Here is a 56,745-nt window from a genome sequence, read left to right as displayed (position 1 = left end):
CAAGGTTCGGGTCGGGATGGTGGCCACCGAAATCGGGCAGGGGCGTGGCGTTGCGAACCGAGCCCTTTGGCGCGCCGAGACGCTTTTCGATGATTTCCACGGCATAGGGGCCGGTGACGGCACTCATGGAATCGATCACGACCTTGAAGCCACCGGCGATCAGGGCGCGAATGGCGGCAAAATCGAACAGTTCTTCCATCAAGGCGGCGTAGTCGGCGACCGGGTCGATCACATCGACCGTCAGCTCGTCGACCTTGAAGCTACCCACCTTGTCGAGATCGATATCGGCGGCATCCGAGATCTTGTAGCTGTCGATGACCTTCGAGCGGGCATAGATCGCATCGGTGATCTTTTCCGGTGCCGGACCGCCATTGCCGATATTGTATTTGATGCCGAAATCTTCGTTCGGGCCGCCGGGATTGTGGCTTGCGGAAAGCACGATGCCGCCGAAAGCCTTGTATTTGCGGATGATGTTGGAGGCGGCAGGCGTGGAGAGAATGCCGCCCTGACCGACCAGCACCTTGCCGAAACCGGCAGCGGCGGCCATCTTGATCGCCTTCTGGATCACTTCGCGGTTGTAATAACGGCCGTCGCCGCCGATCACCAGCGTCTGACCCTGAAAACCCTCAAGCGCGTCGAAGATCGACTGGATGAAGTTCTCGGCGTAATTTTCCTGGGCGAAGACTGGCACCTTCTTGCGCAGGCCGGATGTACCCGGCTTCTGGTCCTGATAGGGCTTCGTCTGAACAGTCTTGATCATTGTTTCAATGGCCTTTCGAAATAAGCTGGCTGTAAAGCGCGGCGTAGAGACCGGCGCTTTTTTCCCAGGAAACATCGGATTTCATTCCGAGTTTCTGCATTTGTGTCCATAGTTTCGGGTCGTGGTAATAACGCACGGTCCGGCGGATCGCCTGTTTCAGACCGTCGAGCGTAACGGGGGAAAATTGCACGCCCGTCGCCGCCTTGCTGGCGACGGCGGCATGGTTGGCATCGATCACCGTATCGTTGAGGCCGCCCGTGCGGGCCACCACGGGAATGCAGCCGTAACGCAGCGCATAAAGCTGGGTCAGGCCGCATGGCTCGAAGCGCGAGGGAATGATGATCGCATCGCAGCCCGCCTGCATGAGATGCGACAGGGGTTCGTTATAACCCACAGCCACGCCGACGCGGCCATGGTGGCGGGATGCCGCCGCCAGAAGCGCACCCTCCAGCGCCACATCGCCAGCCCCCAGAACCACGAGACGCCCGCCCAGGGAAACGATCTCGTCCACGGCTTCCGCCATGAGGTCGATGCCCTTTTGCCAGGTCAGGCGGGAAATGACGCAGAAAAGCGGGCTGTCGTCATCATCGATGCGGAAATGTTCGGCGACGGCCTTCTTGTTCAGCGCGCGGTTCTTGAGATTGGCGGCGGAATAATTGTCGTGGATCAGATGGTCAGTGGCCGGGTTCCAGACATCGGCGTCGATGCCGTTGACGATGCCGTGCAACACATGCGCGCGGCTGCCGATCACCCCTTCCAGCCCCATGCCGAATTCCGGGGTCAGTATTTCCTCCGCATAGGAGGGGCTGACGGTGCTGAGCGCGGTTGCGGTCTGCAGGCCGCCCTTGAGGAAGCTCACATCATTATAATATTCGATGCCCTCCATGCCGAAAGCGTGGGCGGGCAGTTCAAGCTTGCTGAAGATGTTGGCGCCGAACTGGCCCTGAAAGGCAATATTGTGGATGGTAAGCAGGCTCGGAATCTCGGGCGTTTCGGCATAGCGCATATAGACGGGTGTCATGGCGGCCTGCCAGTCATGGGCATGCACCATATCCGGCCGCCAGCCCGGGAGAATACCGGCGCCGATGCGCGCTGCCGCGAGCGAGAGTGCGGCAAAACGCTTCCAGTTATCAGGATAATCCTTGCCCGTCTGGCCAAGATAGGGGCCGCCGGACCGCTCGTAATAGGCAGGCGCGTCGAGAATGAGGAGGTCGAGCCCCTCGTGCCGGACTTCGAGCAGCTCGGCTTTTTCGCCGAGCAGATCGGAAAATTCGAAACATTTGACGGGGTCCGTCACGGCGGCTTTCACCGCCGGATAGCCGGGTATCAAGGTCCGCGTTTTGACGCCATAGGCTTCGAGCGCGATGGGGAGCGCGCCGGCAACGTCGGCGAGCCCTCCGGTCTTGATCAGGGGATAGATTTCGGATGAAACCGAAAGGACATTCATGGGCTCTACAGGTCCAGCTTGTCGATCATCGATTGGGTGATAAGGCAAATGCCGTTTTCAGTGCGGCGGAAACGTTTGGCATCCAGTTCTGGGTCTTCTCCTACAATCAGTCCTTCCGGAATGACCACGCCATGATCAATGACGACGTTGCTCAGCTGTGCATGACGTCCGATCTTCACACTCGGCAGTACTACGGCATTCTCAAGGCGGGAGTATGAATTGGCGCGCACGCCCGTGAACAGAAGGCTGCGGTTGAGAGCGGCACCGGAAATGATGCAGTCGCCGGAGACGACAGAAGACACGGCCGAACCGCGTCGGTTCTCATCGTCATGCACGAATTTCGCCGGCGGGGTGATTTCCGCATAGGTCCAGATCGGCCAGGATTTGTCGTAGATATCGAGGTCAGGCACCACATCCGTGAGGTCGATATTGGCCTGCCAATAGGCATCGATGGTGCCGACATCTCGCCAGTAGGGTCCATGCTCGAAGTCTGAGCGCACGCAGGAATCCGCGAAGCGGTGGGCGACGGCTTTGCCGTGCTTGACGATATAGGGAATGATGTCCTTGCCGAAATCGCGGCTGGAGGTCGGATCGGCGGCATCGCGGCGCAGCGCTTCCATCAGGAATTTCGTGTGGAAGACATAAATGCCCATCGAGGCGAGCGCGAAGCCCTCATTGCCGGGAATGCCCGGCGGATCGGCCGGCTTCTCGATGAAATCGATGATCTCGTCTTTTTCGTTCACATGCATCACGCCGAAGCCCGTCGCTTCCATGCGCGGCACTTCGAGGCAGCCGATCGTCACGTCAGCGCCGGAATCCACATGCTGCTGCAGCATGTATTCGTAGTCCATCTTGTAAATATGGTCCCCGGCCAGGATGACCATATATTCCGGGGCATAGGGCTCGATGATGTCGATGTTCTGGTAGACAGCGTCGGCCGTGCCTTCATACCATTGCGTTTCTGAGACGCGCTGGGAGGCCGGCAGAATATCGAAGCTTTCGTTACGTTCGGGACGGAAGAAGTCCCAACCGCGCTGCAAGTGTCGGATAAGCGAGTGCGCCTTGTATTGGGTCGCGACGCCGATGCGCCGAATGCCGGAATTGAGCGCGTTGGAGAGCGCAAAATCGATGATGCGCGCCTTGCCGCCGAAATAGACGGCGGGCTTTGCCCGGCGGTCCGTCAGCTCCTTCAGACGACTTCCTCTGCCGCCCGCGAGGACATAGGCCATTGCATCACGCGCCAAAGGCTGAACTCTTTTTTCCGACATGGTGTCCTCCCTCTCTGTCTGTCAGTTTTCCGGCTCGAGCATGATCGTCGCCAAAGGCGGCAGGACGAGCATCGCCCCGATATCCCCGCCGGCATCGACCGCCTGAACGCGTCCGCCATTTCCCTTGCCGCTGCCGCCATAGATCTCGGCGTCAGTGTTGAGAATCTCCCGCCACCGCCCCGCAAGAGGAAGCGGCACATAATAGTTTTCCCGATAGACCGGGGTCAGATTGCAGATGACCGCCACCGGTTTCTCGCCGGGCGCCGTGCGCAGCCAGGCAAAGACCGAATTCTCGTGATCATCGACCACCAGCCAGCGGAAGCCGTCGGGTTCGCAGTCGCGGGCGTGCAGGGCCGCTTTCGAACGGTAGGTGAGGTTGAGATCGCGCACGAGGCGGCGCATGCCTTCATGCATCGGATATTGGCGCAGGTTCCAGTCGAGCGATCCCTTTTCGCTCCATTCGCTCCACTGGGCGAATTCCTGTCCCATGAACAGCAGCTTCTTGCCGGGATAACCCCACATGAAACCATAATAGGACCGCAGATTGGCGAATTTCTGCCAGTCGTCGCCGGACATCTTGGCGATCAGCGATCCCTTGCCGTGCACCACCTCGTCATGGGAAAGTGGCAGCACGAAATTTTCGGTGAAGGCGTAAAGAAGCCCGAAGGTCAGTTCCTGATGGTGGAACTTGCGATGCACCGGCTCGCGCGAGAAATAACTCAGCGTGTCGTGCATGAAGCCCATGTTCCACTTGAAGCCGAAACCGAGGCCGCCCTCATGGACCGGCTGGGACACTTTCGGCCAGGAGGTGGATTCCTCGGCGATCGTCATGACGCCCGGATGGGTGCCGTAGACGAGCGAGTTCATCTTCTGCAGGAAGCGGACGGATTCGAGGTTCTCGCGCCCGCCATATTCGTTGGGAATCCACTCGCCTTCCTTGCGGGAATAATCGAGATAGAGCATCGAGGCGACCGCATCGACACGCAGGCCGTCGAGGTGGAATTTTTCGGCCCAGTAAAGCGCATTGTTGATGAGGTAGGACATCACCTCGATGCGGCCGAAATTGTAGATCGCCGTGTTCCAGTCCGGATGAAAACCCTGACGCGGATCGGCATGTTCGTAAAGCGCCGTCCCGTCAAACCAGCGCAGGCCATGCTCGTCTGTCGGAAAATGCGCCGGAACCCAGTCGAGAAGAACGCCGATGCCGACCTTGTGAGCGCCGTTGACGAACCGCGCAAAGCCTTCCGGATCGCCGAAACGGGCGGTCGGGGCGTAAAGGCCGGTCGTCTGGTAACCCCAGGAGGGATCATAGGGATGTTCGGTGATCGGCAGGAACTCGATATGGGTGAAGCCCATATCCGTGCAATAGGGGATGAGTTGCGCGGCCAGTTCGTCCCAGCTGAGGAAGGTGCCGTCCTCGCGGCGCTGCCAGGAGCCGGCATGAACCTCGTAAATGCTGATCGGTTGGCGGCGCTGGTCCACCTGGGCCCAATGTTCCCGGTGAGCCTGGTCTTCCCATTTTTGCGTCAGTTCCGGCGCGGTGACGGAGGCGGTTTTCGGCCGCAATTCGCCGCGCCGCGCATACGGATCGGCCTTCAGCGGCAGAAGCTCGCCATTCGCGCCGAGGATTTCAAACTTGTAGGCGCAGCCGGCGTAGACGTCAGGTGCGAAAATTTCCCAGATGCCGGTATCCTTGCGGAAACGCATCACATGCCGACGGCCGTCCCAATTGTTGAAATCGCCAACGACGGAAACGCGCTTGGCATTGGGAGCCCAGACCGCGAAATGGAAACCTTCCACGCCCTCGAGCTTGAGCGGATGAGCACCCATCTTGTCGAAGAGCCGCAGATGCGACCCCTCGCGAACGAAATAATCGTCCATCGGCCCGAGAACCGGGCCGAAGCTATAGGGATCCGTCACCGCCCATTCGGCATCGTCGCGGCCAGCCCGGTAGCGCACCGGCTGGCGTGACGTGAGCTCGATAGGGCCTTCGAAAAAGCCTTCCGGATCGAGCTGTTTCAGCTCGCCGATGAAATTGCCGTCAAGCGTGAGGACGGACACTTCTTCGGCGCCGGGGATGAAACAGCGCGCGGAAAACCCTTCCGGCGTTTCGTGAACGCCGAGAAGGGCAAAGGGGTTGGAATGCAAACCGCTCTTGATCGCCTCGATTTCAGCCTTCGTGACAGCGCCAGTCTTTTTCTCTTCGGCCGAATTGAGCGGTTTTTTCATCAGGCTCTCCAGATGTCGGCGGCATATTGCCGGATCGTCCTGTCGGACGAGAACCAGCCCATGCGCGCCGTGTTGCGGACTGTTTTCGCATACCAGCTATCCGGATCGCTCCAGATCGCGTCCACCTCGCGCTGCGCATTGGCGTAGGCGTCGAAGTCTGCGGCGACCATGAACCAGTCGCTATTGTAAATACCGTCGATCAGGGCGGAAAAGCGCGAGCGGTCGTCGGGCGAGAACACGCCGGAAGCAATGGACGACAGCGCCTGCGACAATTCCGCGGACTGTTCGATGATCGCACGCGGATTGTGACCCTCGGCGCGTGCCTTGGCCACTTCATCCGCCGTCATGCCGAAGATGACGATATTCTCGTCACCCACATGTTCGAGCATTTCAACATTCGCACCGTCGAGCGTGCCGATGGTGAGAGCGCCATTCAGCGCAAACTTCATGTTGCCGGTGCCCGAGGCTTCCATGCCCGCCGTCGAGATCTGTTCGGAAAGATCGGCGGCCGGAACCATGATTTCCGCAAGCGAGACGTTATAGTTTGGAATAAATACCACTTTCAGGAGCCCGCGCACGGCCGGATCGTTGTTGATGACCCGGGCAATATCGTTGGCAAGCTTTATGATCAGCTTCGCGTTGTGATAACTCGGCGCCGCCTTGCCTGCGAAGAACTTAACGCGCGGCACCCAATCCAGTTCCGGGTGGGAACGGATCTGGTCGTAAAGGGCCACCGTTTCCACGAGGTTCAGGAGCTGGCGTTTATATTCGTGAATACGCTTGATCTGGATGTCGAACATGGCCGAAGGATCGACACGGATGCCCATGCGCTGCGCCACCGTATTGGCAAGCCGCACCTTGTTCAGGCGCTTCACTTCGGCGAATTTTGCACGGAAACCGGCGTCGTCGGCGAAGCGGTCGAGTGCCGTCAGCTTTTCCGCATCGTCGAGGAAATCGTCGCCGATTGCTTCCCTGATCAGCCCCGTCAGGCCGGGGTTGCACTGCATCAGCCAGCGGCGGGGCGTGATGCCGTTGGTCTTGTTGTTGATCCGGTCGGGATAGAGGCTGTGCAGGTCGGCGAAGACCGTTTCCTTCATCAGCTCGGTATGAAGTGCCGAGACACCATTGATCGAATGCGAGCCGATGAAGGCGAGGTTACCCATGCGCACGCGGCGTTCGCCATTTTCATCGATCAGCGAGATGGAGCGGATCTGCTGATCCGGCATCTTCTTTTCCTTGCGGGCGTAAACCAGCGTATTGGCGTTGATCGCGTAGACGATCTGCATGTGCCGCGGCAAAAGACGCTCGAGCAAAGGCACCGGCCAGCTTTCCAGCGCTTCCGGCAGAAGCGTGTGGTTGGTGTAGGAGAAGGTGCCGCGCGTAATCGTCCAGGCTTCGTCGAATTCAAGCCCATGGACATCGCAGAGCAGGCGCATCATTTCGCAGATGGAAATGGCCGGATGTGTGTCGTTGAGCTGGATCGAAACCTTGTCGGGCAGCGAGGTGAAATCCGGATATTGCTGCAGGTGACGGCGCAGAATGTCCTGCAGGGAGGCGGAGGAGAAGAAGAATTCCTGCCTCAGGCGCAGTTCCTGGCCGGCCGGCGTCGCATCGGCCGGGTAGAGAACGCGCGTCAAGCTTTCCGCCTTGTTGCTTTCTTTCAGTGCACCGATGTGGTCGCCGGCGTTGAAGGCGGCGAGCAGAATGGGGTCGATAGGCTGTGCGGACCACAGACGAAGCGTGTTGACGCGGGTGCCGCGCCAGCCGACGACCGGTGTGTCATATGCCATGGCGATGACGCGTTCAGCCGGTTTCCAGACGAAACGCTGCGGCTCTTCATATCCGCCAATGGTTTCAACCGATCCGCCGAAGCCGACTTCATAGGAGCTTTCACGGCGCTCGAATTCCCACGGGTTGCCATGCGCCAGCCAGGTCTCCGGCAGCTCCACCTGCCATCCGTCCGCCATCTGCTGGCGGAAAAGGCCGTGTACATAACGGATGCCGTAGCCATAGGCGGGAATGTCGACCGTTGCCATGGATTCCATGAAACAGGCTGCGAGACGGCCAAGGCCGCCATTGCCGAGTGCCGCATCCGGCTCCAGCCCGGCGATGACATCCAGATCAACGCCGAGTGAGGAAAGGGCGTCCCTGATCTCTTGCATCAACCCGATATTGGAGATGGCATCGCGCATCAGGCGGCCGATCAGGAATTCCAGCGACAGGTAATAAACGCGCTTGGAATTGTCGGCATAGGCCTTGCGGGTGGAGGCCATCCACTTGTCGATGATGCGGTCGCGGACAACCAGAATGGTTGCGGTCAGCCAGTCATGCGGCTTGGCAACCTTGACGTCCTTGCCGATGCGGTAAGTGAGGCGCTCGATGATTTCGGCCGCCATGATTTCCGGGTTGGAACTGCGCGGGGCGGGGCGGGGGAGATCGGCGGCGTTAAGATTATTGATCATTGGTCGGTCAGCACCTTGGTGGGAGGAGAGGGTCTGATGAGGTCGATCCGGTTTGCCTTTGCTGGTGCCAGTTTATGCATCGATATGGAGGCGTGGCAACAGCAATTTTTCCGGAAAGTTGAACAGCTTAATATAATGAAAAATAAGACTTTTCTATCAGCGTTCCGGGGATCGCCGAAGGCATTGCGCGCTCTTTGTGCGCCGTTCTTGAACGGGTTTGCGTGGTGATTGCGATGCCGGGCATCGTTCAAAAAAGGGAGAGAGGCTGCAATACTTCTGAAATGGTTCACCGGTCCTGAAATCTGTTTCGGTCTATCGGATCACACACTAGCCTTCGCGGCTGAGAAAATTCAATGAAAATAAACGTGGTGGCGCCACCGCGGCGCCAGCCAAGGGTGGTTGCGGTATAAAAACCGGCCTTCATCGCCGTGAAATGCGATTTTTACGCCGGAAAAAATGGTTCCGTCGTCATCTCGCTTGCGCGGATCGTCACCCTGGTATTTGGCGGAACGGCGCACCAGGGGGTGCAATCGAAGGAAAAGGGCTCCGAACTCAGCGCAATGCCTTCATCTAGCCCGCGCCAGTAAAGCGTCGGCGGCTTGTCATCGCTTGACCAGCGGAAGGCGTGCAGGCAATCGCCATCCATCAGCACGGCGCTGAATCTCAGTGCCGAGGAAACGCCCGCCATTATCATCTTTTCATGGCAGAGGCGCAGGGCGGTGGAAATGGCGCGGACCGGGTCCACATCGAGGCCGTGGCCGGCGGCGATGAGGAAGATGGCTTCGCTGTCACCGGTGCCGCGCCGGGATGCATAGATATCATCGGGAATGAGGGAATCGACGTCCCGCCTTATCTGCTCATAACCGCCGATCTGGCCGTTGTGCATGAACAGATACCGCCCATGTGAGAAGGGGTGGCAATTGGCGCGGGATACTTCGCCTGAGGTGGCGGAGCGAACATGGGCCATGAACATGCCCGAGCGAAGCTGGTGGCAGAGCGCGGCCAGATTGGCGTCGGACCAGGCGGGTCTGGTGTCGCGAAAAACACCAGGGATTCCGCGCTCGCCATACCATCCAAGGCCGCAACCATCGCCATTGACGACGGTTTTCGCTTCCCTTGCGGCCATGGACTGGCTGACCAGTGATGCTTCCGGTTCGATCAGAAGACTGTCGAGCCAGACCGGTTTACCGGAATAGGCAAAGAGGCGGCACATTCATGCGGCCCTGTTCAGGGCCTTGTTTCCAAGCGCGAAGCCGACAGCGGCCTTCGCGTGAATGGCGGTCGAATCGTAACCCGGCAAAGGCAGCGCGTCCGGATCGATCAGCAGGGAAATTTCGGTGCAGCCGAGAATGACGGAATCGACGCCGAGCGCACGGGCTTTCTCGATGACCGACAGATAGCGCTCGCGCGAGCAGGACTTGATCTCGCCCTGGCACAGTTCGCCGAAAATGATGTCGTGGATGGCGGCTCTGTCTTCCACGTCGGGCACGACCACGTCGACGCCATGGCGGCGCATGCGGTCGGTGTAGAAGCCGTGTTCCATGGTGTAGCGGGTGGCGAGCAGAAGCGGTTTGCGGCGCCCATCGGCCTTCAATGCGGCTGCGGTTTCGTCGATGATGTCGATCAGCGCGACGCCCGACATCTTCGCGACGGTTTCTGCAACAAGATGCATGGTGTTGGTGCAGATCAGAACACAATCAGCGCCGGCATTGGCAAGGCGCGCGCCGGCGGCACCCAGAAGCGCACCGGCTTCATCCCAGCGATCAGCTTTTTGAAGGGCGACAACCTCGGAGAAATCGAGCGAATGCATGACGATATCGGCCGAAACCAGTCCACCGCGGCTGTCGCGCACGGCTTCGTTGATCATGCGGTAATAGGTTGCGGTGGATTCCCAGCTCATGCCGCCGATCAGGCCGATCCGTTTCATCAGAGTTCCCTTATCAAGTTGATTGGAAACAACAATGCCACCTCTGTCGCGAAAATGGCATGCGTTTTTGCACGGAATTCGAGATGAAAACGCAAATAAAGAGCGCCATACTCCAATTAATCGCAAAAAACTTGCGCCATGTTGGAAATATGTGCATCCTGGGCGGATGATTGATGATCGTGACCGCCGAATCCTTGCGATTCTTCAGGAAAATGCAGAAACACCGCTCGCCGATATAGCCGACGAGGTGTCGCTGTCGCTTTCCGCCTGCTCGCGCCGCATCACGCGGCTACGTGCGGAAGGATATGTGACGGGCACGATGGCATTGCTCGACAGGCGGAAAATCAATCTGCCGACGACGGTTTTCCTGCTCGTGAGAACCGGGCTGCATGCGGAGGATTGGCTGGACCGGTTCCATGCCGCCGTCAGCACCATACCGGAGATCGTCGAAGTTCACCGGTTGACCGGGAATTTCGATTATATTCTGAAGCTCGTGCTGCCGAATGTCGAATATTACGACACGATCTACAAACAGATCCTGCGCCGCGTCGAGCTTTACGACATGTCCGCCTATATCTCCATGGAAACGGTGAAGCTGTCGTCTTCCCTGCCGACGACACATATCTGACGGGGCGTTAGCGTTTCAGCGCGCCGCCTCGAAGCGGAAGCCGAAGCGGAAATTCCGCGTCTCACCCGGCTGAAGGGTGAGCGCAGCGGCAAGTCCGGGCTGGTTGAAGGCGTTGGTCGGCGTTTCAACGGGTTCCAGGGCGATCGATCTTCGTCTGTCGCGGGCAAGCGTATCGCCGGTGAAGACATGCATGTTGCCACGCTCCTGCCAGATTGTCAGGCTCGATCCGTCCTGCCGATTCCCCAGCCGCGTTTCATACAGCCCGTTTTCGGATGCGATGAGATCGGTAAAGCAGGCATCGAGCACGTGGCCCGCAAGCGGTGCGGCGGAAAGAAACGTCGCATCGTCGCGCTTGAGAAGCCCGCTTTGCTGGTCCAGCAGGGGTATCAAATGTTCGTCGGTTTCGATTGCGGTCTGCGAGGGGAGTGTCAGTTCGAGATCGTCGATGGACGCTGTACCGGGCAGACGGAAATAAGGGTGCCAGCCGGCGGCGAAGGGCAGCGGCCGGTCGTCGCCATTGATGCCGCGTATGTCGATGGTGACGTCATGGCCGGCAAACCGGTATTCCACCTCAAGGGCGAGATGATAGGGATAACCCTTGAAATCGCCGGGTGATATTTCCGCGCGGAACACCAGTACATGCGTGCCGTTTTCCTCGAAAGAACGGTTGAGAAGAAAGGGCAGGGCTCTGGCGAAACCGTGGAAAACAAGGTTTTCGTGGGCAAGCACCGGTTCTATACGGTGCATCTCCCCACCGAAACTGAACTTGCCGTCCGGAATACGATTGGTGAAGGGGGCGAGAATGCCGTTTCTCACGCCACTTTGCGATTGCAACTCCGCAGGTGTCAAATAGCCGTCGACAAGGTTTTCAGATTCGCTGCCATCGGCAAGCCGCGGCTGCCAGCTCAGAAGAGTTGCACCCTCGTAAGCGATCTTGGCGGTGAAGCCATTTCCGGAAATGGTAACACCGGCAATCCCCGTGCCTGTCTCGGAGGTGGTCATCGGGAAATTGTCCTTTGCATGCATGCTTTCTGCGGTCACCGGGGCTGTTGCCCCGCCGATTCGCCCGATCATCTTCGCTGCGGAGACATTTCGCAATGGCCGGATCGCGCAGATACATGCCTCCGCACGCCTGACAGGCACTGTGGCGGAAGTCAGTCCGCGAAGGTCAGCTTCGCGCCGCTGAAAAATTCCATCAGCGCGGCCTGGTCCTCACCGCCCAGTCCCGCCGCCGTGAGCATGCGGTGCACCTCGGCGCAAACCGCCGTCAGGGGCATGGCCGTGTTGGTGCGCCTGGCGAGATCCTGCGCACCGTTCAAATCCTTGACCATGTTGTCGATGCGGCCGGTGCGGCGGTAATCCTTCGCGACGTAACGCGGCATGTATTCCTGCAGGATGGCGCTGTCGGCGCGGCCGCCCTTCAGCGCCTGGGGAATTTTGGCGGCATCGACGCCCGCATCCAGCGCAAGCTGGGTTGCTTCCGCGACGGCGAGGAAATTCAGGCCGCAAAGAACCTGATTGATGAGTTTCGTCGTCTGGCCGGCGCCGCTTGGCCCCATATGGGTATAGTTGCTGGCGACATGCTGCAGCACGCGGTGGGCGTCGGCTACGTCCTTTTCGGTGCCGCCGGCCATCAGCGTCAATTGCCCGACAAGCGCCTTGGGCGCACCGCCCGAAAGGGGGCTGTCCACCCAGCGCAGGCCCTTTTCGGCAGCATTGGCCGCCAGTTCCTTGGTGGCTTCCGGGTCGATGGAGGACATGTCGATGATCAGTGTGCCGGGCCTTGCTCCGGCCGCCACGCCATCCTTGCCGAACACGGCGGCGCGGACGATTTTCGGCGAGTTGAGGCTGAGGATCACGACATCGGAAACCGAAGCCGCCTGCGCCGCCGTTCCGGCGCTGTGTGCGCCGAGGCTGGTCAGCGCCGCCACCTTCTCCGCATCCAGATCGAAAACCGTCAGGTGATGGCCGGTCTCGATCAACCGCGTGCCGATCGCCCCGCCCATGGCACCGGCGCCGATGAGGGCGACTTTGTTCTTGTCGGTCATGGTGCTCACGGTCTCCTCCCAAAGCGTCGTGGTATTGTCGGCCCGATCCGGCTGGCGGTTTCAGTGCGCCAGCCGGAGAGGAGGTTTTAAAGCGAGGCGGTGATGCCGCCATCGACGTAGAGAATATGTCCGTTCACGAAGGACGAGGCATCGGACGACAGGAAAATGCAGGCGCCGACAAGCTCTTCGACCTTGCCCCAGCGGCCGGCCGGCGTGCGCTTCTCAAGCCATGCCGAAAAGGTTTCGTCGGCGACGAGGGCGGCGTTGAGCGGCGTGTCGAAGTAACCCGGCGCAATGGCGTTGCATTGCAGGCCGTATTTGGCCCAGTCGGTCGCCATGCCCTTCGTCAGATTGCCGACAGCGCCCTTGGTGGCGGTGTAGGGCGCGATGCCGGGGCGGGCAAGAGCGGTCTGGACGCTGGCGATGTTGATGATCTTGCCGCGGCCGCGGCTGATCATATGACGTGCGGCAGCCTGGCCGGCATGGAATACCGAGGCGATGTTGGTCTGCAACAGGCGCTCGAAGGCATCCGCCGGAAAATCCTCAAGCGGTGTGCGGTGTTGCATGCCGGCATTGTTGACGAGAATATCGATGGGGCCGACATCCGCCTCGAAACCGTCGATGGCCTTGCGCACCGCTTCATGATCGGTGGCGTCGAAGGCGAGCGTCTTGGCGCCCTTGATGCCTGCGGCAGCCGCTTTCAGCTTCGCCTCGTCGCGGCCGTTCAGAACCACTTCAGCCCCTGCTTCCGCCAGCCCTTGCGCCAGCGCGAAGCCGATGCCCTGGGACGAACCCGTGATCAGGGCGCGGCGGCCGGAAAGATCGAACAAATTAAGGCCCACTGTTTCCTCCAGTCTCTCGACATTGCATTCATGCAGGTTTATGTTATCGATAACATTCATCCCTTTAAGACGTGGATGTCAAGGCTTAAACGCCCGGTTTCGGTACGGATCGGGCGGGCGGAGAGGTCGCGCGGCGCATAAAACTGCGGCTGGCGGCAGGATCGGGATGCGGATTATTTTGTCACGCCGCTCAAGGCGCGATGTCGAAAGGGAGATATTTATGAGAGCGATCGTCGCCCATGGGGCAAAGGATGTGCGCATCGAGCAGCGGCCGGAGGAAGCGCCGGAAGCGGGAGAAGTGCGGCTTCGTCTGGTCAGGGGCGGAATTTGCGGCAGCGATCTTCACTACTACAATCATGGCGGTTTCGGTGCGGTGCGGCTTCGCGAGCCCATGGTGCTGGGGCACGAGGTCTCCGCCATCGTCGAGGAGTTGGGTGAAGGTGTCGAAGGCCTGAAGGTCGGCGGTCTGGTCGCGGTTTCGCCATCACGCCCGTGCAGGACCTGCCGTTTTTGCCAGGAAGGCCTGCACAACCAGTGCCTCAACATGCGTTTTTATGGCAGCGCCATGCCGTTTCCGCATATTCAGGGCGCTTTTCGGGAGGTTCTCGTCGCGGATGCCCTGCAATGCGTTCCGGCCGGCGGGCTGAGCGCGGGTGAGGCGGCCATGGCCGAACCGCTGGCGGTAACGCTGCACGCCACGCGCCGCGCCGGGGATCTGCTTGGGAAACGTGTGCTGGTCACCGGCTGCGGTCCCATCGGCATTCTGTCGATTCTGGCCGCGCGCCGCGCGGGTGCGGCTGAAATCGTCGCGACCGATCTTTCGGATTTCACACTCGCCAAGGCGCGGGAAGCGGGCGCCGACCGCGTCATCAACAGCAAGGATGAGCCGGATGCGCTCTCCGCTTATGGCGCGAACAAGGGCACCTTCGACGTTCTTTATGAATGCTCGGGTGCCGCTGTTGCGCTTGCGGGCGGCATTGCGGCGCTCCGGCCGCGCGGCATCATCGTCCAGCTGGGTCTTGGTGGCGATATGAACCTGCCGATGATGGCGATTACTGCCAAGGAACTCGATCTGCGCGGTTCCTTCCGTTTCCATGAGGAATTCGCGACCGGCGTGGAACTGATGCGCAAGGGCCTGATCGACGTCAAGCCGTTCATCACCCAGACGGTGGATCTCGATGACGCCATCTCGGCCTTTGAATTTGCCTCCGACCGCAGCCGTGCCATGAAGGTCCAGATCGCCTTTTCATAAGCGCTGTCTCGCACGCAAGCGTTCCGACGTTCTGATCGGTGGCGGATTATTCCGCCGCCGATTTTTTATGCGGGCTTCTTGACCACAACAACCTGTCGGCGATGTTATCGGTATCATCGCCCAGTTCAAGGACCAGGCCGGTCGCTCGATCTTCCTTCGCTCACGCCATCTCCGCCGGTTTGCACATTTTGACGCAGGTCAAAAAGGTGATTTGCCGTCCGGTATTTTTTGCGTTATCGAAATTTCAGAAATTACTGAAAATACAGGAAGTGAAGAAATGCCGGCTAGTCTTTCCCCGCTTGTTCAGTCCTTCGTGCTGCATTTCGGCGAGATGGGCAGCCGCTGGGGCATCAACCGCACGGTCGGGCAAGTCTATGCTTTGCTTTACATTTCGCCGCAGCCGCTCTGCGCGGACGACATTGTCGAGGCGCTCGGCATTTCCCGCTCCAATGTGTCGATGAGCCTGAAGGAGCTTCAGGCGTGGAACCTTGCAATTCTCAAGCATTTCCCCGGCGACCGGCGCGATTTCTTCACGACACCGGAGGATGTCTGGCAAATTCTGCGCACCCTCGCCGAGGAGCGCAAGAAACGTGAGATCGATCCGACGCTCAGCATGCTCCGTGAAATTCTGATGGAGACGCCCGAGAACGAAGACGAGCGGCACGCGCAAAAGCGCATCGATGAGATGAAAACGCTGATCGAGCAGCTCACCGGCTGGTATGACGATGTGAAGCGGCTGGAAACGGAGCGACTGGCTTCGTTATTGGCGCTCGGCTCGAAAGTCACGAAACTGTTGGAGGCCAAAGACAAGATCGTCTCTCTTGCAAGACCCCGTGGCACAAAGGGCAAGTGAGGAGATCGGCTTTGGAGATGTCCGTACAAACGCGACAATCGGCAAGTGGTGACGGCGTTGACTGTCCTGCGCCTGAAACCGTTTCGCCCGATGTGGTGCGCCGGCGCTTCTTCGGTGCTGCCGCCGGGAAATCCTCTGACGACGGAGCGGTGAAAAACGCAAAAGCGCCGGCGGTGGGAAGATCCATCGCCCTGCTGCATGTGGTGCCGGCCCTGCTCTGGTTGCCGCAGGCGGGTTTGCTTGCCTTTTCGGTCGGAAAAATCGCTGGAGGCGCACCGATGACGGCGATCCTGCCGGCGGCTGTCGCTGTTCTCATTCTCGGTCTGATCAAGGCATTTCTGGAAAGACTTGCGGCGAGACTTTCGTTTCGCGCCGCGCGTGCCGCCCTTTCTCGGCGGCGGCTGGAAGCACTTCATGCCGTAGCGCAGGTGTCGCCACTCGATCTGTCGCGGACGGCATCCGGGGAGGCGGCAGGTGTTGTCGCCGAGACGGCAGAAGCGCTGGTGCCTTATCTTTCCCGTTTCCAGCCGGCGCGGATGAAAGCCACCATCGTTCCCCTGGTTTTCGTGCTGGCAATCCTGCCATTCACCTGGATTGCGGCGCTGGTGCTGCTGCTCTACATGCCGACCATCCCGCTTTTCATGGCGCTGATCGGCTGGCAGGCGAAGGCTGCCAGTGAAAAGCAGCTGGCCGAGACGGGCAACATGAATGCTTTCCTGCTCGATCGCCTGCGCGGCCTCGAAACGATCCGCGCACTGGAAGCCGTCGATCTGACCGCTGGACGCCTGCGCACAGATGCGGAAAACCTCAAGAAGCGGACGATGGCGGTGCTGCGGATCGCCTTTCTCTCCTCGGCCGTGCTGGAGCTCTTCGCCGCCCTCGGCGTTGCCATGACCGCCGTCTATATCGGTTTCCATCTGCTCGGTTTTCTGAATTTCGGCGCGTGGGGCGAGAAGCTGACGCTTGCCGAAGGACTGTTCATCCTGCTTCTGGCCCCGGCCTTTTTCGAGCCGCTGCGGGAATTGTCCGCCGTCTGGCACGACCGTGCAGCCGGAGAGGCGTCACTTGGCGCGCTTGGCACATTGATGCAGCGTGACACAACCATCGTGGGCGAGGGCAAGGACGTCGCATCCGCCCCATGCCCGCTGCCCGGATTGGTGGAGCTGGACGATCTCTCCTTCGCCTATCCGAATTCTCCGCCTGTCATTCGAAATCTCAACCTTACGGTTCAGCAGGGCGAGAGAGTTGCGATTCTCGGGTCTTCCGGTTGTGGTAAATCCACTGTACTCTCCTTGATTGCCGGGTTGGCCGAGGCTGGCAGCGGTACAATAAGGATCGGCGGTGTGACGCTCGATCACACGACTGCCGATGGACTACGCAACACAATCGGCTGGGTCAGCCAGAAGCCGTTCTTTTTTGCCGGTTCCCTGAAAGCGAATATTCGCTTTGGTCGTGCCGGTGTCAGCGAGGGCATGATGGAAGAGACGCTGCGTTGCACCGGGCTGGATGCATTATCAGAAGCGCGCCGACACCTGCCGGTAGGAGACGGCGGTTATGGCGTTTCGGGCGGGGAGGCGGTGCGGCTCGCCATTGCGCGCGCCTTCGCCGATCCGGCAACGCAGCTTGTTCTGGTCGACGAGCCGACGGCGCATCTCGACCGGGAGACGGCTGCGCTCGTCACCGAAAACCTGCTGCAACTTGCAAAAGGCAGGACATTGATCGTCGCGACGCATGATCCCGTACTCGCCGCACGCATGGACAGGATTGTGGATATGGCGGCGATCCACTCAAGGGGGCAGTCATGATCGCGCGTTTTGCCATATTGAAACCCGTCATTGCCCTCTTCTGGTCGGCGCGTCGCGGCATGCTGCTGGCCGGTGCGGTTCTGGCGGCAACCACGGTGCTGGCGGGTATCGGCCTGCTCGGCGTTTCCGGCTGGTTTATAACCGCGACGGCGATTGCCGGTCTGGTTCCGGCAACAGCCTATGCATTTGATGTCTTTGCCCCGTCCGCGGCCATCCGCCTTTTGGCGCTGTCGCGCACCGCCGCCCGTTATGGCGAACGCATGACCACCCATGAGGCAACGCTCTCCGTGCTGGCAGCGCTTCGCGAAAAGCTGTTTCGCGGCTTTGCCGCACCGCAGGCGGCGAAACATCTGGAGGCGCGGCCTGCCCGCCTGCTGAACCGGCTGACGGCGGATATCGATGCGCTGGATTCGCTTTATCTGCGCGTGCTGGTTCCCGCTGCCGTCGCAGTCCTTGCCGCAATCGCAACAGGCATCGGGCTCGCCTTCCTCAATCCGCTTGCGGGCGTTCTGGCGGCCCTCTTCCTCATTGCGGCGGGGCTCGGCATTGCAGTGCGCTCGGCGTTGCGGGCGGAAAAATTCTCGCGCCGCCGGGTAATCGGGCTTGAAGCGCTTCGCGCCCGCACGGCGGATCTCGTCAATGGACAGGCGGAGTTGCTGACGACGTCCCGGCTTTCGGCGCAGGTTGCTGCGGTAAAACGGGCGGACGACTATCTGCTCGCCTGCGATGACCGCCTGAACCGGATCGAAACGAATGCCGGCTTTTCCTTCGGCATTTCTGCGGCGGTTCTTTTGAGCGCGGCTCTCCTCGGCATGGCCTGGCTTGCGGAGCAGGGAGCGGTAACCGCGCCGACGGCGGCCCTTGGCCTGCTCGTCTGTTTTGCCGCGCTGGAGCCCTTCACGGCGCTGCGCCGTGGTGCAATGGAACTCGGGCGCACGCTCTTTTCGGCAAGACGCATCGCGCCGCGTCTTTCCGCCGAGGCAGCCGTCAACTGTCCGCGCGTGCCTGCCACGGGCATGGCGGCCGAGCTTGATGGCGTGCGGCTGGAGCGGGACGGGAACGAAAACCCCGTTCTGACAAATATCAACCTTGCGATTGCCGCCGGAGAGACGGTTGCGATTATCGGGCCGAGCGGTGCCGGCAAGACCAGCCTCATCCAGCTTCTGGCGGGCGAGTTGCAGCCGGCGGCGGGTATGGTCAGCGCTTTGCCGTGTTCGCTCATGACGCAGAGAAGCCAGCTTTTCCGAGACAGCATCGCCGACAATCTGAGGCTGGCGAAACCGGCCGCGACCGAGCGTGAGCTTTGGGATGCCCTGCAATCGGCAGGCCTTGGCGAGCACGTCAAAATCCTGGCGGCCGGGCTGGATACGCGGCTTGGCGAGGCGGGGCAGGGCCTCTCCGGCGGCCAGTCGCGGCGGCTTGCACTTGCCCGTTTCCTGCTGCGCGACAAACCGCTCTGGCTTCTCGACGAGGTGACGGAAGGGCTGGACGGCGAGACCGCCCGCGACGTGCTGGGCCGGCTGTTTGCCAGGGCAAAAGGAAAGACTGTCGTGATGATCACCCATAATCGCCGCGAGGCGGAATTTGCCGATCGCATCATCGTGCTGAAAGAGGGGCGCCAACTTGATCAATGTCAAAGCGGCACCCCGGAATACGACGTAATGCTGCAAACATTGCGTCCGGACTGAGTGATTTTTTCAGGGCCGGCGTCGTCTCGTAACAGAAGGCCGGCCTTTCCTGAAAGGTGGGGTAAAAACATGGAACTCGACATCGTGGCGCTATCGCGCCTGCAATTCGCGGTTACCGCTTTATATCACTTTCTATTCGTTCCCCTGACGATCGGGCTGTCGGTGGTGATCGCCATCATGGAAACGGTCTATGTCATGACCGGCCGCGTGGTCTGGCGGCAGATGACGAAATTCTGGGGCACATTGTTCGGCATCAATTTCGTGCTGGGCGTTTCCACCGGCATCGTCATGGAATTCCAGTTCGGCATGAACTGGAGCTATTACAGTCACTATGTCGGCGATATTTTCGGTGCGCCGCTGGCGATCGAAGGCATGATGGCCTTCTTTCTGGAAGCCACCTTTGTCGGGTTGTTCTTTTTCGGCTGGGACAAGCTGTCGAAACTCGGCCATCTCATCGCAACATGGTGTGTGGCGATCGGCTCGAACTTTTCGGCGCTTTGGATATTGATCGCCAATGGGTGGATGCAGAACCCGGCGGGATCGGCTTTCAACCCGCAGACCATGCGCATGGAAGTGACTGACTTCTTCGAGGTCCTGTTCAACCCGGTGGCGCAGGCGAAGTTCGTCCATACCGTTTCAGCGGGTTATGTCACCGCTTCCATTTTCGTACTTGGCGTTTCGGCATGGTATGTCCTCAAGGGACGCCATCTCGACCTCGCCAAGCGGTCGATGACGGTTGCCGCCTCCTTCGGTCTGGCTTCGGCGCTGTCGGTCGTCGTGCTTGGTGATGAAAGCGGTTATCTTTCGACCGAACACCAGAAAATGAAGCTCGCCTCGATCGAGGCCATGTGGGAAACGGAACCGGCTCCTGCCCCCTTTACGGCAATAGGTTTCCCCGATCAGGAGGCGCGCGAGACGCATTTTGCCGTGAAAATCCCGTGGGTGATGGGCCTTATCGGCACCCGCTCGCTCGACACGGAAATCCCCGGCATCAACGATCTGGTGGAACTGGCAAAGACCCGCATCCGCGATGGCATCAAAGCCTATGATGCTCTGATGCAGATACGCGCCACCGGCAAGGGCGCGGAACTGCCGGAAGAGGTGCGCGGCACCTTTGCGGAACTTGGCCACGAACTTGGGTACGCCCTGCTACTGAAACGTTATGTCGACGATCCGCGTCAGGCGACCGAGGAGCAGATCGCCAAGGCGGCCGCCGATACGGTCCCGCATGTGCCGACGCTGTTCTGGGCGTTCCGCATCATGGTCGGTCTCGGCATGTTCTTCATCGTGCTGACGGCGACCTTCTTTTATCTCTCGGCCCGGCGCCGACTGGATCACTATCCGTTCTTGCTGAAGGTGGCCGTCTTCGCCATTCCGCTGCCGTGGATCGCGGCTGAAATGGGCTGGGTGGTCGCGGAATTCGGTCGCCAGCCATGGATCATCGAGGGCGTGCTGCCGACTGCCGCCGCCGTCTCCAGCCTCAGCGCCTCGACGGTTCTGATTACGCTTCTGTGTTTCATCGCCATCTACACGGTGCTGTTCATCGTCGAAATGGGGCTGATGCTGAAGGCGATCCGCAAGGGGCCCGATCCGGATCACGAGCCGGAAGCGCCGCTTGTTCCTGAAAAACTCGTCGCTGCGGAGTAAACGATCATGATATTGCATCAACTCATCGACTACGAAGTCCTCCGCGTCATCTGGTGGCTGCTGCTTGGCGTGGTGCTGATCGGTTTTGCCGTCACCGGCGGTTTCGATCTGGGCACCGGCGCGCTTTTGCCCTTCGTCGCGAAAACGGATCTCGAGCGGCGTGTCGTCATCAATTCCATCGGCCCGGTCTGGGAAGGCAATCAGGTCTGGCTCATCCTTGGCGGCGGCGCCATCTTCGCCGCCTGGCCGCCGCTCTATGCGGTGTCGTTTTCAGGTTTTTACCTGGCGATGTTCGCCACCCTGTTTGCGCTGATCCTGCGGCCGGTCGGTTTTAAATACCGCTCCAAGCGCGAGAGCACGACATGGCGCAGCACCTGGGATTGGGCGCTGTTTATCGGTGGCTTCGTTCCCGCGCTGATCTTCGGTGTGGCGATTGGCAATGTGCTGCAGGGCGTGCCCTTCCGCTTCAACGATGACTTGAGGATTTTCTATGACGGCACGACGCTGTTCGAGCTTCTGAACCCTTACGCAATCCTCTGCGGCCTCGTTTCCGTTGCCATGCTGGTGATGCATGGCGCGGCCTGGCTGGTGCTGAAGACCGAAGGTCCGGTTGCGGCCCGCGCCCGCAGTTTCGGCAGCATTGCGGCTCTTGCCACCACCGTTCTTTTTGCTCTTGGCGGCGTCCTGTTGTGGCTCGGTGTCGACGGGTATCGCTTCACCTCGGAAGTCGTGACCGACGGTCCGTCCAATCCGCTATCGAAGACGGTCGAGGTCGCAAGCGGCGTCTGGTTTGCGAATTATGCGGCCCATCCGTGGATGATGCTGGCGCCGGTACTCGGTCTTGCTTTCCCGCTCGTCGCCTTCCTGTTGTTCAGGGTCGGGCGTGAGGTGCTGGCGCTGCTTTCCAGTTCGGTTGCCATTTTCGGCATCATCTCGACGGTCGGGCTGGCGATGTTTCCCTTCATCCTGCCGTCTTCGATCGATCCGAAATCGAGCCTGACGGTCTGGGACGCATCCTCGAGCCATATGACGCTGTTCATCATGCTGGTCGTCGCCCTCATCTTCATCCCCATCATCGTCGCTTACACCTCCTGGGTCTATCGCGTGCTGTGGGGCAAGGTGGATGAAAAGGCGATCCGCGACGACAGCGGCCACGCCTATTAATATCAAACAAACAGAAGGAGATCGAACATGTGGTATTTCGCCTGGCTGCTCGGCCTGCCTCTCGCCGCCATCTTCGCCGTCATGAATGCCATGTGGTATGAGCTGATGGAAGAAAACGCCAGAAAGGCCGAAGCGAAACAGGATAGATAGAGCTTTGGTGGAAAGCTCTCTCCCGTCATGCCGGACTTGATCCGGGATAACGGAGTGCGCATGCAAAATATAGAAGGGCGGCCTCCGGTTAGGATGCCGCCCTTCTGGTAAAACAGCCGTGTTTGTCACGAGTGGCTTCAGTGGATCGCGATGCCGCGCTTGTCCGCCTCTTCCTTGATGATGTCTTCGACCAGCACTCTCTTGAGATTTGGATTTCCCAGAAGATAGTCGTCGGCAATCTCGAAGATCGATTTCGGGTTCTCGGTCCTGTGCAGGGTGTCGAGGTCCTGGCCGATCTGCTCTCGCAAGCTTGAATAGTCGTCCATCGCGATTCTCCCGGTCACTGGTTCAATGCAGAAGTTCTGCGGGAACCTTGCCGCCGTTTTCGGACAGCTTCTTGATGACAGCCCTGTGCAGCCAGATGTTCATGGTGGCTGAGTCCGACGTGTCACCGGTATAGCCGAGTTCGCCAGCCAGTTCCTTGCGGGCACTGAGGCTGCTGTCCAGATCAAGCGCCTTCAGGAGATCGACGATCGAATGTTTCCAGTCGAGTTTCTGGCCGTTCTGCTTGACCGCAGCATCCAGAATGGAGGCCACGTCGACGCTGCCGGTGGATGCCGGAGCCGCCGCTGTCGGGGCAGGTGCTGCAGGCTGAGCCGGTGCGGCCGGGCTTGCAGCGGTTGTCGGCGCTCCAGCTGGAGCGGAAGTCTGCGGTGCGGCTTCGGCCTTGCCGAAAATCGCATTCTTGATCTTGTCGAAAAAGCTCATTGTGTCCTCCCTTTATCGGCGAAATGCGCGCCCGATGGCGATGAGAATGCATGCACCGATGAAACCGGTGATGAGGTATCCAATCCAGCCTCCGAGCGAGATGCCCACGAGCCCCAGAAGAAAATTGGCGACGATGGCGCCGACAATGCCGAGGATGATGTTCATGAAAACACCCATATTGCTTTTCATGAACTGTTCGGCGAGCCAACCGGCCACGCCGCCGATGATGATTGCTGCAATCCAGCCGATTTGTGCGTCTTCCATAACAGGCCTTTCCTTTGTGAGAGAGGTCCGCAGGCATATGGACAGGCTTTTGCGCGCACTGATCCCCCCGCCTTGAATAGACCCCAGGCGGGGTAATAACGAAGGTGCTGACACTTTGTTCCGCGTGGGCGAGCCCGTCGCGTCGCTTTCATTCAGCTTGGGCTCTTAAAATCCAGCCCGATATCCAGAACCGGCGCGCTGTGGGTCAGCCAGCCAACGGAGATGAGATCAACGCCGGTTGCGGCAATGGCGGCGGCGGTTTCAGGGCTGATGCGGCCGGAAGCCTCGGTAATGGCGCGGCCGGCGACGATCTCCACGGCCTCGCGCAGCTGGTCCGGCGTCATATTGTCCAGGAGAACCGCGTCGATACCTTCATCCATCGCCTCGCGCAATTGCGCCAGCGTATCGACCTCCACCTCGATCTTGACGAGATGCCCCACACCTTGCCGGGCGCGGCGGATGGCCTCGCCCACGCCGCCGGCCACGGCGATGTGGTTGTCCTTGATGAGGACTGCGTCATAAAGCGCGAAACGGTGGTTCATGCCGCCACCGGCGCGCACGGCATATTTTTCCAGCGCCCTGAGGCCCGGCGTCGTCTTGCGGGTGCAGGCAACCGAGGCCCTGGTCCCTGAAATGGCGGCAGCGATTTTCGCGGTAACGGAGGCTATGCCCGACAGATGGCCAAGGAAATTGAGAGCAGTGCGCTCCCCTGTCAAAAGACCGCGTGAGGGACCTTCGATCGTCGCGATAATATCGCCGGGAGCCACAATTGCCCCGTCCTCAACATGCCGCCTCATCAGGATTGCCGGATCGATGAGCTGGAAAGCGAGCTCTGCGGCATCGAGACCGGCGATGACGCCCGGTTCCCGTGCGGCCATGACGACGACCGAGCGATGATCGGCGGGAATGACTGAGGCGGAGGTTATGTCGCCCGCAAGCCCGAGATCTTCCAGAAGGGCGTTGCGAACGAGCGGTTCAACGATGAGGCGTGGCAAGGGGGAGAGGATCATGTCAGGCGCTCCGCGCAATGCTGGGTGAGGAAAGGTTGCTGGAGGAAAGGTCATGGGCAATGGAAATGACCTCGGACAGGCGCAGCCTGCGCCTTGTGGGGGTCACGTCCTTTTCCGGGAAATCGCTACGGAAATGGCCGCCGCGCGATTCAGTGCGCAGGGCTGCGAAGACGGCGATGGCGAGCCCGACAATGGCGGGATCGGAGGCCGGGCCATTCTGTTCGGCGAGAGGCAGAAGATCACGGATCGCATCGGTCAAGCCGGTCTCATGTCTGGCGATACCGAGATGGCGGGAGACGATGTGTCGGACGATGGCGGGGTCCGCTGCCGAAAGAACAGGTGTCCCGAATGGCGTCACAGCCGTCACGGGTTTTGATGCCGGCCGGTCGGCAATATCTTTCGCGGCGCGCATGCCCATCGCCGCCGCCTCCAGCAGGGAGTTGCTGGCAAGTCGGTTGGCGCCGTGAAGACCCGTGCAGGCGGTTTCGCCCGCGACCCAGAGGCCTGGCACGGAACTGCGGCCGTTTCCATCCGTGGAAACGCCGCCCATGTGGTAATGCACGGCGGGGCGAACGGGAACAAGCTCGCGGGCGGGGTCTATCCCGGCTTCCCGGCAGAGCAGGTCTATCGAAGGGAAACGCGCCGAAAAACCGCTGCCGAGCGCCTGGCGTGCGTCTAGAAAGACCTTGCCGCCACGCAGGATTTCCCGCTCGATGGCGCGGGCGACAATATCGCGGGAGGCGAGTTCCGCACCGGGCACGGCCGCCATGAAACGCTCGCCGTTTTCATTGAGAAGAAGGGCGCCTTCGCCCCGCACCGCCTCGCTGACCAGCGCCAGCGGCCGACGGGGAGAGGAAAGCGCCGTCGGGTGAAACTGGACGAACTCCATATCGGCAAGGACTGCGCCGGCGCGTGCGGCAAGCATGATGCCCTGCCCGTAATTGCCGGAGGGATTGGTCGTCGCCTCGTAAAGCCCGCCGAGCCCGCCCGTCGCAAGAATAATGTTCGTGGCCGGCAGAGCAAAGCTGCCCTTTTGTCCGGCGCAGGCAAGGCCCGTTATGGCCCCGTTTTCGGTCAGCAGCCGGCGTACTTCCGTGCCTTCCAGAACTGCGATGGACGGCGTGTTTAGAACGGCTGCTGCGAGAGCCCTCACAATGGCCGCGCCCGAACCGTCACCCTCGGCATGCAATATCCGCCGGCGGCTATGGGCCGCTTCCAGTCCGAAGACGAGCCTGCCCTCAGCATCGCGGTCGAAACGCACTTCGGCCCTCTCCAGGGCCTCGACAGTGGCAGGGGCGGCCGAGATGATGTCCGCTGCCATATCCGCGTCGCAGAGGCCGTCGCCGGCGGCAAGCGTATCGGCAAGATGAAGCGCTGCGCTGTCGTCGGGGCCGAGGCTCGCGGCGATGCCGCCTTGCGCCCAGGCGCTGGACGTCTCTCCGCCGAGGGCGCTGCGGGTCAGAAGCAGCACGGGTTGCGGCGCAAGCGTCAGCGCCGCCATCAGGCCCGCAATGCCGCTGCCGACGATGACCGTCCTGCCCGCATATTGCGACGGAGCTTCGCTCATACCGCCAGCATCCTTTCCACCGCACGGCGGGCGGCGACTGCGATCGCCGGATCGACCGTCACCTCGTGGCGGTTTTCCTCAAGCGCTGCGCGGATATTGCCGAGCGTGATGCGCTTCATGTGCGGGCAGAGATTGCAGGGGCGGATAAATTCGACATCCGGATGATGCACGGCGACATTGTCGCTCATCGAGCATTCCGTCAAAAGCACCACCCGGGCCGGGCGTTCGCGGCTGACATAATCCGACATGACGGCGGTGGAGCCGGAAAAATCCGCAGCTTCCACGACATCGGGCGGACATTCCGGATGCGCGAGAACGGTGACGCCGGGATGGCTTTCCCGCAATTCCCTGATGTCATCGGCGGTGAAAAGCTCGTGCACCTCGCAATGTCCACGCCACGCGATGAGTTCGACACTGGTTTCCCGCGCCACGTTCTTCGCCAGATATTCGTCCGGCAACATCAGGACGCGCGGTACGCCGAGCGATTCCACCACCTGGCGGGCATTGCCTGACGTGCAGCATATGTCGGAAGCCGCTTTCACCGCCGCCGAAGTGTTCACGTAAGTGACGACCGGAACGCCCGGATAGGCCTTGCGCAGAAGTGCGATGTCTTCCGGCGTGATGGAATCGGCGAGCGAACAGCCGGCAGCCATATCCGGAATGAGCACGGTTTTTTCCGGATTGAGCAGCTTTGCCGTCTCGGCCATGAAATGCACGCCGGCGAGAACGATCACATCCGCCTCCACTTCCATCGCCTTGCGGGCAAGGGCGAGGCTGTCGCCGACGATATCGGCAACGCCGTGGAAGATTTCCGGCGTCTGGTAGTTATGGGCGAGGATGACGGCGTTGCGCTTGCGCTTCAGCTCGAGGATAGCCTCCACATCGTCCTGAAAACCCATCCATTCGGCCTTGGGGATGACGCGGCTGACGCGGTCGTAAAGGCTTGCGGCAGAAATCTGTTCGTTCACGGCACTCTCCCATTTATACTCTATTTGAGTATATCTATGGCAAAGCGATATTCTCATTGTGAGCATATGTCAATTGCGGGAGAGGGGCAGTTTGGTTCCTGAGAGGGCGCGTTCATCAAGAACGGTTTGACGGAAGCGGAAAAGCTTTGCCGGGCGTCCGCCGGTTTCGGTCGCCATGTCGCCGGTCTCTTCCACCAGTTGCTGCTGTTCAATCAGCCGGCGGAAATTCTGCTTGTGCAGGGTCAACCCTGCGAGTGCTTCGATCGCCCGCTGCAATTGCAACAGCGTGAAGGCATCAGCCATCAGCTCGAAAACCACCGGCCGGTATTTGATTTTGGCTCGCAGCCGGGCAATGCCGGTGGCGAGGATGCGGCGGTGATCGGCAAACATCGGCTTGCCGAAGTTGATCCGGGGCTCGCTCTGGGCTTCCTCGACCAAGCCTGCCTCATACAGCAACTCATAGCGCTGCAGGGTCAGCTCCTCGTTCCAGCCCCCACCGTCGAGACCGAAGGTGAAATTGGCCCGCAAATGGCGCTGGCTTTTGCAGGCGGGATCGGAGTCCGCCCATGCGCGCAGCCTGTCGATAATGGTGTCCAGAACCAGCGGGCGGCCCCGACGATGGTCTTCCCAGGGGAAATATTCGTACCAGCCATGCCAGAGGGGGCGCCCGTTGCCGGATGATTCCTGCTCGAGAACCAGCCCGAGATAACCAATCGAAATGGTTCTGCCGCCCGGAATGTCGTTGTTACGGTCGCGGTCGGCGAAGGTATAAAGCTGCTCGAGATAACCGACGGGGTGGTGTGTCTGTTCGTGGATCCATTCCCGCAGCCCGCTCTGAAGCGTTCTGTGCCCGAATTCGAATGGGCCTGAAGGAAGGGCAAGGCCCGCCCGAACGGTCATGACCCGCGGTTCATCTCCGGTAATGGCGGTGACGACGGCAATGAGTTCGGCATGGGCAAGCCCGATGGTCACGGCGGCTCCTGTAACAGGTTGTGATTTCAACCTTCTTTGCCACAGGAAGTGCGGTTCGCCAACAAGCGGGCCAAAAGTACCGCCGGTATTCGCGTAAATCCTAAAATAAACGTCTGTCAGACGAAAGGATGATTTCTTGTGGTTAGTCGCGTATATTTCGTTATGTTATAAAAACGTTATAAGCATCCATATAATGTAGAAAGCCGATGTTGGAAGATATATCTCTAGAAGAGACGCTTATTGGCTATTATACGTGGAATATTGGGCAGAATCTGGTTTATCTGGATGCTGTGGCTGCTCGTGTCCGCGATTTTTCCTTCGATGAGGCGTCTGGCGGCCTTCCGGTGGAAGCGTTCATTGCCCAGGTCGAGATCAACGCTCGGGCGAGGGTGGCAAGGGCTCTCCATAATTCGCTGACGTGCGGCGAGTTTTATGACCAGGAGTACCGGATCGGGCTGAGGTCCGGCGGCTTTCGCTGGCTGCGGACGACGGGCAGGGTGATCCACGACTGCGACGGCATTCCGATGATGGCAATGGGCACGGTGCGTGAGGTTGTCGCCCGCAAGGCCTTGCTGATGTAGTCCCGCTCTGGGTGGGACGGACTTATATTTTACTGTTTTTGATGTTTCGGTGGCATGGTCCGTCAGGTCGCAACTTTGCTGTTTCAGATCGCGCTGGTCGTAGGCCTCGGTGTTGCCGGCATCCGCATCGCCTCGCTGGTGAACGGTGAGGCCGGCTCTGCGACGGCAGGCCTTGCCGCCAATACGGAAATGTTGTGGACGACATCGCCGGTGCGGGTCGATCCCAGCCGCCAGAACTACGAACGCATCCCGACGCCACCCGATCTTTACCCCCTGAAAATGCATGCGGATCAGCGCCTGCGTGTCCTTTCCAGCAGCCGCTTCACCTTCAAAGGCCAGGAATTTAGCCTCGCTGGTGTGGAGGATGTCGAGCGTAACCGGGTCTGCGCGGATTCTGACGGCCGCCGTTATGCCTGTGGTCTGAACGCTTTCAAGGCACTGGAGAACCGGCTGCGCGGTAAATATCTGGACTGCCGGGTGGTGGAAGAGGGCGGGGTTAGCCGTTCAGTCGAATGCCGGATCAACGGGCAGGATGTGCGGGCGCTGCTACAATAGCCAACGCGTTGGACAGATGGCGAGACGGGTGAAAATCTTCGCCTGAAGGTCTCGTATCTTGTTTGGGAGGATTTGGTGGAGCTAAGCGGGATCGAACCGCTGACCTCTTGCATGCCATGCAAGCGCTCTCCCAGCTGAGCTATAGCCCCATAAGGGTTCCGGCATTTCTTCCGGTTCCGGGAACCGAAGCGGCTGTTGTTCCGTTCGGTGGCGGCTTACTACTTCGGCTAATCGAAGAGTGCAAGCACAAAAAACAGCCCGGCTTCATTTTTTTGTCGCCGGGCTGGTTTATTCAATAAGATCAAGCTTCTTCGTCGTCGCCCGTTACGCCGATGATGCCGGACATATCGTCATCGTCGTCGTCTTCGTCGGCTTCAAGGAAGGTATCGTCATCGTCGTCGATTTCCACGTCGTCGTCGTCGTCGCCCATATCCGGGATTTCGTCGCCGCTGTTGTCGCCATCGGCGTCTTCCAGCGATACGAGTTCGACTTCCGTGTTTTCGGCATCGACTTCCGCGACTTCTTCTTCTTCAGCCTGCTCGAGCTTTGCCTGAGCCGTGCTTTCCTCGAAGAAGGAGAGCGGCCATGACTTGCCGGTATAGGGAGAAACGACCGGGTCGCGGTTCAGATCGTAGAACTTCTTGCCGGTATCGGGGTCGGTGCGCTTGGTACCAAGTTCCGCTTTTGCCACTGTCTAAGCCTCAAATTGTCGAATGAGTTTCGGTGTGTACGCCGTAAAACCGGCATAGACGGTAAAATTTCTAGCCGGTCCCCTTAATCGTTGCGGTCTTTCGTGTCAAAGACAAACTTCGGATGTCGCCCTCCCTTGGCGCAACCTGTATGCGGGGATGCTCATAAAGATCGGGAGACATCCTGCACTCTATTGTATTAATGACGGACGCACAGGCAGAAAGCTTCATGACCTTCACGATCGCCATAGACGGGCCGGCTGCCGCTGGCAAAGGCACCTTGTCACGAAAGATTGCGGAGACCTATGGTTTCCATCATCTCGATACCGGGCTGACCTACAGAGCGACGGCCAAGGCCCTTCTTGATGCCGGCCTGCCGCTCGATGATGAAAGTGTCGCTGAAAAAGTGGCGATGGAACTCGACCTTGCCGGCCTCGACCGTTCGGTCCTTTCCCGGCACGATATTGGCGAGGCTGCGTCCAGGATTGCCGTGATGACGCCGGTGCGGCGCGCGCTCGTGAAGGCGCAGCAGCGTTTTGCCGCAAAGGAGCCGGGCACGGTTCTGGACGGCCGCGACATCGGCACGGTGGTGTGCCCGGATGCGCCGGTGAAGCTTTATGTCACGGCGTCGCCGGACGTGCGGGCGCGGCGGCGTCATGACGAAATCCTCGCCAATGGCGGGGTGGCGGATTACGATGCCATTTTCGCTGAAGTGAGGAAACGCGACGAGCGCGACATGGGCCGCGCCGACAGCCCGTTGAAACCGGCTGAAGACGCGCACTTGCTAGATACGTCGGAAATGAGTATAGAGGCGGCGTTTCAGGCCGCGCGGGCGATTATCGACGCCGCCCTGGAGAAATAGGTTTTTCGCGGAACCGCTGATTTCGGCCCGCGTTTAGTCCGGAATTGCCCGAAGACATGTCCTTGCGCCGGAAAGCCTTTTAAAAAGGCGGGCATGGGTTCGGGTATCAACAACGCTAGCCCACCGGCGCTTTTGTATTCGCTTTCAAGCGGATGCAATCAGGAGATTTCATGTCAGTATCTACCCCCACGCGCGAAGATTTCGCAGCGCTTCTCGAAGAATCCTTTGCCTCTAACGATCTTGCCGAAGGCTATGTTGCCAAGGGTATCGTAACGGCAATCGAGAAGGATGTTGCCATCGTCGACGTCGGCCTCAAGGTTGAAGGCCGCGTACCGTTGAAGGAATTCGGCGCGAAGTCCAAGGACGGCACGCTGAAGGTCGGCGACGAAGTCGAAGTTTACGTCGAGCGCATCGAAAACGCTCTCGGCGAAGCCGTTCTGTCGCGCGAGAAGGCTCGCCGCGAAGAAAGCTGGGTCAAGCTCGAAGCCAAGTTCGAAGCCGGCGAGCGCGTCGAAGGCGTTATCTTCAACCAGGTTAAGGGTGGTTTCACCGTCGATCTGGACGGCGCTGTTGCCTTCCTTCCGCGTTCGCAGGTCGACATCCGTCCGATCCGCGACGTTACCCCGCTGATGCACAACCCGCAGCCCTTCGAAATCCTCAAGATGGACAAGCGTCGCGGCAACATCGTTGTTTCGCGCCGCACAGTTCTCGAAGAGTCCCGTGCCGAGCAACGTTCTGAAATCGTTCAGAACCTCGAAGAAGGCCAGGTTGTTGACGGCGTCGTCAAGAACATCACCGATTACGGTGCGTTCGTTGACCTCGGCGGCATCGACGGCCTGCTGCACGTCACCGACATGGCATGGCGCCGCGTCAACCATCCTTCGGAAATCCTCAACATTGGCCAGCAGGTCAAGGTTCAGATCATCCGCATCAACCAGGAAACCCACCGTATCTCGCTCGGCATGAAGCAGCTTGAGTCGGATCCGTGGGATGGCATCTCCGCCAAGTACCCGGTTGGCAAGAAGATCTCCGGCACGGTCACGAACATCACCGACTACGGTGCATTCGTCGAGCTGGAGCCGGGCATCGAAGGCCTGATCCACATTTCCGAAATGTCCTGGACCAAGAAGAACGTACATCCCGGCAAGATCCTGTCCACGAGCCAGGAAGTCGACGTTGTCGTTCTCGAAGTCGATCCGTCCAAGCGCCGTATCTCGCTCGGCCTCAAGCAGACGCTGGAAAACCCGTGGCAGGCATTTGCCTTCAGCCATCCGGCCGGCACTGAAGTTGAAGGCGAAGTCAAGAACAAGACCGAATTCGGCCTGTTCATTGGCCTCGAAGGCGATGTTGACGGCATGGTTCACCTGTCGGATCTCGACTGGAACCGTCCGGGCGAACAGGTCATCGAAGAGTTCAACAAGGGTGACGTGGTCAAAGCCGTCGTTCTCGATGTTGACGTCGAGAAGGAACGCATCTCGCTCGGCATCAAGCAGCTCGGCAAGGATGCTGTCGGTGAAGCCGCAACGTCCGGCGACCTGCGCAAGAACGCAGTCGTTTCGTGCGAAGTCATCGCCGTTAACGACGGTGGCGTGGAAGTGAAGCTCGTCAACCACGAGGACATCACCTCCTTCATCCGCCGCAACGACCTCGCACGCGATCGTGACGATCAGCGTCCGGAGCGTTTCTCGGTCGGTCAGGTTTTCGACGCCCGCGTCGTCAACTTCTCCAAGAAGGACCGCAAGGTCATGCTTTCGATCAAGGCGCTGGAAATCGCTGAAGAGAAGGAAGCAGTCGCACAGTTCGGTTCGTCCGACTCGGGCGCTTCGCTCGGCGACATCCTCGGCGCGGCTCTGAAGAACCGCGGCGAATAATCGCTTCGATCCTTTGAAATGAAGAACCCGCCGGAATTTCCGGCGGGTTTTTTATTGGGTGGAATGTCCGCGTTATGGCCGAATGAGTGGCGCGGGGCTTAGAGCATGCCGCTCATTCTGAGGTAGTAATTTTCCGCGCTATCGTCGGAAGCCCCCTCCTGAGGCGCTCCCGGTTCGCCGGCCTCGTCATTGGCCGCCACCCGTTCTTCGGCTTCATCCTGACTGCCGGAATTTTCGCCCTCCGGCTCGCCTTCTGCCTCCTCCTCGGAAAACGGGCCGCGTCCGCGATGCGGGCTTTCCGATTCGTGATCATCTTCCGCCGGGGGATAGGCGACGAGCGGTAGCGGCGTGCCTGCTTTTGCGAGAGCCGCAGCGATCAGCGATTGTGACGCCGATTGCTCGAGCATCGCCATTCTGGCTTCAGGATCAGTTGCGGCGCGGGGCAGTGGCGGGGTTTCAGGCCGATGTGCTGCTGTCTCCGTTTCCTCGCCGGATGGGCGGGCGGCGGATGTTGCCGAAGCGGCTTTTTCGGTGGGCTGTTCTTCCAGCTGTTGCGTTGGGACGCCCGGCTGCGAGGCGGCAGGCTGCGCTGCATCTGTTGTTTTGGCGGGAAGCTTGCCGGCGAGAGCTGCAAGCAGCAGATTTTCAATATTTTTGACATCGCCTGCAGGCTGGCCGGACGACTGGGGCAATGCCGTCCGTGCTTCTTTCTGCTCCGCCTTAGCAATGTCCCGATGGGGCAGGGCAGGACGTATTTCGGCGTTTTCCGCCCGTGCCGGGTTTGCGGCACGCGCCTCTGTAGGCACCCTTCCTTCCTTTGTCGCGCTGCCCGTTTGTGGTTGAAGCGGACGCGCCGTGTTTTCGGCTTTTCCATCCGGCTTTACGGTTTCGGGCGAAGCATCGGGCGCATTGGCGGGCGGGATGGGAAGATTGACGCGGAGGTCCGGCGGTGCCGTCTGCGCAGCCACAATGGCTTTGACGGCTGCGCTGTTGAGGGCAAGCGGGCCAATGAATTGAGACAGGAGCCGGCCGGTTGCTGCATTTACCGGCTGCGCTGTCGCTGTCGCATTCGGGCGGCTTTCCGCACTCTGGTTTTGGACGTTTTGCGACCCCGGCTGGGGCCGCTGTGCGGGCGTCGGATTGGCCGAATTATTTTGTTGATAGGAAGAGACGACTGCCTTTGCGGCGAGATCCATTCCCTTGTAGCGGGAAAGCTCGATCAGAAGCGCAAGGCGTGCGGCATCGGGGCCTGTCGGCTGTTTCAGGATTTCGGCAAGCATTGAAAGGCTCAACCCCTGCAGCACCTTGGCAACTTGTTGTTCCAGCGCCAGACGCTGCGGCGCGGGCAGGGCGCGAAGGGCATCGGTCAGGCGCACCACATAGTTTTGAATGGCTTCGCCGTCACGCCTCGGCAGGTTCATCAGCTTGCCGAGCGTTTCCGCCAGAACTGCGGTACTGCGGGAAAGCTGAAATTCGCTGGTGAGGGTGGCAATTGCGGCTCTGGCAAAAACATCGCCGCCATTGTCGGGAGCAGGATTGCTCGGCTGTGGCTGCACGACCTCTTTCAGCTGCCCGCGCGGTGTCGGCGTGGCTGAGGCTCCATAGGCGGCATCGGCTGCCGGAATTTTCGGTACAGGCGGTAACATGCTGCGCTCCGTTCCTATCGATGACCGCCGCTGGCTGCGAAAGGGCCAATCCCTGGCTCTCTGATCCGCATTTGGCCCGTATGTTGAAAGATTGCCGCGCCGGTGATGTACAGGTGTCATCTCGCCCGCTCATGCGGGAGCGCCGTGCGCGCCGCTGGCCCGAATGCCAGCTCTTGTCGGAGCACACAGAATCATCAAGCCGAAGCTTGACCTGCAGATATTAAGATTTGGCTAACCATGAGCATTGCGCCCCGGCGGGTTCGTCAGGGGGAGATGCCGATGAACATGCGGTAAAGCCCGTTATCATCTGAATTGACCGATGAAATGTGGTCGGGTTCACTGGTCGTCATCTCGACGGCTTCCGGCGGCATCGCGTCAAGCCAGCTCGCCTTGGGGAAGCTTCTTTCCGGGCGGGTTTCTTCAGGGGCGATGAGGGGTTCTTCCTCGGCCGGCGCAATAAAATCGGCGTCATCCGGGACGAGCGGCGGGGCTGACATGGAGAGCAACGCCTGGGCCGCGTTCGGTTCGGTATCGTGACTGGCGCTACCGAATACGCCTGATATATCGGACATGTCTGAACTCACATCATGTTTCGCTCAAGTGACTGCTGGAAACGGCAATCATGCCGCCTTTTTCTTCAGCAGTTCATAAAGGCCATTGTCGTCGATCGAGATCGGCAGAATGGTGTTTCGGGCATTCTCGACAACCGCCTGTGCATCAAGCAGTTTTTCGGCGTCGTCTTTCGCATCCGCCTGCGTGGCGGCCGCATCGGTCGTTGCAGTTTCGTTATCGTCTTCCGCCGGGGCCGTTTCCGTCGCAGGCGTTGCCGCAAGCACGGAGATCAGGGCGATTTCCGATGAAATGTCGACCGGGCCTTGTCCCTCGACGCCTTCCGTTTTTTCATTAGCGGAAGCATCCAGGTGTTCTTTCACGACGTCCTGAAGTTTCTGCACGTCTTCGAGCTTGCCCTGCGCATCGCGGGTCTGGATGTCCTTTTCCCGCTCGGCCGCAACTTCGGCATCATTGACTTCGCCAATGCGGTTTTCACCGCGCTCCGCCTGCAGTTCTTCCTTGGTTTTCGGATCGGCGACATCTTCCAGACGCTGAATGACCTTCAGGGTCTCCTGCGTCATGAAGCGGGTGCCTTTCGCCTGCTCGTTCAGCGCATCCTTGACGGCACGCGCTGCATCTCCATACGGGTTGGAGATGGCAGCGATCATCTGCTGCGCCGAAACGCCGAGTTCCTTGAGGCCCGTGGATTTTTCCAGATCATCGACGCTCTTGGGCAAGTTGGCGCGCGCCGCCATGATGGCGTTCGACATCTGCTCGCCGAAATCCTCTTCCTTGCCTGTCAGGTCGACGCTTTTGGCGATGCGGGCGGCGAGTGCCGCCATGGGGTCCATCTTGGCGTTGACGCCGTTGTTCAGCACGTCCACAACCTGTCCTTCCGAAACGCCGAAGGACGTCAGGGAAATCTTCGTGGCTTTTCCCAGCGGATCGGCTTTTTCGAAATTTGCGGTCAGGGTCAATGCGTCCTGAAGCCGTTGTGCGAAAGAAAAACTCGATTCGTCGGCTTCCTGGGTGATGCCGAGGGCAGAGGAGAAACGGGAGACAAGCGAGGCGAAGGGATCCGCGTCCGGTTTCAAGAAGCCAAACAGATAGGCGCTTATCTTTTCATTGGCGACACGCTGGCTTTCGTCCGGCTGCGGCTGTGTCTTGACCGCCTCGTCCTTTTTGGTGCCGTTTGCCTTTTCCTGCTCTTCGCGCTGGCGCTCCTCGATGGTTTCGACCATCGACCGCATGAGATCGCTGACTGCAATGCCCGCCGTCTGCTGTAGCGGAGTAATCATCTGGAAAGTCCCCGGCCGCCCAAAGTTGCGGCCGAGAATAGGCAGTTCTGGTAAATCAGTGCTTAAACGAAGCGTAGAAACGCTCAGCTATGGGCGAAAATATCCGTTTCTTCCCAACCGAGAAGATCGAGCTTCGCACGGGTCGGCAAAAACGCGAAACAGGCATCGGCGTGGTCTAGGCGGCCGTCGCGTATGAGGCGGGCGGTCAGCTTGTCGCGCAGCGCATGCAGGTGAAGCACATCCGAGGCGGCATATTCAAGCTGCGCGGGCGACAGGGTTTCCGCTGCCCAGTCCGACGATTGCTGCGCCTTGGAAATATCGATTTCCAGCATTTCCTTCAGATTGTCCTTCAGCCCATGCCGGTCGGTATAGGTGCGGGTCAGGCGCGAGGCGATCTTGGTGCAGAAAACCGGCGTGGTCGTCACGCCGAAGGTGTGGAACAGAACGGCGATGTCGAAACGGCCATAATGAAAGATCTTCTGGCGGGCGGGATCGGCAAGCATCCGGACGAGGTTAGGAGCCTCCTTCTGGCCGGCTGCGATGCGGATGACGTCCGCCGTTCCGTCGCCGGGCGAAAGCTGGACAACGCAGAGACGGTCGCGGCGCGGCACCAGTCCCAGCGTTTCCGTATCGATTGCGATGGCGCCGGTATAACGCGCGGCATCTTCGGCGGAAATATCGCCTTCGTGGTAACGGATGGGTGCTGCCATGTCTTGCTCCAGAAATTTCCAGTTTGTCGCTCCGGCTATAACGGAAAGAAAGGCTGGACGATACCGTTTTATGGGCCGTTCCGCCGCGTCATCCTAAGCGCCCTTGGCACTTGCCTTTGCGAAAGCCCCCGGGTTAGTTTCAGGAATATCCTCTATCTTACAGATCGCATGACATTCCCGATGACAAAGAAAATCTATCTCGCCGGACCGGAGGTTTTCCTCCCGAACGCCCGTGAAATGCTTGACCTGAAGGCTGCCCTTGCACGGGAAGCCGGCTTTGTGCCGCTATCGCCGGGTGATCTGCAAATCCCTCCGGCGGATACGAAGATCGGCCACGGTTGCAACATCAATGCCATCGACGAGCAGATGATGCTGGAAGCCGATGCGGTGATCGCCAATCTCACGCCGTTCCGCGGTGTCGCCGCCGATACGGGAACGAGTTACGAGTTGGGTTTCATGTGCGCGCTGGGCAAGCCGGTTTTCGCCTATACCAACGTCGCGGCCAATCACTTCACCCGCATCAAGGCGCATTACGGCGGCGTTGCCGCGATTGACGACACTGGCCGGTATCGCGGCCCGGACGGGTTGTCGATCGAGAATTTCGACATGGTCGACAATCTCATGCTGCATGGCGGGATCGTGCGTCGCGGCGGCGTCATCATTGTCGGCAACGCATCCGAAGAGGCGCTTTATACGGATCTGGACGCATACAAGCGCTGCCTGGCGGCGGCCGCTGAAAAATTATTGATACAGCCTGACCCTGACAGAAAAAATCTAGCGGAGACATCATCATGAGCGGTACCATCCTCATCACCGGCGCCACATCCGGTTTCGGACAGGCAACGGCACGGCGCTTCATCCAGGAAGGCTGGAAGGTCATCGGCACCGGCCGGCGGGCGGAACGGCTGGAGGCGCTGGTGCAGGAACTCGGCACTGCCTTTCACGGCGTCGCCTTCGACATCACCGACGAAGATGCGACGCAAAAGGCGCTTGCGGCTCTGCCGGAGGGTTTCCGGGACATCGACATTCTCGTCAACAATGCCGGTCTGGCACTTGGCACGGCGCCCGCGCCGCAGGTGCCGCTGAAGGACTGGCAGACCATGGTGAACACCAATATCACCGGTCTCCTGAACATCACCCACCAGCTCTTGCCGACCCTGATCGACCGCAAGGGCATTGTCGTCAACCTCTCGTCGGTGGCTGCGCACTGGCCCTATGCCGGTGGCAACGTCTATGCCGGCACCAAAGCCTTCCTGCGGCAATTCTCGCTCGGTCTTCGCTCAGACCTGCATGGAAAGGGCGTGCGCGTCACCTCCATCGAACCCGGCATGTGCGAGACGGAATTCACGCTCGTGCGCACCGGTGGCAACCAGGATGCCTCGGATAATCTCTACAAGGGCGTTAATCCGATCACGGCGGACGATATCGCCAACACGATCTATTGGGTGGCCTCGCAGCCCAAGCATATCAACATCAACAGCCTCGAACTCATGCCGGTCAACCAGTCATTTGCCGGTTTCCAGGTATACCGGGAAAGCTGATTTCTCAGGGTTTTTGCGGGAGTGCTGAAAAACCAAGCAGGATTTTCAGAGCTATGCAGAAATGCAATGCTGCATTGCGAGACTTGCTCTGTTAAAAAGCGCGGAAGTCGCTATATTTAAATCATCGAAGCGACGCACTCCTCCTCCCAGCGTCGCTAGATGTGGATCGGTGGCACTCCTCCTCCCAGTCGCCGATCAAGTTTGAAGCCTGCCGCACCTCCTCCCGCGGCAGGCTTTTTCCTTTTTTGGGCTTTCTTTTGATCTTTGTTGCCTGGCGCAATTGCTGCGGCGATGATGATGTTCCCCCTGAATTCGCGGGGGTGTTTCCGGTTTCGCCGTCAAGGCGATGCTTGCCGGAATCGGACGCGTGTCGATCACAATTTCGTTATGTCTAGATGAATATGCACAGTTTTGTGGCGGCGCATGGTGCAGGCCCATTGCTTAGCCATCGGCCTGTGGTTAAGCATGGGCAAAAGAACGCTTGGGAGGTTGCCGACACGCTTGTGTCTGTGCGCCCGAAAGCGGCGGGGAGAGAATGGCAGACTTTAAAGAGGCGCTGAAGCGGTTTCAGCCGATCGCGGTTCCATCGATCGCTGAAGACGAACTGAGGGCGCGGTTGCGCGGCCTGCAAGCGCGAATGATCCAGCAAAATGTGAAGGCGGTCTGGCTCGATGCATCATCGTCGCTGACCTATTATACCGGCCTTTCGCTTGGGCTTTCGGAGCGCATTCATGGTGCCCTCGTGCCCGCCGAGGGTAATCCGGTCTATGTCAGCCCGACTTTCGAGGAGCCGAAGCTTCAGACCCTGATCCGCATTCCGGGTGAGGTTGCCGTCTGGGAAGAGGATGAAAATCCATTCGACCTGATGGTGAAGCGCATCGATGCTCTGGCGTGCCCCGGCCATCTTGTCGCCATCGATCCCGCCACTCCCTTTGTCTTTGCCTCGGCCCTGATGCAGCGTCTGGAAGGCCGGATCATTTCGGCCCAGCCGATGATCGTTGCCCAGCGGCAAGTCAAATCCGCAGCCGAGATCGCCATCATCCAGACAGCGATGGATGCGAGCTACGGCGTGCAGAAGGCTGTGTTCGAGGGGCTTCGTCCGGGCGTTTCCACAACAGAAGTGGCTGATTTCGTCAACGCCGCGCATATCGCGCTTGGCATGAAGCCGCTTTTTGTGGCCGTGCAGTTCGGCGAGGCGACGGCCTATCCGCATGGCGTGCCTTATGCGCAGACGCTGAACGATGGCGATATGGTGCTGGTCGATCTCGGCGCCATTCTTCACGGCTATCGTTCGGATATCACCCGCACCTATGTTTTCGGTCAGCCGACGGAACGGCAGCGTTTTCTCTGGAATGCCGAACGCGACGCGCAGGCTGCGGCCTTTGACGCGGCTAAGGTCGGCGCTGCGTGCTCCGACGTGGACAAGGCCGCGCGCGACAGTCTGAAAGCGGCCGGTTTCGGACCGGATTATCAGCTTCCCGGCCTGCCGCACCGCACCGGCCACGGGCTTGGGCTGGATATTCACGAAGAACCCTATATCGTTGCGGGAAATGCCACGGCGCTTGAGCCGGGCATGTGCTTTTCCATCGAGCCGATGCTGTGCGTTTATGGGGAATGCGGCGTTCGTCTCGAGGACATTGTATATATGACGGAGGCGGGACCGCGCTGGTTCTGCCCTCCGGAAAAGAACCTCGACTGGCTGTTCCAGCCGGTCGCCGGGTAATTGGTCGGGAGGCAAAGGACCGAACAGCGGCACGGGGCTCCCCGCGTCGTTGCTGACCAGAAGAGGTAGGCCCCCGGACGGGGCCGCAGGAACTCAGAAAAAGAGGGAAAGGACCACCAGATGAAAACGCTGACCCGCAGTTTGCTTATCGCCTCTGCGATTGCGATCACTTCCGCCATGCCTGCCATGGCGAAGACCTTCGTTTATTGCTCCGAGGCATCGCCGGAAGGCTTCGATCCGTCGCCTTACACCGCCGGCGGCACCTTCGATGCCTCCGCGCATCCGGTCTACAACCGTCTGACCGAGTTCAAGAAGGGCACGACCGAAGTCGAGCCTGGTCTCGCCGAAAAATGGGATGTTTCGAGCGACGGTCTGGAATACACCTTCCACCTGCGCAAGGGTGTGAAGTTCCACTCCAACGACAAGTTCACGCCGAGCCGCGATTTCAACGCCGATGACGTGATCTTCAGCTACAACCGCCAGGGTGACGCGAAGAACCCGTGGAACCAGTATATCGCAGGCATCACCTACGAATATTACAACTCCATGGAAATGCCGTCGCTGATCAAGGAAATCGTCAAGGTTGACGATTACACCGTCAAGTTCGTGCTGACGCGCCCGGAAGCGCCGTTCCTCGCCAATATCGCCATGCCTTTCGCTTCGATCGTATCGAAGGAATATGCCGATACGCTTGATAAGGCCGGCACCAAGGAAGACTTCAACAACCTGCCGATCGGCACCGGTCCGTTCAAGTTCGTCGCCTATCAGAAGGACGCGGTCATCCGCTACCAGAAGAACGCCGACTACTGGGGTGACGCGCCGAAGATCGACGATCTGATCTTCGCGATCACGCCTGACGCCGCCGTTCGTCTGCAGAAGCTGAAGGCCGGCGAATGCCACCTGATGCCTTATCCGGCTCCGGCTGACCTGGCCACCATCCGCGCCGATAAGAACCTCAAGCTCGACGAGCAGCCCGGTCTGAACGTTGCCTACTTCGCCTACAACACCACCGTTGCACCTTTCGACAAGCCGGAAGTGCGCAAGGCGCTGAACATGGCGATGAACAAGCAGGCGATCATCGACGCCGTCTTCCAGGGTGCCGGCACTGTTGCCAAGAACCCGATCCCCCCGACGATGTGGTCCTACAATGACAGCATCAAGGACGATCCGTACGATCCGGAAGCAACCAAGAAGGCTCTCGAAGCCGCTGGCGTCAAGGATCTGACGATGAAGATCTGGGCGATGCCGGTTCAGCGTCCCTACATGCCGAACGCCCGCCGCACGGCCGAGCTGATCCAGTCGGATTTCGCGAAGGTCGGCGTCAAGGCCGAGATCGTCTCCTTCGAATGGGGTGAATACCTCAAGAAGTCGACCGAAGTGAACCGCGACGGCTCCGTCATCCTCGGCTGGACCGGCGACAACGGTGACCCGGATAACTTCATGGGCGTTCTGCTCTCCTGCGCCGCAACCGGCGAAGGCGGAGCAAACCGTGCTCAGTGGTGCAACAAGGAGTTCTCCGAGCTGCTGTCCAAGGCAAAGCAGACCACTGACGTTGCCGAGCGCACCAAGCTTTATGAGCAGGCGCAGGTGATCTTCAAGGAACAGGCTCCGTGGGCGACGCTTGCGCACTCCACGCAGTTCGTTCCGATGTCTGCCAAGGTTTCCGGCTTCACCATGAGCCCGCTTGGCGACTTCACCTTCGAATCCGTCGATATCGCGGAGTAATCCCAAGTAACAGGACGCGCGGAAGAACCCGGTTCTTCCGCGCGTCTTTTCAGGAAAAAACCATGATCCGGTTCATTTTCGGCAAACTTCTCTATCTCGTTCCGACATTTCTCGGGATTACCATTGTCGCCTTTGCCTTCGTTCGCGTCCTGCCGGGAGATCCCGTGCTGTTGATGGCGGGTGAGCGCGGCATTTCACCCGAACGGCATGCGCAGCTTGCCGAACAGCTCGGCTTCAGCCAGCCTATCTGGCAGCAATATCTCCATTTTCTTGGGCGGCTGCTTCAGGGTGATCTCGGCAATTCGCTGGTCACCAAGAAACCCGTTCTGACTGAGTTCCTGTCGCTCTTCCCCGCGACGGTCGAGCTTGGCCTCGTCGCCATCATCATCGCCACCGTGATCGGTGTGCCGGTGGGCGTCATTGCCGCCATCCGTCGCGGCTCGTGGTTCGACCAGATTTCCATGACGACCGCGCTGGTGGGCTTCTCCATGCCGATCTTCTGGTGGGGCCTGCTGCTCATCATCATGTTCTCCGGCATCCTGCAGTGGACGCCGGTGTCGGGCCGCATCTCGCTGATGTATTTCTTCCCCTCCGTCACCGGTTTCATGCTGATCGACAGCCTGATCTCGGGGCAGAAGGGCGCCTTCGCCTCGGCTTTGTCCCATCTCATTCTGCCTTCGGTGGTGCTTGCCACCATTCCCCTTGCCGTCATCGCGCGCCAGACGCGCTCGGCAATGCTGGAGGTCCTGAGTGAAGATTATGTGCGCACAGCGCGTGCCAAGGGCATGTCGCCCTCCCGCGTCGTCGGCATCCATGCGCTTCGCAACGCCATGATCCCGGTCATCACCACCATCGGCCTGCAGATCGGCGTGCTGATGGCGGGCGCAATCCTGACCGAAACCATCTTTTCCTGGCCGGGTATCGGCAAGTGGATGATCGATTCCATCTCTCGCCGCGACTATCCGGTCGTGCAGAGCGGCCTGCTTCTGATCGCGGGTCTGGTAATGGTCGTCAACCTGCTTGTCGATCTGACCTATGGCCTCATCAATCCGAGGATCCGTCACAAATGAGCGATGTGACCACAGCTCCCGTCGTCAGGCTTTCTGACGCCGCCATCCGCCGCCGGATGATCGCCGATTTCTGGTTCTATTTCCGCCAGAACCGTGGCGCCGTCATCGGCCTTGCCGTCTTCATTCTCCTGGTCCTCATCGCGGTTTTTGCGCCCCTGATCGCGCCGCATGATCCGACCCAGCAATATCGCGATGCGCTGCTCGTTCCGCCGGTGTGGCAGGACGGGGGCCGTGCCGGCTTCTTCTTCGGCACCGATGCGGTCGGCCGCGACATGCTGTCCCGCCTGATCTATGGCGCCCAATATTCGCTGTTCATCGGCGTCGTCGTCGTCTCCATCGCGCTTGTCGGCGGTATCGTCATCGGTCTCGTCGCCGGCTTCTTCGGCGGCTGGGTCGATACCGTCATCATGCGCGTGATGGACGTCATCCTGGCGTTTCCCTCGCTGCTTCTGGCGCTTGTGCTGGTTGCAATCCTGGGGCCTGGGCTCACGAATGCCATGATAGCAATCGCCATCGTCTACCAGCCGCATTTCGCGCGTCTGACGCGTGCGGCTGTCATGAGCGAGTTGCGCCGTGAATATGTCACGGCCGCCCGTGTGGCGGGTGCCGGCAATTTCCGGCTGATGTTCAAGACCATCCTGCCGAACTGCCTTGCGCCGCTGATCGTTCAGGCAACGCTTTCCTTCTCGTCCGCCGTTCTCGATGCGGCGGCTCTCGGCTTCCTCGGCATGGGCGCGCAGCCGCCCGCCTCCGAATGGGGCACGATGCTGGCCGAAGCCCGCGAGTTCATCCTGCGCGCCTGGTGGGTCGTTACCCTTCCCGGCCTGACGATCCTCGTATCCGTGCTCGCCATCAACCTGATGGGCGACGGGCTGCGCGATGCGCTCGATCCCAAACTGAAGCGGAGCTGACCGATGAGCCTGCTGAAAATCAAGAACCTCACCGTCAAGTTCGCCACCGCCACCGGTGCCTTCACCGCCGTTAACGGCATCGACGTCTCCGTGGACAAGCACGAAGTGCTCGCCATCGTCGGGGAGTCCGGTTCGGGCAAGTCGGTATCCATGCTCGCCGTGATGGGGCTTCTGCCCGATACGGCGACAATCACCGCCGACGAGATGACCTTCGACGGCACGAACCTGCTGGCGATGACGCCGCAGGAGCGTCGCAAACTGATCGGCCGCGAGATCACCATGATCTTTCAAGAGCCGGTCGCGTCGCTCAACCCGTCGTTTACGGTCGGTTTCCAGATCGAGGAGGTGCTGCGCCTCAATCTCGGCATGGGCCGGTCCGCCGCGCGTGCGCGGGCGCTCGAACTGTTCCGGGCCGTCGGTATTCCCGATCCGGAGACCAAGCTTAACGCCTATCCGCACCAGATGTCCGGCGGTCAATGCCAGCGTGTGATGATCGCGATCGCAATCGCCTCCAAACCGCGTCTGCTGATCGCCGACGAGCCGACGACCGCGCTCGACGTGACGATCCAGAAGCAGATCCTCGATCTGTTGATGACCCTGCAGGAAGAATACGGCATGGCGCTCATCCTCATCACCCATGACATGGGTGTTGTGGCGGAAACCGCAGACCGCGTCGTGGTGCAATATAAGGGCCGCAAGATGGAGGAGGCGGATGTCTTAAGCCTCTTCGAAGCCCCGCAGCATCCCTATACCAAGGCATTGCTTTCGGCCCTGCCGGAAAATGCGACCGGTGACCGCCTGCCCACGGTTTCCGATTTCTTCGGCAAGGAGGGCGTTCAATGAGCATCGTTGTCGAAGGCAAGGGCGTTACCCGCCATTATCACGTTCCGGGCGGCCTGTTCGGCGGCGCCAAGACGGTTCAGGCGCTGAAGGGCATCGATTTCGCTGTCGAGCGCGGCAAGACGCTCGCCATCGTCGGGGAATCCGGTTCGGGCAAGTCAACGCTTGCGCGCATCATCGCGCTGATCGATCCGGCATCCGGCGGCGAGCTGAAGATCGACGGCCAGCCGGTCGATATCGCCAAGCGTCGTCCCGGCACCGACATGCGCTCCAAGGTGCAGATGGTGTTCCAGAACCCCTATGGCAGCCTCAATCCGCGCCAGAAGGTTGGTGACGTGTTGATGGAACCGCTTGTCATCAATACAAAGATGCCGGCTTCCGAGCGTCGCGAGCGGGCTGAAGCCATGCTGGTGAAGGTGGGCCTGGGGCCGGAACACTTCAACCGCTATCCGCATATGTTCTCAGGCGGCCAGCGCCAGCGCATCGCCATTGCACGGGCGTTGATGCTCAATCCGGCACTTCTGGTGCTGGACGAACCGGTCTCGGCGCTCGATCTGTCGGTACAGGCGCAGGTGCTGAACCTGCTCAGCGATCTGCAGGAAGAGTTCGAACTCACCTACGTCTTCGTGAGCCACGATCTTTCCGTGGTCCGTTATATCGCCGATGACGTGATGGTCATCTCGAAGGGCGAGGCCGTGGAGCAGGGAACGCGCGAGGAACTGTTTGCCGATCCCAAGCACGCCTATACGCGCCAGCTTTTTGCAGCCACGCCGATCACGGATGTCGACGCCATCCGCGCCCGCGTGGAACGCCGCAAGGCGGCACGGCAGGCTGCGACGGCTTGAGTGATTTTTACCGGTGAGTAAAGTTGAGCAGGCCGGATTTCCGGCCTGTTCTTTTTTCAGGACTTCAAAAATCAGCGATGGCGTCGAGCGCGCCATTCTCCCGGACATCCCGATAAGCGGCCTTCAGGGTTGAGACGAAGGTCTCGTTTTCAGGAAGGTCCTCGCCAAATGTGCGCCCGAAGGTGAGAAAACGGTCGACGACGGCATCGGGCGACATTGTCAGTTGGTCCGGGGCATCCCATTCCTTGAAAGCAGGATCGAGAATGGTGATCAGTTGACCCTTTTCATCCCTGTCCGCGCAGGACCTGATCCACAAAGCGACGGCAAAAACGACGGCCCTGCTTTCGGCCTTCTCTTCCAGCAATTCGCGCAAGGGGGCGAGAATGCGCAACGGCACCTTCTGCGAGGCGTCGGAGGCAATCTGCACGGTCTTGTGTTGCAGCGAAGGATTGGCGAAACGCTCCCGCAGGCCGTCCGCGAATTCCGCACCGTCGACGGAAGGGTCCAGCGTCCGGCCGATCTCGCGCCAATAGGCGTCGATGAAATCGCGCACGGACTTTTCGCCCCATGCGTCCGCCACCGTTGCAAGTCCGGCGATCTGGCCAATGGCGGCGATGGCGCTGTGGGAGCCGTTCAGCATTCTGAGCTTCATATGCTCGTAAGGTTCGACATTGCCGACGAACTCCACGCCTGATTTTTCGAGCTTCGGCCTTCCATGCGGAAAACGGTCTTCGATGACGAAACGGAAATAGGGTTCGGCCACCACTGGCCAGGCATCGCGCGCACCAAGTGCTGCGGATATCGAATCCCGATCCTCATCCGTCGTCGCGGGAACGATCCGGTCCACCATCGAGCAGGGGAAAGCAATGTTGGTCTCGATGAATGCTGCCAGTTCCTTGTCCGCGAGGCTCGCAAATTCCAGCAGCAGCTTTCGCAGCACATGTCCGTTGGCCGGCAGGTTGTCGCAGGACAGAAGCGTCAGCGGCAGGGAGCCTTCAGCGCGCCTGCGCCTTGTGGCTGCAAGAATGAAACCGAAGATGGAACGCGGCCGGTCCGGGTTCTCGAGGTCATGGAGAATATCTGGATGATCGCGCAGCAGGCTTCGGGATGCGAGATTGGTCAGATAACCCTTCTCCGTCACCGTCAGCGTCACGACAAGGACACGCGGATCGGAGAGCCGTTCCACCAGCCGTTCGGGGTCCTCAGGTGCGACGATGGTTTCGAGGATGGAGCCGATGATGCGCAGGCGCTCGCTTTCTCCATCGCGCAGGCAGAAGGTGTAGAGATTGTCCTGCGGCTCTATGGCGTCGCGGGTGTCCGGGCTTCTGAGCGATGCGGCGACAATGCCCCATTGCGTCTCGCCGCGGTTGAGGCAATCGTCGATGAAAACGGCCTGATGCGCGCGGTGAAAGGCGCCGACGCCAAGATGCACGATGCCCGGCGTGACCTTCTGGCGGTCATAGGCAGGCGTTGCGACGGATTGCGGCAGGCGGGGCAGGGTGGCAGCGGAAAGCCGGTCTGTCATCGATGCGACTTTCCCGTCCGAAAAGAAAAATCCGTGGCACACGTCACTGGAATTACGGCGTCCGGGTTTTCTCCCATCATGTCATCCCCTCCCATTATAGTCTGAATAGATCAGGCCCGAGCCTCTTTGAGCAGCCGCACCTGACGCAGCGTGTTTTGCCGGCTGCGCTCGAGATGCCGCCAGAGCGCATCCACGATCTGTGCCTTGCTGCCAGCGGCGATGGCATCGGCAATATTCTGGTGTTCCTCGACCGAGCGGGCGTAATCGCCCAGAATCGACACGAAAACCGTGTGGGTCTGGTCGAGAATGCGCTCATGCGAACCGGAGATGACCGGAATGCGCGCGGCCGAAACAAGAGCCGTGTGAAAGCTGCGATCGTAAAAAAGCGCCTTCGACAATTCGTCGAGTGTCGGGCCTTTGGCAAATTCGCGGTGTTTCGCAAGACTTTCCAGAAGCTGCGCGTGCAGCGCCCCATCCAGCTGCCCGGCATCGAAAGCCACTTCCACGGCACCTTTTTCCAGCAGCATTCTGGCGGCGTAGAGTTCCTCCACGTCCTCCACCGTAAAATCACGCACCACCATGCCGCGCCGGGAGGAATTGACCACCAGCCCGTCCGCCTCGAGTTTCAGGCAGGCTTCCTTGACCGGCGTGGGGCTGATGCCGAGATCGGCGGCAAGCTCATTGGGCAGCAGGCGCTCGCCGCCGCGCAATTTGCCGCTGACGATGCGTGCCCGCAATTCCTGATGCGCCTGTTCGGCGAGTGTGACTTTGACCAGCGTGTTCATGGAAACATCATCGCTCAGCTTTACGAGGCAGACAATGGTCAAATATTAAAAATAAAAAATTTTTTATTTTACAATGGTCGTTTTTCCGCTAGCTCTATCGGTCATCGGAAGCTGGCTGCTGGAGGAGGGCGGTCTGGCGTTCCCCTGAAGGGCGCTCCTGTGGTTAATGACTGCGGGGTGAGGATTTTCCGGCGGCCAGCCGTCGGGCTTCGATCAGGAAGGGGCATCCGTTTATTCCTCCTCAAAGGCCGCTCAAGCGTCGAGGAACTGACCGATCATGAAAATAACCGCTGTCGAACCTTTCATCCTGCATCTGCCGCTGACCTCGGAGTCGATTTCCGATTCCACACACAGCATCACTCACTGGGGCGTCGTCGGCGCAAAAATCACCACCAGTGACGGTCTCGAGGGCTATGGGTTCACCGGCACCCATGCACATTTGCCATCCGACAGGCTGATCACATCCTGCATCAGCGATTGTTATGCGCCCCTGCTGGTGGGGGAGGACGCCTCCGACCATTCGCGGCTCTGGATGAAACTTGCCCGTTACCCCGCATTGCAATGGGTTGGCCGTGCAGGCATCACGCATTTGGCGCTGGCCGCTGTCGACGTGGCGCTCTGGGACCTGAAGGCGAAAAAGGCGGGTGTTCCGCTCTGGCATTACCTTGGCGGCGCGCGCACGGCCGGAGTGGAAGCCTATAATACCGATATTGGCTGGCTTTCCTTCACTCTGGAAAATCTCCTGGCTGGCAGCGCCAAAGCGGTGGAGGAAGATGGCTTCACCCGCCTGAAGTTCAAGGTCGGGCATGACGATCCGAATATCGACATTGCGCGGCTTGCAGCCGTCCGCAAACGCGTCGGCTCTTCCGTCAGGATTGCGATTGACGGCAATGGCAAGTGGGACCTGCCGACTTGCCAGCGCTTCTGCGCGGCGGCGAAAGATCTGGATATCTACTGGTTCGAGGAGCCGCTCTGGTATGACGATGTCACGAGCCATGCGCGGCTGGCGCGGAACACGTCCATTCCGATTGCGCTTGGTGAGCAGCTTTATACGGTGGATGCGTTCCGCTCATTCATCGATGCGGGCGCGGTTGCCTATGTCCAGCCGGATGTGACCAGGCTCGGCGGCATTACCGAATATATTCAGGTCGCCGATCTCGCGCTCGCCCATCGCCTCCCGGTCGTGCCGCATGCCGGCGAGATGAGCCAGCTGCATGTGCACCTGAGCTACTGGCATCCGGCCTCGACCATTCTCGAATATATTCCGTGGATCAAGGATCATTTCGAGGAACCGATCCATGTTCGCGACGGCGTTTACAAGCGGCCCGAGCTTCCGGGCGCCAGCACCACGCCTTTGGCCGAAAGCGTCGCCCGTTACGGCAAGTCGGTAAAATGAGCAGCGGTACACAGCCCAGATTTTAAGGAAGGGAAAGCCTGTCCTCCGTCATGCCGGACTTGATCCGGCATCCAGCCACGGCGCGTCCGCGCCGTGAAAGGACTCTCTTGCTATCAAAGACTTGATCGCGCTGGACCCCGGATCAAGTCCGGGGTGACGGAGTGTGGATTATGTAGGTCTGCCAGACCTAGCGCCAGCCAAGTGCGGGCGCCACCTGCTTCAGGATCGTCTCGATCACATGGGCGTTGTAATCGACGCCCAGCTGGTTGGGCACGGTGAGGAGCAGCGTGTCGGCCTCGGCGATGGCCTCGTCGGCTTTCAGCTGTTCGATCAGTTTTTCAGGCTCGGCGGCATAGCTGCGCCCGAAGATTGCGCGTGTCTTGTCGTCGATATAACCGATCTTGTCATCGCCTTCGTTGCCGTAACCGAAATAGGACCGGTCGCGATCGTTGACGAGAGCGAAGATGCTGCGGCTGACCGACACACGGGGTTCGCGGGTGTGGCCGGCTTCCTTCCAGGCTTCCCGGAAGTTGCGGATCTGCTGCGCCTGCTGGACATGGAAAGGCTCACCCGTCTCATCCGTCTTCAGGGTGGAGCTTTGCAGATTCATGCCAAGCTTTGCCGCCCAAACCGCCGTGGCGTTGGAGCTGGAACCCCACCAGATGCGCTCGCGCAGACCTTCGGAATGTGGCTCCAGCCGCAAAAGGCCGGGCGGGTTGGGGAACATCGGTCGCGGGTTCGGCTCAGCGAAACCTTCGCCCTTCAGCAGTTCGAGGAAGACCTCGGTATGCTGCCGCGCCATATCCTCTTCGCTCTGGCCTTCAGCCGGGCGGTAACCGAAATAACGCCAGCCGTCGATCACCTGTTCCGGCGAACCGCGGCTGATGCCGAGCTGCAGGCGACCGCCCGCTATGAGATCGGCAGAACCTGCATCTTCGGCCATGTAGAACGGGTTTTCATAGCGCATGTCGATGACGCCGGTGCCGATCTCGATGCTCTTCGTTCTGGCGCCGACCGCCGCGAGCAGCGGGAAGGGGGAAGCCAGCTGGCGGGCGAAATGGTGCACGCGAAAATAGGCGCCGTCGGCGCCCAGCTCTTCCGCGGCGACGGCAAGGTCGATCGATTGCAGCAGCGTGTCCGCAGCCGAGCGGGTCTGCGACTGGGGCGAGGGCGTCCAGTGTCCGAAGGATAAAAATCCGATCTTTTTCATGATGACCTTCCAAATGTTGGAGGACGCGGCCGTTTGAGCCGGCGTCGTTGTTGTCAGTCATATAAGCAACCGCGCACATCCTCCAATGCGCCACCCGTAGACAGGGTGTCGCCGAAATGTGAACGATGGCCGTCAGGCAATCGTCCTTCGGTCGAGGATGAAGAGATTTTCGTGGGCGCGCGCCGTGGTGAGAATGAAGTCCATCAGCGAGCGGACACGCGGCACGTTGGCAAGGTCCTGATGGCTCGTCAGCCAGTAACCCCGCCGCAGTTCCACTTCACCGGCAAGCACCATCTGCAGATCGGGGAAGCGCGCGGCGATGAAATTCGGCAATATGCAAAGGCCACGGCCGCTCAGCGTTGCGGTCAACTGCGCGAAAATGCTCGATGACTGGAAGTTGGGTCTGAGGCCCGGCAGCACATCACGCATATAGTCGAGACCCGGCGAGAAGATGAGATCCTGCACGTAACCGATAAAGAAATGATCGGGTAAGTCTTCGCGTCGCGTGATTTTTGGATGTCCGGCGAGATAGGATCGTGATGCATAGATATGCAGCGTGTAGTCGATGATCTGTTCGTTGATATAGGGACCGGCTTTGGGCGGATCGAGCGTGACCGCCACATCCGCCTCTTTTCTCGACAGCGCCATGATCTGCTGGATCGTCACCATCTCCACCATGATGTGAGGATGGGTAATGGCGAAGTCCTTCAGTCTCTCCACAAAGAAAAAATTGGAAAAACCTTCAGGCGCGCTGAGCCGCACCACGCCGCGCAGCAGGCTGCCGCTTTCGGAAATATCCGACTGCAGCCTTTCCGCTTCGGCCTCGATGCGCTCGACGGTATCGACCAGCCGCCGCCCGACCGTTGTCAGCTCGTAACCGCGCGGGTTTCTCTCGAACAGCTTGGTTTTAAGCGAGAATTCCAGCCGATCGATGTGGCGGGAGACGGTGGCGTGGCTGGTGCGCAGGCTTCTTGCCGCCGATGAGAGTTGCCCGGTGCGGGCCACCGCCAGAAAATATTGCAGGTCGTCCCAGGTGAAAGGGGTGGCCATTTTCGTCTCCCATCAAGAGTTCTGTTCAAAAATGAACAGTTCCTGTTCGCAATTTGATGATGCCCCGCTCTTGTGTCAACGGCCGAATTCGAGAAGTCTAAGCTCAGGATGCACCGCTTTGAGGAGGGCGGTGTGACCATTCGGGTGCAATGGCGAAAAACTCCGCCATGCGGCTTCGTTCACCGTTGCACAGACCCATCTGAGGCTCGCAATCATCTCTGGGAGGAGAAGTCATGCGCAAGAGTATCGTTTTATCCACGGCCATGGCACTGGCCGCGGGCACCGCCGCCTATGCTGCCGAGATTTCCGACGGCAAGGTCAAGATAGGCATCCTGAACGACCAGTCGGGCGTCTACGCCAACTTCGGCGGCAAGTACTCTTATGAGGCCGCGAAGATGGCGGTTGAGGATTTCGGCGGCAAGGTACTGAATGCGCCGGTTGAGGTAGTGACCGCCGACCATCAGAACAAGGCGGATGTCGCCTCCAACATCGCCCGGCAATGGTATGACACGGAACAGGTCGACTCCATCATGGAGTTGACCTCGTCTTCGGTGGGTCTGGCCGTGCAGGCGCTCTCCAAGGACAAGAAGAAGATCACCGTAAATACGGGTGCGGCAACGACGGAGCTGACGGGCAAACAATGCAGCCCCTATGGTTTCCATTGGGCATACGACACCTATTCGCTCGCAGTCGGCACCGGCGGCGCGCTGGTGAAGCAGGGCGGCGACAGCTGGTTCTTCCTGACCGCCGACTACGCCTTCGGTTATTCGCTTGAAGAAAACACTGCCAATTTCGTCAAGGCCAATGGCGGCAAGGTGCTGGGCTCCGTGCGCCATCCGCTGGCGACGACCGATTATTCCTCCTTCCTGTTGCAGGCGCAGTCATCAGGCGCGAAGGTCATCGGCCTTGCCAATGCCGGTCTCGATACCTCCAATGCCATCAAGCAGGCGGCCGAATTCGGCATCGTGGCGGGCGGCCAGCGTCTTGCGGCCCTTCTCTTCACGCTTGCCGAAGTGCATGGCCTCGGCCTCGAAGCAGCCCAGGGCCTGACGCTGACGGAAGGCTTCTATTGGGACCGCGACGATGAATCGCGCAAATTCGGCGAACGGTTCAAGGAACGCACCGGCGCCATGCCGAACATGGTGCACACAGGCACTTATTCCGCCGTCCTGCACTATCTGAAAGCCATCGAAAAGGCCGGGACGGATGATGCCGACGCCGTTGCCAAGGCCATGAAGGAAATGCCGGTCAACGACGTTTTCGCCAAGGACGGCCATGTGGCAGCGAACGGCCGTATGATCCACGACATGTATCTCATGGAGGTGAAGAAGCCGGATGAGAGCAAGCAGCCGTGGGACTATTACAAGGTGCTTGCCACGATCCCCGGCAAGGAAGCCTTCATGGACCCGGCAAAGAGCGGTTGCCCGCTGGTGACCCAATAAAAGACTGATGCAATAAAGGGGAAAGTTTCATGACGATCGCTCCCGCCCCTGCCGGGCAGGCCGAACCTCGCGTCGTTCTTTCGGCGCGTGGTCTCACCAAGACCTTCGGTGCATTCGCAGCTGTGAAAAACGTCGATCTCGACGTGCATCATGCCCGCGTGCATGCGCTGATCGGTCCGAACGGCGCTGGCAAGACTACGGTCTTCAACCTGTTGACCAAGTTTCTCCAGCCGACAGGCGGGGCGATCACCTTCATGGGAACGGACATAACAAGGACGCCACCAGACAAGGTGGCGCGTCTCGGCCTCGTCAGGTCGTTCCAGATATCGGCGGTGTTTCCGCATCTGACGGTTCTGGAAAACGTACGGGTGGCGTTGCAAAGGCCCAACAGCCTTTCAACACAGTTCTGGCTGCCGCTCTCTTCGCTTGACAGGCTGAACGCCCGTGCCGAGGAACTGATCGCCATGGTCGGTCTGACGCGGGAAAAACATGCGCTTGCGGCCGATCTTTCTTACGGCCGCAAGCGGGTCCTCGAAATCGCCACTACGCTCGCGCTTGATCCAAAGGTTCTGCTGCTCGATGAACCGATGGCCGGCATGGGCGGCGAGGATGTCGCCCACGTCGCCGAACTCATCCGTGAGGTGGCAAAGACACGCGCGGTGCTGATGGTCGAACACAATCTGAAAGTCGTGGCCGATATCTGCCACCACGTCACGGTCCTGCAACGCGGTGAAATTCTGGCGGAGGGCGATTATGCCGCCGTTTCCGCCGATCCGCGTGTGCGCACGGCCTATATGGGCACGGAGGAGGCTTGATATGGCGGCAATGCTCGAAGTCTCCAACCTGAAATCCTGGTACGGCGAAAGCCAGGCGCTGCACGGCGTCGATCTGAACGTCGGCGAAGGCGAAACCATCACCATTCTCGGCCGCAACGGCGTGGGCAAAACCACGACGCTGCGCACCATCATGGGCATCATCCGCAACCGCAAGGGCGTGATCAAGCTCGGTGGCAAGGATATGATGCCGGTGCCGCTGCATCGCACGGCAAAATACGGCATCGGTTTCGTGCCGGAAGAGCGCGGCATCTTCGCGACGCTGAGCGTCGAGGAGAACCTGAAGCTGCCGCCCGTCGTCGCATCCGGCGGCATGACGCTCGATGAAATCTACGAGCTGTTTCCTAATCTCTACGAGCGTCGGGCAAGTCCCGGCACCAAGCTCTCCGGCGGCGAGCAGCAGATGCTGGCCATGGCGCGCATCCTGCGCACCGGGGTCAAGGTTCTCCTGCTCGATGAGCCGACCGAGGGGCTTGCACCTGTTATCGTGCAGCGCATCGGCGAGGTGCTTAAGACACTGAAAAGCCGGGGCATGACCGTTGTTCTGGTCGAGCAGAATTTCCGCTTCGCCAGCCGCATCGCGGATCGTTTCTACCTGATGGATCATGGCCAGATGGTCAGCAATTTTCCGGTGAGCGAGCTTTCCGACCGCATGGGCGAACTCAATAAAGTGCTGGGGGTTTAACGATGACGATGCTCTTCGGCGTTCCAATTCAGGCCCTGCTCGGGCAATTGCTGATCGGCCTCATCAACGGGTCGTTTTATGCCCTGCTGTCGCTCGGCCTTGCCGTCATTTTCGGCCTGCTGCGTGTCATCAATTTTGCCCATGGCGCGCAATATATGCTCGGCGCTTTCGTCGCCTTTCTCGGACTGCAATATTTCGGCATCAGCTTCTGGGTGGCGCTGGTCGTGACGCCGCTGGTCGTGGCGCTCCTTGGCGCGATCGTCGAACGCCTCATGCTATCCAGGCTTTATGATCTCGATCCGCTCTACGGGTTGCTCTTCACCTTCGGCTTGGCGCTGGTGGTTGAAGGCACGTTCCGCTGGCTTTATGGCGCTGCCGGCCAGCCCTATTCGGTTCCACCGCAGCTTGCCGGCGGCACCAATCTCGGCTTCATGTTCCTGCCGAATTATCGCGCTTTCGTCGTCGTCATCTCGCTGGTTGCCTGCCTTGCCACCTGGGCGCTGATCGAAAAGACGCGGCTTGGCTCCTATCTGCGCGCGGCGACGGAAAATCCGACGCTGGTACAGGCTTTCGGCATCAACGTGCCGGTGCTCCTGACGCTGACCTATGCACTGGGTGCGGGCCTTGCCGGTTTTACCGGCGTTCTCGCCGCGCCGATCTATCAGGTCTCGCCGCTGATGGGCACCAACCTCATTATCGTCGTCTTCGCGGTTGTCGTGGTCGGCGGCATGGGCTCGATCATGGGCGCCATCGTCACCGGCTACATGCTCGGCATCGCCGAAGGCCTGACCAAGGTGTTCTACCCGGAAGCCTCCAACATCGTCATTTTCGTCATCATGGCCTTTGTGCTGCTCATCCGCCCCGCCGGACTTTTCGGAAAGGACGCCTGATATGTCCAAAGCCACTCATAGCCCCACTGCCGGTGCGATGCCGCAGACGCAAGTCTCTACGACCGCCGCAACCATCAAGACCGTGCTGATACTGGCGGGACTGGCCGTTTTGATCGCCGCGCCGATGTTCGTTTATCCGATCTTTCTGATGAAGCTGCTTTGCTTTGCGCTGTTTGCCTGCGCCTTCAATCTGCTGATCGGTTATACCGGGCTGCTGTCCTTCGGCCATGCGGCGTTTTTCGGCGGTGCAGCCTATTTCACCGCCTATTCGGTGAAGGAATGGGGCGTGACGCCGGAGATCGGCCTTGTCATCGGCATGGCGGGTGCGGCGCTGCTCGGTCTCGTCATCGGCTTCTTCGCCATTCGCCGCCAGGGCATCTATTTCGCCATGATCACGCTGGCGCTGTCGCAGATGTTTTATTTCTTCTGCCTTCAGGCGCCGTTTACCCATGGCGAGGACGGCTTGCAGGGCGTGCCGCGCGGCCATCTCTTCGGCCTTCTCGATCTCAATGCGCCGCTGAACATCTATTATACGGTGCTGGCCTTTTTCGTGCTCGCCCTTCTCGTCATCTGGCGTTTCGTCAATTCACCCTTCGGCATGATCCTGAAATCCATCCGCGAAAACGAGCAGCGCGCCATTTCGCTGGGTTACAGCGTGCAGCGCTACAAGCTCGGCGCCTTCGTCATGTCGGCGACGCTGGCTGGTCTTGCGGGCGGCCTGAAGGCGCTGGTCTTCCAGTTCGCGACGTTGACCGACGTGACCTGGCAGATGTCCGGCGAGGTCATTCTGATGACCCTGCTTGGCGGCATCGGCACCATGATCGGCCCGATCTTCGGCGCGGGCCTCGTCGTTACCTTGCAGAACTATCTCGCGACATCGGATTTTCCGGTCACCATCATCACCGGCCTCGTTTTCATGGCCTGTGTCCTGGTGTTCCGGCGCGGATTGATCGGTGAATTTTACGCTTCGCGGCTGTGGCGAAAACTGGGCTTTCAACACCGCGGCTAGAATTTTTTTACAACAAGCAAAAGGCCTCCCCTGCGTCCCGGGCGACGCGGCAAGGGCGCCGCATGGAGAAGAGCATGGGCGAATATGACTATATCGTCATCGGAGCGGGGAGTGCCGGATGCGTTCTCGCCAACCGCCTTTCGAAAGATCCGAACCACCGCGTCCTGCTGCTGGAGGCCGGTGGCAACGATAATTATCACTGGATCCATATTCCGGTCGGTTATCTCTATTGCATCAACAATCCGCGCACGGACTGGTGTTTCAAGACGGCGGAAGAGCCGGGGCTTAACGGCCGGTCATTGATCTATCCACGCGGCAAGGTTTTGGGCGGCTGCTCTTCCATCAACGGCATGATCTATATGCGTGGCCAGGCGCGGGACTACGATGTCTGGCGCCAGCTTGGCTGCGAAGGCTGGGGCTGGAACGATATCCTGCCCTATTTCATGAAGTCTGAGGATTTCTATCGCGGCAAGAGCGACATGCATTCCACCGGCGGCGAATGGCGGGTGGAGAAGGCACGCGTGCGGTGGGACGTGCTGGACGCTTTCCAGAAGGCGGCGGGCGAGGCGGGCATTCCCGCGACGGATGATTTCAACCGGGGCGACAATGAAGGTGCCGGTTATTTCGATGTGAACCAGCGTGCCGGCTGGCGCTGGAATACGGCCAAGGCCTTTCTGAAACCGGCGCTTGGCCGCAAGAATTTGACAGTCATGACCAAGGCCCATGTCAAGCGTCTCATCATCGAGGAGGGCCGGGTCACGGGCGTCGAGTTCCACCATGAC

At 59.9% G+C, this 56,745-nt stretch carries 53 protein-coding genes and 1 tRNA gene (2 of these 54 running past the window's edge); 27 read left to right on the top strand and 27 right to left on the bottom strand.

Annotated features, from left to right (window positions below):
* From OK142_RS16830 to OK142_RS16800, 7 genes are all read right to left on the bottom strand, one after another.
* Nucleotides 1-760, bottom strand: partial view of an alpha-D-glucose phosphate-specific phosphoglucomutase gene (locus tag OK142_RS16830; RefSeq protein WP_498684032.1) — the 5' end (the start) only. It extends 869 nt beyond the left edge of the window; only the first 760 of its 1,629 coding nucleotides appear in the window; its start codon is at nt 758-760; the stop codon falls past the left edge of the window.
* Nucleotides 761-764: 4 nt separating this feature from the next.
* A complete protein-coding gene (glgA, locus tag OK142_RS16825) occupies nt 765-2,207 on the bottom strand; it encodes a glycogen synthase GlgA (protein WP_498684030.1) in 1,443 nt (480 codons plus the stop codon).
* Between the two features lie 5 nt (nt 2,208-2,212).
* Nucleotides 2,213-3,475, bottom strand: a complete 1,263-nt coding sequence (gene glgC, locus OK142_RS16820; protein ID WP_035223690.1) for a glucose-1-phosphate adenylyltransferase — start codon at nt 3,473-3,475, stop codon at nt 2,213-2,215.
* A 21-nt stretch (nt 3,476-3,496) separates the two neighbouring features.
* The gene (glgB, locus tag OK142_RS16815) at nt 3,497-5,704 is read right to left on the bottom strand and encodes a 1,4-alpha-glucan branching protein GlgB (RefSeq protein WP_498684027.1); all 2,208 of its coding nucleotides are present in this window, start codon (nt 5,702-5,704) and stop codon (nt 3,497-3,499) included.
* On the bottom strand, nt 5,704-8,166 hold the full coding sequence (locus OK142_RS16810; RefSeq protein ID WP_003498384.1) for a glycogen/starch/alpha-glucan phosphorylase: 2,463 nt from the start codon (nt 8,164-8,166) through the stop codon (nt 5,704-5,706). Before OK142_RS16810 ends, glgB begins: the two co-directional genes overlap by 1 nt.
* Nucleotides 8,167-8,608: 442 nt before the next feature.
* On the bottom strand, nt 8,609-9,379 hold the full coding sequence (locus OK142_RS16805; RefSeq protein WP_003498386.1) for a class II glutamine amidotransferase: 771 nt from the start codon (nt 9,377-9,379) through the stop codon (nt 8,609-8,611).
* Entirely contained in the window at nt 9,380-10,093 is a 714-nt protein-coding gene (locus OK142_RS16800; protein ID WP_003498387.1) for an aspartate/glutamate racemase family protein, read from the bottom strand.
* Between the two features lie 166 nt (nt 10,094-10,259).
* Between OK142_RS16800 and OK142_RS16795 the strand changes: the two genes are divergently transcribed.
* Entirely contained in the window at nt 10,260-10,721 is a 462-nt protein-coding gene (locus OK142_RS16795) for an Lrp/AsnC family transcriptional regulator (protein ID WP_003498392.1), read from the top strand.
* A 15-nt stretch (nt 10,722-10,736) separates the two neighbouring features.
* Here the strand turns inward: OK142_RS16795 and OK142_RS16790 are convergent, their stop codons facing one another.
* From OK142_RS16790 to OK142_RS16780, 3 genes are all read right to left on the bottom strand, one after another.
* Complete coding sequence (locus tag OK142_RS16790; RefSeq protein ID WP_498684025.1) at nt 10,737-11,747, bottom strand: aldose 1-epimerase; 1,011 nt, start codon at nt 11,745-11,747, stop codon at nt 10,737-10,739.
* Between the two features lie 128 nt (nt 11,748-11,875).
* Nucleotides 11,876-12,769, bottom strand: a complete 894-nt coding sequence (locus OK142_RS16785) for an NAD(P)-dependent oxidoreductase (protein WP_498684252.1) — start codon at nt 12,767-12,769, stop codon at nt 11,876-11,878.
* A gap of 86 nt (nt 12,770-12,855) precedes the next feature.
* Nucleotides 12,856-13,611, bottom strand: a complete 756-nt coding sequence (locus tag OK142_RS16780) for an SDR family oxidoreductase (protein WP_142173442.1) — start codon at nt 13,609-13,611, stop codon at nt 12,856-12,858.
* Between the two features lie 220 nt (nt 13,612-13,831).
* Here OK142_RS16780 and OK142_RS16775 point away from each other — a divergent pair, with 220 nt between their 5' ends.
* From OK142_RS16775 to cydX, 7 genes are all read left to right on the top strand, one after another.
* A complete protein-coding gene (locus OK142_RS16775; RefSeq protein WP_498684022.1) occupies nt 13,832-14,863 on the top strand; it encodes an L-idonate 5-dehydrogenase in 1,032 nt (343 codons plus the stop codon).
* A gap of 277 nt (nt 14,864-15,140) precedes the next feature.
* The gene (locus OK142_RS16770; protein ID WP_082185103.1) at nt 15,141-15,716 is read left to right on the top strand and encodes a GbsR/MarR family transcriptional regulator; all 576 of its coding nucleotides are present in this window, start codon (nt 15,141-15,143) and stop codon (nt 15,714-15,716) included.
* Nucleotides 15,717-15,733: 17 nt separating this feature from the next.
* The gene (gene cydD / locus OK142_RS16765) at nt 15,734-17,521 is read left to right on the top strand and encodes a thiol reductant ABC exporter subunit CydD (RefSeq protein WP_498684020.1); all 1,788 of its coding nucleotides are present in this window, start codon (nt 15,734-15,736) and stop codon (nt 17,519-17,521) included.
* Nucleotides 17,518-19,209 (top strand): thiol reductant ABC exporter subunit CydC, encoded by a 1,692-nt coding sequence (gene cydC / locus OK142_RS16760; RefSeq protein WP_498684018.1) that lies wholly within the window; start codon nt 17,518-17,520, stop codon nt 19,207-19,209. Before cydD ends, cydC begins: the two co-directional genes overlap by 4 nt.
* Before the next feature lie 69 nt (nt 19,210-19,278).
* Nucleotides 19,279-20,856 carry a cytochrome ubiquinol oxidase subunit I gene (locus tag OK142_RS16755; RefSeq protein ID WP_082185101.1) on the top strand — a complete coding sequence of 526 codons (1,578 nt, stop codon included), beginning with the start codon at nt 19,279-19,281 and terminating at the stop codon, nt 20,854-20,856.
* 6 nt (nt 20,857-20,862) lie between these two features.
* Nucleotides 20,863-22,020, top strand: a complete 1,158-nt coding sequence (cydB, locus tag OK142_RS16750) for a cytochrome d ubiquinol oxidase subunit II (RefSeq protein ID WP_216331716.1) — start codon at nt 20,863-20,865, stop codon at nt 22,018-22,020.
* A gap of 27 nt (nt 22,021-22,047) precedes the next feature.
* Nucleotides 22,048-22,170 (top strand): cytochrome bd-I oxidase subunit CydX, encoded by a 123-nt coding sequence (gene cydX, locus OK142_RS16745; protein WP_082185099.1) that lies wholly within the window; start codon nt 22,048-22,050, stop codon nt 22,168-22,170.
* 137 nt (nt 22,171-22,307) lie between these two features.
* Here the strand turns inward: cydX and OK142_RS16740 are convergent, their stop codons facing one another.
* From OK142_RS16740 to OK142_RS16710, 7 genes are all read right to left on the bottom strand, one after another.
* The gene (locus tag OK142_RS16740; RefSeq protein ID WP_216331717.1) at nt 22,308-22,496 is read right to left on the bottom strand and encodes a hypothetical protein; all 189 of its coding nucleotides are present in this window, start codon (nt 22,494-22,496) and stop codon (nt 22,308-22,310) included.
* Between the two features lie 22 nt (nt 22,497-22,518).
* Nucleotides 22,519-22,938 (bottom strand): DUF3597 domain-containing protein, encoded by a 420-nt coding sequence (locus tag OK142_RS16735; RefSeq protein WP_082185097.1) that lies wholly within the window; start codon nt 22,936-22,938, stop codon nt 22,519-22,521.
* Between the two features lie 12 nt (nt 22,939-22,950).
* Nucleotides 22,951-23,202 carry a GlsB/YeaQ/YmgE family stress response membrane protein gene (locus tag OK142_RS16730; protein WP_003498410.1) on the bottom strand — a complete coding sequence of 84 codons (252 nt, stop codon included), beginning with the start codon at nt 23,200-23,202 and terminating at the stop codon, nt 22,951-22,953.
* A gap of 152 nt (nt 23,203-23,354) precedes the next feature.
* Entirely contained in the window at nt 23,355-24,212 is an 858-nt protein-coding gene (gene nadC / locus OK142_RS16725) for a carboxylating nicotinate-nucleotide diphosphorylase (protein WP_498684015.1), read from the bottom strand.
* A 1-nt stretch (nt 24,213) separates the two neighbouring features.
* The gene (locus OK142_RS16720) at nt 24,214-25,779 is read right to left on the bottom strand and encodes an L-aspartate oxidase (protein ID WP_498684013.1); all 1,566 of its coding nucleotides are present in this window, start codon (nt 25,777-25,779) and stop codon (nt 24,214-24,216) included.
* Nucleotides 25,776-26,747: a quinolinate synthase NadA gene (nadA, locus tag OK142_RS16715; RefSeq protein ID WP_498684011.1), complete on the bottom strand. Its 972-nt coding sequence runs from the start codon at nt 26,745-26,747 to the stop codon at nt 25,776-25,778. Before nadA ends, OK142_RS16720 begins: the two co-directional genes overlap by 4 nt.
* A 69-nt stretch (nt 26,748-26,816) precedes the next feature.
* Nucleotides 26,817-27,719, bottom strand: coding sequence for an NUDIX hydrolase (locus OK142_RS16710; protein ID WP_498684010.1), 903 nt, complete (start codon nt 27,717-27,719; stop codon nt 26,817-26,819).
* 206 nt (nt 27,720-27,925) lie between these two features.
* Here OK142_RS16710 and OK142_RS16705 point away from each other — a divergent pair, with 206 nt between their 5' ends.
* On the top strand, nt 27,926-28,300 hold the full coding sequence (locus tag OK142_RS16705; protein ID WP_313610979.1) for a PAS domain-containing protein: 375 nt from the start codon (nt 27,926-27,928) through the stop codon (nt 28,298-28,300).
* A 54-nt stretch (nt 28,301-28,354) separates the two neighbouring features.
* The gene (locus tag OK142_RS16700) at nt 28,355-28,855 is read left to right on the top strand and encodes a thermonuclease family protein (protein ID WP_498684008.1); all 501 of its coding nucleotides are present in this window, start codon (nt 28,355-28,357) and stop codon (nt 28,853-28,855) included.
* 73 nt (nt 28,856-28,928) lie between these two features.
* Here the strand turns inward: OK142_RS16700 and OK142_RS16695 are convergent.
* Together OK142_RS16695 and OK142_RS16690 are read right to left on the bottom strand one after the other, a co-directional pair.
* Nucleotides 28,929-29,004 (bottom strand) — tRNA-Ala (locus OK142_RS16695).
* Between the two features lie 152 nt (nt 29,005-29,156).
* Complete coding sequence (locus tag OK142_RS16690; protein WP_498684006.1) at nt 29,157-29,546, bottom strand: TIGR02300 family protein; 390 nt, start codon at nt 29,544-29,546, stop codon at nt 29,157-29,159.
* Nucleotides 29,547-29,746: 200 nt separating this feature from the next.
* Between OK142_RS16690 and cmk the strand changes: the two genes are divergently transcribed.
* Both cmk and rpsA read left to right on the top strand, forming a co-directional pair.
* Complete coding sequence (gene cmk / locus OK142_RS16685) at nt 29,747-30,406, top strand: (d)CMP kinase (RefSeq protein WP_216331723.1); 660 nt, start codon at nt 29,747-29,749, stop codon at nt 30,404-30,406.
* 170 nt (nt 30,407-30,576) lie between these two features.
* Nucleotides 30,577-32,277, top strand: coding sequence for a 30S ribosomal protein S1 (gene rpsA / locus OK142_RS16680; RefSeq protein ID WP_035243010.1), 1,701 nt, complete (start codon nt 30,577-30,579; stop codon nt 32,275-32,277).
* 98 nt (nt 32,278-32,375) lie between these two features.
* On the opposite strand, the gene OK142_RS16675 is transcribed toward rpsA, so the two are convergent.
* The 4 genes from OK142_RS16675 to OK142_RS16660 all read right to left on the bottom strand — a co-directional run bounded on the left by OK142_RS16675 (nt 32,376) and on the right by OK142_RS16660 (nt 36,483).
* Nucleotides 32,376-33,923 (bottom strand): hypothetical protein, encoded by a 1,548-nt coding sequence (locus OK142_RS16675; RefSeq protein ID WP_498684003.1) that lies wholly within the window; start codon nt 33,921-33,923, stop codon nt 32,376-32,378.
* 263 nt (nt 33,924-34,186) lie between these two features.
* Nucleotides 34,187-34,495, bottom strand: coding sequence for a hypothetical protein (locus OK142_RS16670; protein WP_498684002.1), 309 nt, complete (start codon nt 34,493-34,495; stop codon nt 34,187-34,189).
* Between the two features lie 48 nt (nt 34,496-34,543).
* Nucleotides 34,544-35,773, bottom strand: coding sequence for a hypothetical protein (locus OK142_RS16665; RefSeq protein ID WP_498684000.1), 1,230 nt, complete (start codon nt 35,771-35,773; stop codon nt 34,544-34,546).
* 83 nt (nt 35,774-35,856) lie between these two features.
* Entirely contained in the window at nt 35,857-36,483 is a 627-nt protein-coding gene (locus OK142_RS16660; RefSeq protein WP_082185088.1) for a ribonuclease D, read from the bottom strand.
* A 180-nt stretch (nt 36,484-36,663) separates the two neighbouring features.
* On the opposite strand from OK142_RS16660, the gene OK142_RS16655 reads away from it, so the two are divergent.
* From OK142_RS16655 to OK142_RS16620, 8 genes are all read left to right on the top strand, one after another.
* Nucleotides 36,664-37,278 carry a nucleoside 2-deoxyribosyltransferase gene (locus OK142_RS16655; RefSeq protein WP_216331727.1) on the top strand — a complete coding sequence of 205 codons (615 nt, stop codon included), beginning with the start codon at nt 36,664-36,666 and terminating at the stop codon, nt 37,276-37,278.
* Entirely contained in the window at nt 37,275-38,024 is a 750-nt protein-coding gene (locus OK142_RS16650) for an SDR family oxidoreductase (RefSeq protein WP_498683997.1), read from the top strand. Before OK142_RS16655 ends, OK142_RS16650 begins: the two co-directional genes overlap by 4 nt.
* A gap of 535 nt (nt 38,025-38,559) precedes the next feature.
* Complete coding sequence (locus tag OK142_RS16645; RefSeq protein ID WP_498683996.1) at nt 38,560-39,747, top strand: M24 family metallopeptidase; 1,188 nt, start codon at nt 38,560-38,562, stop codon at nt 39,745-39,747.
* 120 nt (nt 39,748-39,867) lie between these two features.
* On the top strand, nt 39,868-41,472 hold the full coding sequence (locus OK142_RS16640; protein ID WP_498683995.1) for an ABC transporter substrate-binding protein: 1,605 nt from the start codon (nt 39,868-39,870) through the stop codon (nt 41,470-41,472).
* A 62-nt stretch (nt 41,473-41,534) separates the two neighbouring features.
* Nucleotides 41,535-42,542 carry an ABC transporter permease subunit gene (locus tag OK142_RS16635; protein ID WP_003498442.1) on the top strand — a complete coding sequence of 336 codons (1,008 nt, stop codon included), beginning with the start codon at nt 41,535-41,537 and terminating at the stop codon, nt 42,540-42,542.
* Complete coding sequence (locus OK142_RS16630; protein WP_003498443.1) at nt 42,539-43,453, top strand: ABC transporter permease subunit; 915 nt, start codon at nt 42,539-42,541, stop codon at nt 43,451-43,453. The genes OK142_RS16635 and OK142_RS16630 overlap by 4 nt, the downstream gene beginning before the upstream one ends.
* 3 nt (nt 43,454-43,456) lie before the next feature.
* A complete protein-coding gene (locus tag OK142_RS16625; protein ID WP_082185084.1) occupies nt 43,457-44,296 on the top strand; it encodes an ABC transporter ATP-binding protein in 840 nt (279 codons plus the stop codon).
* Nucleotides 44,293-45,138, top strand: a complete 846-nt coding sequence (locus OK142_RS16620) for an ATP-binding cassette domain-containing protein (RefSeq protein ID WP_498683992.1) — start codon at nt 44,293-44,295, stop codon at nt 45,136-45,138. The genes OK142_RS16625 and OK142_RS16620 overlap by 4 nt, the downstream gene beginning before the upstream one ends.
* A gap of 64 nt (nt 45,139-45,202) precedes the next feature.
* Here OK142_RS16620 and OK142_RS16615 read toward each other — a convergent pair whose 3' ends face one another.
* On the bottom strand, nt 45,203-46,663 hold the full coding sequence (locus OK142_RS16615) for a mannitol dehydrogenase family protein (RefSeq protein WP_498683991.1): 1,461 nt from the start codon (nt 46,661-46,663) through the stop codon (nt 45,203-45,205).
* Nucleotides 46,664-46,773: 110 nt separating this feature from the next.
* Entirely contained in the window at nt 46,774-47,448 is a 675-nt protein-coding gene (locus tag OK142_RS16610) for a GntR family transcriptional regulator (RefSeq protein WP_498683990.1), read from the bottom strand.
* A gap of 277 nt (nt 47,449-47,725) precedes the next feature.
* Between OK142_RS16610 and OK142_RS16605 the strand changes: the two genes are divergently transcribed.
* Complete coding sequence (locus tag OK142_RS16605; RefSeq protein ID WP_498683989.1) at nt 47,726-48,844, top strand: mandelate racemase/muconate lactonizing enzyme family protein; 1,119 nt, start codon at nt 47,726-47,728, stop codon at nt 48,842-48,844.
* A 187-nt stretch (nt 48,845-49,031) separates the two neighbouring features.
* Here the strand turns inward: OK142_RS16605 and OK142_RS16600 are convergent, their stop codons facing one another.
* Both OK142_RS16600 and OK142_RS16595 read right to left on the bottom strand, forming a co-directional pair.
* Nucleotides 49,032-50,054 (bottom strand): LLM class flavin-dependent oxidoreductase, encoded by a 1,023-nt coding sequence (locus tag OK142_RS16600; RefSeq protein WP_498683986.1) that lies wholly within the window; start codon nt 50,052-50,054, stop codon nt 49,032-49,034.
* A gap of 132 nt (nt 50,055-50,186) precedes the next feature.
* Nucleotides 50,187-51,104 (bottom strand): LysR family transcriptional regulator, encoded by a 918-nt coding sequence (locus OK142_RS16595; RefSeq protein WP_082185078.1) that lies wholly within the window; start codon nt 51,102-51,104, stop codon nt 50,187-50,189.
* A gap of 233 nt (nt 51,105-51,337) precedes the next feature.
* Here OK142_RS16595 and OK142_RS16590 point away from each other — a divergent pair, with 233 nt between their 5' ends.
* From OK142_RS16590 to OK142_RS16565, 6 genes are all read left to right on the top strand, one after another.
* Complete coding sequence (locus OK142_RS16590) at nt 51,338-52,546, top strand: ABC transporter substrate-binding protein (RefSeq protein ID WP_216331734.1); 1,209 nt, start codon at nt 51,338-51,340, stop codon at nt 52,544-52,546.
* Between the two features lie 29 nt (nt 52,547-52,575).
* The gene (locus OK142_RS16585) at nt 52,576-53,361 is read left to right on the top strand and encodes an ABC transporter ATP-binding protein (protein WP_498683984.1); all 786 of its coding nucleotides are present in this window, start codon (nt 52,576-52,578) and stop codon (nt 53,359-53,361) included.
* A gap of 1 nt (nt 53,362) precedes the next feature.
* Nucleotides 53,363-54,064 (top strand): ABC transporter ATP-binding protein, encoded by a 702-nt coding sequence (locus OK142_RS16580; protein WP_498683981.1) that lies wholly within the window; start codon nt 53,363-53,365, stop codon nt 54,062-54,064.
* A gap of 2 nt (nt 54,065-54,066) precedes the next feature.
* The gene (locus tag OK142_RS16575; protein WP_082185075.1) at nt 54,067-54,954 is read left to right on the top strand and encodes a branched-chain amino acid ABC transporter permease; all 888 of its coding nucleotides are present in this window, start codon (nt 54,067-54,069) and stop codon (nt 54,952-54,954) included.
* A gap of 1 nt (nt 54,955) precedes the next feature.
* The gene (locus OK142_RS16570; protein ID WP_498683979.1) at nt 54,956-55,963 is read left to right on the top strand and encodes a branched-chain amino acid ABC transporter permease; all 1,008 of its coding nucleotides are present in this window, start codon (nt 54,956-54,958) and stop codon (nt 55,961-55,963) included.
* A 74-nt stretch (nt 55,964-56,037) separates the two neighbouring features.
* Nucleotides 56,038-56,745, top strand: the 5' portion of a protein-coding gene (locus tag OK142_RS16565) for a GMC family oxidoreductase (protein WP_313607767.1). The gene runs 888 nt beyond the window's last position; only the first 708 of its 1,596 coding nucleotides appear in the window; it begins with the start codon at nt 56,038-56,040; the stop codon falls past the right edge of the window.

It is taken from the genome of Agrobacterium sp. BT-220-3 (assembly GCF_025910175.1).
In the GTDB taxonomy this organism is placed as follows: Bacteria; Pseudomonadota; Alphaproteobacteria; order Rhizobiales; family Rhizobiaceae; genus Agrobacterium; species Agrobacterium oryzihabitans.
The sequence above is the reverse complement of the archived record's forward strand: the minus strand, read 5'-3'. Positions and strand labels throughout refer to the sequence as shown.

What these genes read in the sequence shown, in the direction of transcription:
- OK142_RS16640 (WP_498683995.1), top strand. Translation starts at nt 39,868, where the DNA reads ATGAAAACGCTGACCCGCAGTTTGCTTATCGCCTCTGCGATTGCGATC.
- OK142_RS16575 (WP_082185075.1), top strand. Translation starts at nt 54,067, where the DNA reads ATGACGATGCTCTTCGGCGTTCCAATTCAGGCCCTGCTCGGGCAATTG.
- OK142_RS16740 (WP_216331717.1), bottom strand. Translation starts at nt 22,496, where the DNA reads ATGGACGACTATTCAAGCTTGCGAGAGCAGATCGGCCAGGACCTCGAC.
- OK142_RS16655 (WP_216331727.1), top strand. Translation starts at nt 36,664, where the DNA reads ATGACAAAGAAAATCTATCTCGCCGGACCGGAGGTTTTCCTCCCGAAC.
- OK142_RS16625 (WP_082185084.1), top strand. Translation starts at nt 43,457, where the DNA reads ATGAGCCTGCTGAAAATCAAGAACCTCACCGTCAAGTTCGCCACCGCC.
- OK142_RS16630 (WP_003498443.1), top strand. Translation starts at nt 42,539, where the DNA reads ATGAGCGATGTGACCACAGCTCCCGTCGTCAGGCTTTCTGACGCCGCC.
- OK142_RS16670 (WP_498684002.1), bottom strand. Translation starts at nt 34,495, where the DNA reads ATGTCCGATATATCAGGCGTATTCGGTAGCGCCAGTCACGATACCGAA.
- OK142_RS16650 (WP_498683997.1), top strand. Translation starts at nt 37,275, where the DNA reads ATGAGCGGTACCATCCTCATCACCGGCGCCACATCCGGTTTCGGACAG.
- OK142_RS16735 (WP_082185097.1), bottom strand. Translation starts at nt 22,938, where the DNA reads ATGAGCTTTTTCGACAAGATCAAGAATGCGATTTTCGGCAAGGCCGAA.
- OK142_RS16570 (WP_498683979.1), top strand. Translation starts at nt 54,956, where the DNA reads ATGTCCAAAGCCACTCATAGCCCCACTGCCGGTGCGATGCCGCAGACG.
- OK142_RS16620 (WP_498683992.1), top strand. Translation starts at nt 44,293, where the DNA reads ATGAGCATCGTTGTCGAAGGCAAGGGCGTTACCCGCCATTATCACGTT.
- glgB (WP_498684027.1), bottom strand. Translation starts at nt 5,704, where the DNA reads ATGAAAAAACCGCTCAATTCGGCCGAAGAGAAAAAGACTGGCGCTGTC.
- OK142_RS16770 (WP_082185103.1), top strand. Translation starts at nt 15,141, where the DNA reads ATGCCGGCTAGTCTTTCCCCGCTTGTTCAGTCCTTCGTGCTGCATTTC.
- OK142_RS16785 (WP_498684252.1), bottom strand. Translation starts at nt 12,769, where the DNA reads ATGACCGACAAGAACAAAGTCGCCCTCATCGGCGCCGGTGCCATGGGC.
- OK142_RS16730 (WP_003498410.1), bottom strand. Translation starts at nt 23,202, where the DNA reads ATGGAAGACGCACAAATCGGCTGGATTGCAGCAATCATCATCGGCGGC.
- OK142_RS16590 (WP_216331734.1), top strand. Translation starts at nt 51,338, where the DNA reads ATGCGCAAGAGTATCGTTTTATCCACGGCCATGGCACTGGCCGCGGGC.
- glgC (WP_035223690.1), bottom strand. Translation starts at nt 3,475, where the DNA reads ATGTCGGAAAAAAGAGTTCAGCCTTTGGCGCGTGATGCAATGGCCTAT.
- OK142_RS16795 (WP_003498392.1), top strand. Translation starts at nt 10,260, where the DNA reads ATGATTGATGATCGTGACCGCCGAATCCTTGCGATTCTTCAGGAAAAT.
- OK142_RS16645 (WP_498683996.1), top strand. Translation starts at nt 38,560, where the DNA reads ATGGCAGACTTTAAAGAGGCGCTGAAGCGGTTTCAGCCGATCGCGGTT.
- OK142_RS16605 (WP_498683989.1), top strand. Translation starts at nt 47,726, where the DNA reads ATGAAAATAACCGCTGTCGAACCTTTCATCCTGCATCTGCCGCTGACC.
- nadC (WP_498684015.1), bottom strand. Translation starts at nt 24,212, where the DNA reads ATGATCCTCTCCCCCTTGCCACGCCTCATCGTTGAACCGCTCGTTCGC.
- OK142_RS16610 (WP_498683990.1), bottom strand. Translation starts at nt 47,448, where the DNA reads ATGAACACGCTGGTCAAAGTCACACTCGCCGAACAGGCGCATCAGGAA.
- OK142_RS16755 (WP_082185101.1), top strand. Translation starts at nt 19,279, where the DNA reads ATGGAACTCGACATCGTGGCGCTATCGCGCCTGCAATTCGCGGTTACC.
- OK142_RS16720 (WP_498684013.1), bottom strand. Translation starts at nt 25,779, where the DNA reads ATGAGCGAAGCTCCGTCGCAATATGCGGGCAGGACGGTCATCGTCGGC.
- OK142_RS16580 (WP_498683981.1), top strand. Translation starts at nt 53,363, where the DNA reads ATGGCGGCAATGCTCGAAGTCTCCAACCTGAAATCCTGGTACGGCGAA.
- rpsA (WP_035243010.1), top strand. Translation starts at nt 30,577, where the DNA reads ATGTCAGTATCTACCCCCACGCGCGAAGATTTCGCAGCGCTTCTCGAA.
- cydC (WP_498684018.1), top strand. Translation starts at nt 17,518, where the DNA reads ATGATCGCGCGTTTTGCCATATTGAAACCCGTCATTGCCCTCTTCTGG.
- OK142_RS16595 (WP_082185078.1), bottom strand. Translation starts at nt 51,104, where the DNA reads ATGGCCACCCCTTTCACCTGGGACGACCTGCAATATTTTCTGGCGGTG.
- OK142_RS16660 (WP_082185088.1), bottom strand. Translation starts at nt 36,483, where the DNA reads ATGGCAGCACCCATCCGTTACCACGAAGGCGATATTTCCGCCGAAGAT.
- cydX (WP_082185099.1), top strand. Translation starts at nt 22,048, where the DNA reads ATGTGGTATTTCGCCTGGCTGCTCGGCCTGCCTCTCGCCGCCATCTTC.
- OK142_RS16615 (WP_498683991.1), bottom strand. Translation starts at nt 46,663, where the DNA reads ATGACAGACCGGCTTTCCGCTGCCACCCTGCCCCGCCTGCCGCAATCC.
- OK142_RS16800 (WP_003498387.1), bottom strand. Translation starts at nt 10,093, where the DNA reads ATGAAACGGATCGGCCTGATCGGCGGCATGAGCTGGGAATCCACCGCA.
- glgA (WP_498684030.1), bottom strand. Translation starts at nt 2,207, where the DNA reads ATGAATGTCCTTTCGGTTTCATCCGAAATCTATCCCCTGATCAAGACC.
- OK142_RS16600 (WP_498683986.1), bottom strand. Translation starts at nt 50,054, where the DNA reads ATGAAAAAGATCGGATTTTTATCCTTCGGACACTGGACGCCCTCGCCC.
- cmk (WP_216331723.1), top strand. Translation starts at nt 29,747, where the DNA reads ATGACGGACGCACAGGCAGAAAGCTTCATGACCTTCACGATCGCCATA.
- OK142_RS16635 (WP_003498442.1), top strand. Translation starts at nt 41,535, where the DNA reads ATGATCCGGTTCATTTTCGGCAAACTTCTCTATCTCGTTCCGACATTT.
- OK142_RS16810 (WP_003498384.1), bottom strand. Translation starts at nt 8,166, where the DNA reads ATGATCAATAATCTTAACGCCGCCGATCTCCCCCGCCCCGCCCCGCGC.
- OK142_RS16665 (WP_498684000.1), bottom strand. Translation starts at nt 35,773, where the DNA reads ATGATTACTCCGCTACAGCAGACGGCGGGCATTGCAGTCAGCGATCTC.
- OK142_RS16585 (WP_498683984.1), top strand. Translation starts at nt 52,576, where the DNA reads ATGACGATCGCTCCCGCCCCTGCCGGGCAGGCCGAACCTCGCGTCGTT.
- OK142_RS16775 (WP_498684022.1), top strand. Translation starts at nt 13,832, where the DNA reads ATGAGAGCGATCGTCGCCCATGGGGCAAAGGATGTGCGCATCGAGCAG.
- OK142_RS16805 (WP_003498386.1), bottom strand. Translation starts at nt 9,379, where the DNA reads ATGTGCCGCCTCTTTGCCTATTCCGGTAAACCGGTCTGGCTCGACAGT.
- OK142_RS16705 (WP_313610979.1), top strand. Translation starts at nt 27,926, where the DNA reads ATGTTGGAAGATATATCTCTAGAAGAGACGCTTATTGGCTATTATACG.
- OK142_RS16790 (WP_498684025.1), bottom strand. Translation starts at nt 11,747, where the DNA reads ATGCATGCAAAGGACAATTTCCCGATGACCACCTCCGAGACAGGCACG.
- OK142_RS16675 (WP_498684003.1), bottom strand. Translation starts at nt 33,923, where the DNA reads ATGTTACCGCCTGTACCGAAAATTCCGGCAGCCGATGCCGCCTATGGA.
- cydB (WP_216331716.1), top strand. Translation starts at nt 20,863, where the DNA reads ATGATATTGCATCAACTCATCGACTACGAAGTCCTCCGCGTCATCTGG.
- cydD (WP_498684020.1), top strand. Translation starts at nt 15,734, where the DNA reads ATGTCCGTACAAACGCGACAATCGGCAAGTGGTGACGGCGTTGACTGT.
- OK142_RS16700 (WP_498684008.1), top strand. Translation starts at nt 28,355, where the DNA reads ATGGTCCGTCAGGTCGCAACTTTGCTGTTTCAGATCGCGCTGGTCGTA.